This window comes from Polymorphobacter multimanifer, assembly GCF_014205635.1.
Classification (GTDB): domain Bacteria; phylum Pseudomonadota; class Alphaproteobacteria; order Sphingomonadales; family Sphingomonadaceae; genus Sandarakinorhabdus; species Sandarakinorhabdus multimanifer.
Window position 1 is genome coordinate 1 of record NZ_JACIIV010000013.1, and the last position, 56465, is coordinate 56465.

The 56465-nt window shown below is 65.1% G+C and carries 50 protein-coding genes, 1 tRNA gene and 2 pseudogenes (1 of these 53 running past the window's edge); 16 read left to right on the plus strand and 37 right to left on the minus strand.

The window, feature by feature from the left end; translation table 11 throughout:
* Window positions 1–48: 48 nt before the first annotated feature.
* Together FHS79_RS09775 and istA are read right to left on the minus strand one after the other, a co-directional pair.
* Window positions 49–744: an ATP-binding protein gene (locus FHS79_RS09775; RefSeq protein WP_184199030.1), complete on the minus strand. Its 696-nt coding sequence runs from the start codon at window positions 742–744 to the stop codon at window positions 49–51.
* A gap of 13 nt (window positions 745–757) precedes the next feature.
* Window positions 758–2310, minus strand: a pseudogene (gene istA, locus FHS79_RS09780) (IS21 family transposase).
* A 170-nt stretch (window positions 2311–2480) separates the two neighbouring features.
* Between istA and FHS79_RS09785 the strand changes: the two are divergent.
* Window positions 2481–2747, plus strand: a pseudogene (locus FHS79_RS09785) (IS66 family transposase); the annotation flags it as partial.
* A gap of 82 nt (window positions 2748–2829) precedes the next feature.
* Here FHS79_RS09785 and FHS79_RS09790 read toward each other — a convergent pair.
* From FHS79_RS09790 to FHS79_RS09840, 11 genes are all read right to left on the minus strand, one after another.
* Window positions 2830–3948 (minus strand): glycosyltransferase family 4 protein, encoded by a 1119-nt coding sequence (locus FHS79_RS09790; RefSeq protein WP_184199032.1) that lies wholly within the window; start codon window positions 3946–3948, stop codon window positions 2830–2832.
* A complete protein-coding gene (locus FHS79_RS09795) occupies window positions 3941–4837 on the minus strand; it encodes an NAD-dependent epimerase/dehydratase family protein (protein ID WP_184199034.1) in 897 nt (298 codons plus the stop codon). The genes FHS79_RS09790 and FHS79_RS09795 overlap by 8 nt, the downstream gene beginning before the upstream one ends.
* A gap of 9 nt (window positions 4838–4846) precedes the next feature.
* Window positions 4847–5881 carry a GDP-mannose 4,6-dehydratase gene (gmd, locus tag FHS79_RS09800; RefSeq protein WP_184199036.1) on the minus strand — a complete coding sequence of 345 codons (1035 nt, stop codon included), beginning with the start codon at window positions 5879–5881 and terminating at the stop codon, window positions 4847–4849.
* A gap of 37 nt (window positions 5882–5918) precedes the next feature.
* On the minus strand, window positions 5919–10052 hold the full coding sequence (locus tag FHS79_RS09805; protein WP_184199039.1) for a glycosyltransferase: 4134 nt from the start codon (window positions 10050–10052) through the stop codon (window positions 5919–5921).
* Between the two features lie 3 nt (window positions 10053–10055).
* Window positions 10056–10589, minus strand: a complete 534-nt coding sequence (locus tag FHS79_RS09810) for a DUF4214 domain-containing protein (RefSeq protein WP_184199042.1) — start codon at window positions 10587–10589, stop codon at window positions 10056–10058.
* 1 nt (window position 10590) lies between these two features.
* Complete coding sequence (locus FHS79_RS09815; protein ID WP_184199045.1) at window positions 10591–11379, minus strand: FkbM family methyltransferase; 789 nt, start codon at window positions 11377–11379, stop codon at window positions 10591–10593.
* Window positions 11376–12656 (minus strand): glycosyltransferase, encoded by a 1281-nt coding sequence (locus FHS79_RS19320; protein WP_184199048.1) that lies wholly within the window; start codon window positions 12654–12656, stop codon window positions 11376–11378. The genes FHS79_RS09815 and FHS79_RS19320 overlap by 4 nt, the downstream gene beginning before the upstream one ends.
* A complete protein-coding gene (locus FHS79_RS09825) occupies window positions 12653–13306 on the minus strand; it encodes an ABC transporter ATP-binding protein (RefSeq protein WP_184199051.1) in 654 nt (217 codons plus the stop codon). The genes FHS79_RS19320 and FHS79_RS09825 overlap by 4 nt, the downstream gene beginning before the upstream one ends.
* On the minus strand, window positions 13303–14097 hold the full coding sequence (locus FHS79_RS09830; RefSeq protein ID WP_243453422.1) for an ABC transporter permease: 795 nt from the start codon (window positions 14095–14097) through the stop codon (window positions 13303–13305). The genes FHS79_RS09825 and FHS79_RS09830 overlap by 4 nt, the downstream gene beginning before the upstream one ends.
* A complete protein-coding gene (locus tag FHS79_RS09835) occupies window positions 14094–15287 on the minus strand; it encodes a KpsE/RkpR family capsule polysaccharide export protein (RefSeq protein ID WP_243452805.1) in 1194 nt (397 codons plus the stop codon). Before FHS79_RS09835 ends, FHS79_RS09830 begins: the two co-directional genes overlap by 4 nt.
* Before the next feature lie 73 nt (window positions 15288–15360).
* Entirely contained in the window at window positions 15361–16821 is a 1461-nt protein-coding gene (locus FHS79_RS09840; RefSeq protein ID WP_184199055.1) for a mannose-1-phosphate guanylyltransferase/mannose-6-phosphate isomerase, read from the minus strand.
* Window positions 16822–17370: 549 nt separating this feature from the next.
* Here FHS79_RS09840 and FHS79_RS09845 point away from each other — a divergent pair.
* Entirely contained in the window at window positions 17371–18516 is a 1146-nt protein-coding gene (locus tag FHS79_RS09845) for a polysaccharide biosynthesis/export family protein (RefSeq protein WP_184199057.1), read from the plus strand.
* 14 nt (window positions 18517–18530) lie between these two features.
* Window positions 18531–19739 carry a glycosyltransferase family 4 protein gene (locus FHS79_RS09850; RefSeq protein ID WP_184199061.1) on the plus strand — a complete coding sequence of 403 codons (1209 nt, stop codon included), beginning with the start codon at window positions 18531–18533 and terminating at the stop codon, window positions 19737–19739.
* Between the two features lie 3 nt (window positions 19740–19742).
* On the opposite strand, the gene FHS79_RS09855 is transcribed toward FHS79_RS09850, so the two are convergent.
* The 5 genes from FHS79_RS09855 to FHS79_RS09875 form a co-directional block, all read right to left on the minus strand.
* The gene (locus FHS79_RS09855) at window positions 19743–20963 is read right to left on the minus strand and encodes a TCR/Tet family MFS transporter (RefSeq protein ID WP_184199063.1); all 1221 of its coding nucleotides are present in this window, start codon (window positions 20961–20963) and stop codon (window positions 19743–19745) included.
* 16 nt (window positions 20964–20979) lie between these two features.
* Complete coding sequence (locus tag FHS79_RS09860) at window positions 20980–22050, minus strand: 5-(carboxyamino)imidazole ribonucleotide synthase (RefSeq protein ID WP_184199066.1); 1071 nt, start codon at window positions 22048–22050, stop codon at window positions 20980–20982.
* Between the two features lie 11 nt (window positions 22051–22061).
* Entirely contained in the window at window positions 22062–22529 is a 468-nt protein-coding gene (gene purE / locus FHS79_RS09865; RefSeq protein ID WP_184199342.1) for a 5-(carboxyamino)imidazole ribonucleotide mutase, read from the minus strand.
* A 105-nt stretch (window positions 22530–22634) separates the two neighbouring features.
* On the minus strand, window positions 22635–23378 hold the full coding sequence (locus FHS79_RS09870) for a TorF family putative porin (protein ID WP_184199068.1): 744 nt from the start codon (window positions 23376–23378) through the stop codon (window positions 22635–22637).
* Between the two features lie 31 nt (window positions 23379–23409).
* Window positions 23410–24756, minus strand: a complete 1347-nt coding sequence (locus tag FHS79_RS09875; protein ID WP_184199071.1) for a spinster family MFS transporter — start codon at window positions 24754–24756, stop codon at window positions 23410–23412.
* Window positions 24757–24872: 116 nt separating this feature from the next.
* Here FHS79_RS09875 and FHS79_RS09880 point away from each other — a divergent pair, with 116 nt between their 5' ends.
* Genes FHS79_RS09880 through FHS79_RS09900 form a run of 5 tightly spaced genes read left to right on the plus strand, consistent with a single transcriptional unit; the run spans window position 24873 to window position 29486 of the window.
* A complete protein-coding gene (locus FHS79_RS09880; RefSeq protein ID WP_184199074.1) occupies window positions 24873–25616 on the plus strand; it encodes a 3'(2'),5'-bisphosphate nucleotidase CysQ in 744 nt (247 codons plus the stop codon).
* 5 nt (window positions 25617–25621) lie between these two features.
* Window positions 25622–26770, plus strand: coding sequence for a glycosyltransferase (locus FHS79_RS09885; protein ID WP_184199077.1), 1149 nt, complete (start codon window positions 25622–25624; stop codon window positions 26768–26770).
* A 45-nt stretch (window positions 26771–26815) separates the two neighbouring features.
* Window positions 26816–27757 (plus strand): hypothetical protein, encoded by a 942-nt coding sequence (locus FHS79_RS09890; protein WP_184199080.1) that lies wholly within the window; start codon window positions 26816–26818, stop codon window positions 27755–27757.
* A gap of 20 nt (window positions 27758–27777) precedes the next feature.
* Window positions 27778–28302 carry a DUF2141 domain-containing protein gene (locus FHS79_RS09895; protein ID WP_373289726.1) on the plus strand — a complete coding sequence of 175 codons (525 nt, stop codon included), beginning with the start codon at window positions 27778–27780 and terminating at the stop codon, window positions 28300–28302.
* 5 nt (window positions 28303–28307) lie between these two features.
* Complete coding sequence (locus FHS79_RS09900; RefSeq protein ID WP_184199083.1) at window positions 28308–29486, plus strand: glycosyltransferase; 1179 nt, start codon at window positions 28308–28310, stop codon at window positions 29484–29486.
* Between the two features lie 57 nt (window positions 29487–29543).
* On the opposite strand, the gene FHS79_RS09905 is transcribed toward FHS79_RS09900, so the two are convergent.
* Both FHS79_RS09905 and FHS79_RS09910 read right to left on the minus strand, forming a co-directional pair.
* Window positions 29544–30059, minus strand: coding sequence for a YciE/YciF ferroxidase family protein (locus tag FHS79_RS09905; protein ID WP_184199085.1), 516 nt, complete (start codon window positions 30057–30059; stop codon window positions 29544–29546).
* Between the two features lie 67 nt (window positions 30060–30126).
* On the minus strand, window positions 30127–31380 hold the full coding sequence (locus tag FHS79_RS09910) for an acetyl-CoA C-acetyltransferase (RefSeq protein ID WP_184199087.1): 1254 nt from the start codon (window positions 31378–31380) through the stop codon (window positions 30127–30129).
* Between the two features lie 170 nt (window positions 31381–31550).
* Here FHS79_RS09910 and FHS79_RS09915 point away from each other — a divergent pair, with 170 nt between their 5' ends.
* The gene (locus tag FHS79_RS09915) at window positions 31551–33518 is read left to right on the plus strand and encodes a TonB-dependent receptor (protein WP_184199093.1); all 1968 of its coding nucleotides are present in this window, start codon (window positions 31551–31553) and stop codon (window positions 33516–33518) included.
* A gap of 10 nt (window positions 33519–33528) precedes the next feature.
* On the opposite strand, the gene FHS79_RS09920 is transcribed toward FHS79_RS09915, so the two are convergent.
* The 11 genes from FHS79_RS09920 to FHS79_RS09970 form a co-directional block, all read right to left on the minus strand.
* Complete coding sequence (locus tag FHS79_RS09920) at window positions 33529–34500, minus strand: glutathione S-transferase family protein (RefSeq protein WP_184199095.1); 972 nt, start codon at window positions 34498–34500, stop codon at window positions 33529–33531.
* A 67-nt stretch (window positions 34501–34567) separates the two neighbouring features.
* Window positions 34568–34642: transfer RNA gene (locus tag FHS79_RS09925), tRNA-Glu, on the minus strand.
* Between the two features lie 39 nt (window positions 34643–34681).
* Window positions 34682–36055: a class II 3-deoxy-7-phosphoheptulonate synthase gene (locus FHS79_RS09930; protein ID WP_184199097.1), complete on the minus strand. Its 1374-nt coding sequence runs from the start codon at window positions 36053–36055 to the stop codon at window positions 34682–34684.
* Window positions 36056–36104: 49 nt separating this feature from the next.
* Window positions 36105–37445, minus strand: a complete 1341-nt coding sequence (gene gorA / locus FHS79_RS09935) for a glutathione-disulfide reductase (protein WP_184199099.1) — start codon at window positions 37443–37445, stop codon at window positions 36105–36107.
* 94 nt (window positions 37446–37539) lie between these two features.
* Window positions 37540–38343, minus strand: coding sequence for a thermonuclease family protein (locus FHS79_RS09940; RefSeq protein ID WP_184199101.1), 804 nt, complete (start codon window positions 38341–38343; stop codon window positions 37540–37542).
* Between the two features lie 4 nt (window positions 38344–38347).
* The gene (locus FHS79_RS09945; protein ID WP_184199103.1) at window positions 38348–39637 is read right to left on the minus strand and encodes an adenylosuccinate synthase; all 1290 of its coding nucleotides are present in this window, start codon (window positions 39635–39637) and stop codon (window positions 38348–38350) included.
* A gap of 12 nt (window positions 39638–39649) precedes the next feature.
* Entirely contained in the window at window positions 39650–40753 is a 1104-nt protein-coding gene (locus tag FHS79_RS09950; protein ID WP_184199105.1) for an ATP phosphoribosyltransferase regulatory subunit, read from the minus strand.
* A gap of 138 nt (window positions 40754–40891) precedes the next feature.
* Window positions 40892–41110 (minus strand): Tsi2 family anti-toxin, encoded by a 219-nt coding sequence (locus FHS79_RS09955; RefSeq protein WP_184199107.1) that lies wholly within the window; start codon window positions 41108–41110, stop codon window positions 40892–40894.
* A gap of 17 nt (window positions 41111–41127) precedes the next feature.
* A complete protein-coding gene (locus tag FHS79_RS09960) occupies window positions 41128–41586 on the minus strand; it encodes a Tse2 family ADP-ribosyltransferase toxin (protein ID WP_184199110.1) in 459 nt (152 codons plus the stop codon).
* Between the two features lie 196 nt (window positions 41587–41782).
* Complete coding sequence (gene serA / locus FHS79_RS09965; protein ID WP_184199113.1) at window positions 41783–43363, minus strand: phosphoglycerate dehydrogenase; 1581 nt, start codon at window positions 43361–43363, stop codon at window positions 41783–41785.
* An 88-nt stretch (window positions 43364–43451) separates the two neighbouring features.
* Window positions 43452–44573, minus strand: a complete 1122-nt coding sequence (locus FHS79_RS09970) for a phosphoserine transaminase (RefSeq protein ID WP_184199115.1) — start codon at window positions 44571–44573, stop codon at window positions 43452–43454.
* A gap of 131 nt (window positions 44574–44704) precedes the next feature.
* Here FHS79_RS09970 and FHS79_RS09975 point away from each other — a divergent pair, with 131 nt between their 5' ends.
* Window positions 44705–45220 (plus strand): phage tail protein, encoded by a 516-nt coding sequence (locus tag FHS79_RS09975; RefSeq protein ID WP_184199117.1) that lies wholly within the window; start codon window positions 44705–44707, stop codon window positions 45218–45220.
* On the opposite strand, the gene bla is transcribed toward FHS79_RS09975, so the two are convergent.
* From bla to FHS79_RS09990, 3 genes are read right to left on the minus strand one after another with little or no spacing between them, the layout of a single operon-like run.
* The gene (gene bla, locus FHS79_RS09980; RefSeq protein WP_184199119.1) at window positions 45213–46070 is read right to left on the minus strand and encodes a class A beta-lactamase; all 858 of its coding nucleotides are present in this window, start codon (window positions 46068–46070) and stop codon (window positions 45213–45215) included. The two genes, FHS79_RS09975 and bla, sit on opposite strands and share 8 nt — an antisense overlap.
* A 32-nt stretch (window positions 46071–46102) precedes the next feature.
* Complete coding sequence (locus tag FHS79_RS09985) at window positions 46103–46426, minus strand: HPF/RaiA family ribosome-associated protein (RefSeq protein ID WP_184199121.1); 324 nt, start codon at window positions 46424–46426, stop codon at window positions 46103–46105.
* 14 nt (window positions 46427–46440) lie between these two features.
* Complete coding sequence (locus tag FHS79_RS09990; protein WP_184199123.1) at window positions 46441–46653, minus strand: hypothetical protein; 213 nt, start codon at window positions 46651–46653, stop codon at window positions 46441–46443.
* A 172-nt stretch (window positions 46654–46825) separates the two neighbouring features.
* On the opposite strand from FHS79_RS09990, the gene FHS79_RS09995 reads away from it, so the two are divergent.
* Window positions 46826–47704 (plus strand): LOG family protein, encoded by an 879-nt coding sequence (locus tag FHS79_RS09995; protein WP_243452806.1) that lies wholly within the window; start codon window positions 46826–46828, stop codon window positions 47702–47704.
* Between the two features lie 19 nt (window positions 47705–47723).
* Here FHS79_RS09995 and FHS79_RS10000 read toward each other — a convergent pair whose 3' ends face one another.
* Window positions 47724–48368, minus strand: a complete 645-nt coding sequence (locus FHS79_RS10000) for a c-type cytochrome (RefSeq protein ID WP_243453404.1) — start codon at window positions 48366–48368, stop codon at window positions 47724–47726.
* A gap of 143 nt (window positions 48369–48511) precedes the next feature.
* Here FHS79_RS10000 and FHS79_RS10005 point away from each other — a divergent pair, with 143 nt between their 5' ends.
* The 4 genes from FHS79_RS10005 to FHS79_RS10020 all read left to right on the plus strand — a co-directional run bounded on the left by FHS79_RS10005 (window position 48512) and on the right by FHS79_RS10020 (window position 52839).
* Window positions 48512–49402, plus strand: a complete 891-nt coding sequence (locus FHS79_RS10005) for a prephenate dehydratase (protein WP_184199124.1) — start codon at window positions 48512–48514, stop codon at window positions 49400–49402.
* A gap of 16 nt (window positions 49403–49418) precedes the next feature.
* Window positions 49419–50033: a YceI family protein gene (locus FHS79_RS10010; RefSeq protein ID WP_184199126.1), complete on the plus strand. Its 615-nt coding sequence runs from the start codon at window positions 49419–49421 to the stop codon at window positions 50031–50033.
* Window positions 50030–50590 carry a cytochrome b gene (locus FHS79_RS10015; RefSeq protein ID WP_184199128.1) on the plus strand — a complete coding sequence of 187 codons (561 nt, stop codon included), beginning with the start codon at window positions 50030–50032 and terminating at the stop codon, window positions 50588–50590. Before FHS79_RS10010 ends, FHS79_RS10015 begins: the two co-directional genes overlap by 4 nt.
* An 83-nt stretch (window positions 50591–50673) precedes the next feature.
* Window positions 50674–52839 carry a TonB-dependent receptor gene (locus FHS79_RS10020; RefSeq protein WP_184199131.1) on the plus strand — a complete coding sequence of 722 codons (2166 nt, stop codon included), beginning with the start codon at window positions 50674–50676 and terminating at the stop codon, window positions 52837–52839.
* Window positions 52840–53021: 182 nt separating this feature from the next.
* On the opposite strand, the gene FHS79_RS10025 is transcribed toward FHS79_RS10020, so the two are convergent.
* On the minus strand, window positions 53022–53939 hold the full coding sequence (locus FHS79_RS10025) for an NAD(P)/FAD-dependent oxidoreductase (RefSeq protein ID WP_184199134.1): 918 nt from the start codon (window positions 53937–53939) through the stop codon (window positions 53022–53024).
* A gap of 62 nt (window positions 53940–54001) precedes the next feature.
* Here FHS79_RS10025 and FHS79_RS10030 point away from each other — a divergent pair, with 62 nt between their 5' ends.
* Window positions 54002–55498, plus strand: coding sequence for a serine hydrolase domain-containing protein (locus FHS79_RS10030; protein WP_184199137.1), 1497 nt, complete (start codon window positions 54002–54004; stop codon window positions 55496–55498).
* On the opposite strand, the gene FHS79_RS10035 is transcribed toward FHS79_RS10030, so the two are convergent.
* On the minus strand, window positions 55495–56465 hold the 3' portion of the coding sequence (locus FHS79_RS10035; RefSeq protein WP_243452807.1) for an acyl-CoA dehydrogenase family protein. The gene runs 238 nt beyond the window's last position; only the last 971 of its 1209 coding nucleotides appear in the window; its start codon lies beyond the right edge, outside the window; it ends in the stop codon at window positions 55495–55497. The two genes, FHS79_RS10030 and FHS79_RS10035, sit on opposite strands and share 4 nt — an antisense overlap.

Here is a 56465-nt window from a genome sequence, read left to right on the forward strand (position 1 = left end):
GTCACGCTGTCATCCATGGCAGCATGATCAACCCGGCCAAGCCGGAGATCAAAGCGGCGAGACCGCGAACCTACACCACGCTGTGGGACACGATCCGATGGTGGGCTCGCCGATCATGACATGCCAAGCTGATACAGGAAGCTGGGCGGTGATCAGCGTCGATTTGCGGCGGTATCGCTCCTCGAAGATTTCGAGCAGGTCGAGCCGCTGCTGACCGTTCAGCGTGTGTGTGCCCCAGTCGTCCAGAATGAGCAGCTGGACGCGGGCAAGCTTGTCGACAAGCCGCGGGAAGCGGCCGTCGAGGCGGGCCAGCGCGAGATCCTCGAACAGGCGCGGCATGCGAAGGTAGAGCACGGAATGGTCGTCGCGGGCGGCTTGGCGGCCGAACGCACAGCCGAGCCAGGTCTTGCCGGTGCCGGTTTGACCGGTGATGATCAGATTCTCCTGAGCCTTGAGCCAGCCACCCTGGGCGAGCGACAGGACGGCGCGGCGATCCATCCCGCGCGGTGCGGTGAAGTGGATGTTCTCGATGCAGGCGTCCGGGAAGCGCAGCTTTGCGGACGCCAGGCGGTTCGACAGGCGACGATCCGCGCGTACGGCGATTTCGCGATCGAGTATCAGGCCGAGCCACTCCTCGCGGCTCAGTTCGCCAGCACGGTCCTGCGTGACAAGATCACGCCAAGCCGCCGCCATGCCGCCAAGGCCAAGTGTTTGCATCTGCTCGAGCATTGGATGCGTCAGCATCGGTTGGGTCCTTTCATTGATAATAGCTGCTGCCGCGGATGTTGGTGTGCGCCGGTGTCGGCTTCGCCGGCGCGGCGGCCGGCGCAACCTTGTCGAGCCCGGCCTTGAGGATGGCGCTCACCGACGAATAACTCACCGCGTTGATGATCAGGGCGCGGTCGCAGGCCGCCTCGACCCGCTCGCGGTCGTACTGGCGGGCAGCGACAGGATGCCCATTGCCGAGCGGTAGCCCTGCTCGGGGTGGGGACGGTCGCGCATCAGCCGCTCGACCAGTATCGCGACATTGTCGCCAACCCGGCCCGCTTGCTCGATCAGGCTGGCCGGCGTGCGGTTGGCATAGCGCTGGTGCGCCTTGGGCATGTGCTCGTTGACTGTCGCATAGCCGCCGCGCTGCGAGCGATGGACATGGCTTGCTACCCGCACATGGTCATGGAAGATCTCGACGACGCGATGCGTCAGCCGCACCTCGACCTGGCGTCCGATCAGCCGATGCGGGACCGAGTAGAAGGTCTTGTCGGCCTCGATGTGGTAATCGGGATGGACGCGGGCGCGCTTCCACTCGGCATATTCGAACGCCGTTGCCGGCAACGGCCCCAGCGCTGCCCGCTCGATGTCCTCGAACAGCTCACGCCGTGACTGGCCGACATGGCGCATCGACCGCGCGTTGAGGTCGTCGACGAACAGCGCGATCGCCGCGTTGAGATCGGCCAGCGAGTGGAAGGTCAGGTTGCGCAGCCGCGCCAGGATCCAGCGCTCGACGATCAACACCGCCCCTTCGACCCTGCCCTTGTCGCGCGGGCGCCGGCTGCGCGTCGGCAGGATCGTGGTATCGTAATGCTCGGCCATGGCCGCAAAGGTCTGTGTCAGCGTCGGTTCGAATCATAGTGCCCTGGTCACACCGGACTTGAGGTTGTCACAGACGATGGCACGGGGAACCCCGCCAAAATAGGCCAGTGCAAGGCACTGCCCATCGATCCAGTCGGGAAGCCGCTGGCTCAGACTGGCCATCGCATACGTCAGCGAAGATGCGCCGAGTACCGCGACGAAGACCTGCGCCGACGTGATCTCGCCCGTCTCGGGATTGATCACCGGCACCGTCTGGCCGGCATATTCGGTCTGCATCACCGACCCGGCTTCATGCCGGTTGCGAAAGCTTGGCTGCCGACGCTGCTGGTACGCGGCAAAAGTCACGCAGAACCAAGTGTAACCATAACCGTCGGGATGGTCGGCACGGTACTCCTGCCACAACAGCAGCAAGGTCACCCCCTTACGCTTGAGCTCGCGCTCAACCCGCTGCCAGTCGGGTTCGTGTCGATCGCGCGGCGGGCGTCCCACGCGGTGGAACAGCAACCGCGCCAGTGCGGCATCGTCGTCGTGCCCGGGCGGCAGCGGCCAGGCGCATAGACCGGCCTCCCGAGCCCGCAGCAAATACGTCGAAACCGTCGCCTTGCTCAGCTGCAGCCGCTCCGAGATGGCGCGGACCGACAGCCCTTGCTTGTAGCTCAGCCGCAGGATGGATCTCAGGTCCTTCACGTCCGCTCGTCTCGCTTGCTTCCGTCTCGGCATCACCCGCTCCCATCACCATGATGAAAGCCGGCTTTGCCATATCGGCGCTCCCTAAAACGAACCCCTGTCCCGCCAAATCCCCTGTCCGGGATTTACCGAAATCACTGTCCCGTATTTACTGAAATCAATGTCAGGGAATTACTGAAACGCCTGTCCCGGAATTTGCGAAACACGCACTCCAGCGACAGATCAAGGCCTGGCGGCAAAAGTTCTTCCTGTTCCTGACCAACAGCGACGTGCCGGCCACCAACAACGGATCGGAGAGGGAAATCCGACCATCCGTCGTGTTCCGCAAGGTCACCAACGGGTTCCGATCAGACTGGGGCGCCGAAGTCCATGCCGGCTACCGATCCATCACCTGCACCGCGCGCCTCTACGGCAAATCCGCCATCGAGGCCATACGCGAACTCACCGAAGGCCGCTTCGCCCTCGCTTGAAAGCCAGTCCCCGTGCCAAGGACGCGAGCAATAACGTCTAAGCAAGAATGTCCGATTGAACGACCCTGATTTTTAAATTTTATCAGATCGTTGTTTCGTAAACGGAGATTGTGCGCGCAATGCACTCCGGCCACCCATAGCCCGCGGCCACCGCCCGACCCGCCGCCCCCGCCTCGGCCTGCCATGCCTCATCCTCCAGCGCCGAGGCCAAAGCCTCCGCAAACCCCGCCTCGTCGCGCGGATCGATCACCCGTGCCGCCCCGCGCGTCACTTCGGCAAGGCAGGCGGAGTTGCCCACCAGCGTCGGCACGCCATGCGCCATCGCTTCCAGCGGCGGCAGCCCGAAGCCTTCATATTGCGAGGGATAGACGAACAGCCGCGCCCCCGCATACAGCGCCTGCAACTGCCCCTCCGGCACATAATCAAGCCGCCGCACCCAGCCCTCAGCCTGCGCCACCGCGATCGCCGCGTTGAGCGCCTCGTTGCGCCATCCGCTCGCCCCCGCCAGCACCAGCGGCGTGCGCCGCCGCAGCGCCGGCTCCAGCCGCGCATAGGCCGCCAGCAGCAAGTCGATCCGCTTGCGTGGCTCGAAGGTGCTCACGCACAGCGCATAGCCCCCCTCAGTGGACCCCATCCCTGCCAGCCCCATCCCTGCCAACGAATCCGCCACCGCCTCCGGCGCGATTGTCGGCGGCGTCACCCCCAGCGGCACCGCGGTGATGCGGTCCGCCGCCACGCCGAACATCGCCACCAGCTCGTCCTTCACCGTCGCGCAATCGGTGATGATCGCGCTCGCCTGCCCGATCGACCGCAGGAAATCGCGCTCGAACGCTCGTACCCGCTCCACCGGATGCGTCTCGGGAAAGTGAAACACCGAAAGGTCGTGCACCGTCGCCACCCCGCGCTCGGCCCATTCGGGAAGGAAGAAGTTCGGCCCATGCACCACCGCCCCGGCCGCAAAGCGCCGATGCCGCCATGCCTCGATCGTGCTCCGCCAACGCCGCACCCGCGTCGGCCGCCAATGCTCCGCCAGCAGCGCCTCCGGGTCGGTCACCCAATGCTTTCCCCGGAAGAACCGCACGTCCTCCATCCCCGGCTCCAGCGGCATCCGCCGGGCCAGCTCGAGGCAATAGCGCCCGATGCCGGTCAGCCGCGGCTCCAGCGCTTCCACCGAAAGCGCCAGCCGCAGGCCGTTACTCATCCAGCATCCAGGCCAGCGTCTCCTCGATCGTCGGCGTCTCCAGCGCGCCGATCACCGCTTCCAGCCGGGCGCGGCTGCCGCACAGGCTGCGCACCTCGTCCGCCCGCACCGCCGCCGGGTTCACCCGCACCTCGAAGCGGATCCCCGCCAGCTGCTCAACCAGCCCGATGATCTCCGAAAGCGGCCGCGCTACCCCCGAGCACACGTTGAACAGCCCGCCGATCGCCGCCGGCTCCACCAGCAGCCGCGCATAGGCATCCACCACGGCACGCACATCCGAAAAATCCCGCGCCACCCCGATGTTTCCAAGCTCGATCACCGTTTGCCGCGCCCTTGCATGCGCGATGATCTTGGGCACCACGAACTGCCCCGCCTGCCCCCGCCCGGTATAGTTGAACGGCCGCACCGTGATGATCGGCAGCCGGTCGGCATACACGCCCGCCAGATGCTCGCACGCCATCTTCGTCACGCCATAATCATTGGCCGGCGCCGGCGGCAGATCCTCGGTCAGCACGCCCTCGCGGCGGTTGCCATACACATTGGCGCTACTCGCCAGCATCACCGCCGCCGGCGGCTGCGCCAGCGCGGCCAGCGCATGCAGCAGGTTGCGCGTGCCCAGCACATTCGTCTCATACAGCGCGCGCACATCGTCATGCGCCACAAAGGCAATGCCGGCCAGGTGCACCACCCGTTCCGGCCGCACGGCCGCCACCAGCGCCGTCATCGCCGCCGGATCGCGCAGGTCCGCCACATGTTGCCCGGCCAGGCCGTCGATCGGCGCCCCCTCGCGGTGCACCAGCCCGTGCAGCTCATGTCCCTCCGCCGCCAGCCGCGTGATGAGGTGGCGGCCTGTGAAGCCCTCCGCCCCGGTGATGAGAACGAACGCCATCCGATTGCGCTAGAAGGAGAAGCCGGCGGCGTTGCGCCGCAAGTCCGCCTCCACCATCATCCGGCACAGCGCTTCCAGCGTCGTCTCCGGCGCCCATCCCAGGTCCGCCTTCGCCTTGGCCGGGTCGCCGATCAGCAGCTCCACTTCCGCCGGCCGGTGGAAGGCGGGGTTGATCCGCATCACCGTCGCCCCGGTCGCGGTGTCCACCGCCGTCTCCTCGGCACCGCTGCCCTTGAACTCCAGCGCGATGTCGGCGGCAGCAAACGCCAGGCTCACGAAATCGCGCACCGTCTCGGTGCGGTTGGTGGCGAGCACATAGGTGTCCGCCACATCGGCCTGCAGCATCCGCCACATGCCTTCGACATATTCCTTGGCAAAGCCCCAGTCGCGCTTGGCATCGAGGTTGCCCAGCTCGAGGCAATCGAGCTTGCCCAGCTTAATCTTGGCCACCGAGTCGGTGATCTTGCGCGTCACGAACTCGCGGCCGCGCAGCGGGCTCTCGTGGTTGAACAGGATGCCGCTCGTTGCAAAGATGTCGTAGCTCTCGCGGTAGTTGACCGTGATCCAGTGCGCATACAGCTTGGCCACGCCATAGGGGCTGCGCGGCCAGAACATCGTCGTCTCGATCTGCGGCACCGCCTGCACCTTGCCGAACATCTCGGACGTGCTGGCCTGGTAAAAGCGGATGCCCGGATCGACGATGCGGATTGCCTCCAGCAGGTGCAGCGGCCCGATGCCGGTGATCTCGGCGGTGGTGATCGGCTGGTCGAACGACACGCCGACGAAGCTCTGCGCCGCCAGATTGTACACCTCGCTTGCCTTGCTCGTCTGCAGCAGCCGGATGGACGAGGAGAGATCGGTCAGATCATGCTCCACCAGCCGCAAATTCGGATGCGCCGCGACTCCGAGTTCCTCGAGACGCCAGAAATTGACCGAGCTGGTCCGCCGATAGGTGCCGAACACGGTATAGCCCTTGCCCAGCAGCAATTCGGCCAGATAGGCCCCGTCCTGTCCGGTGATGCCGGTGATGATGGCGGTTTTCATGAGCGCAGTTCCCTTGAAATGAGATTAATTGACAAAATCACTGATCGTCAATTCGAATTTCGTTCACACTTAAATCAGAGTTCGCGGCAATTTTAATTCTGAACTCAAGGTCAGAAATATCTTTGTCGATATCCAAAGTGTAATTTGCACTCCAATCGCCCAATTTACCACGTAGAAGCTGATGTAATACGATCTTAGTCCCAGAATCACATGTAACGTCAAACGTTTCATTTCCATTCCAGCGTGCGGTATTACCAGAAACCACGATACGATAGCTGCCTGCCTTCAGCGCCACGTAAGGTCCGTAAATTAAGAAACCTGACTGGCCGGTGCTGTGCATACCGTAGCCATGCCGCTTGCCTACCTGAGTAAACAGTCGTTGGTCATTCCCCCAATAGATCATGCTCTTACCGGGCAGCCAGCGATGATAGGGTTGAGTTTTGCCAGTCAGAATATCACGAAACATGTCGGCGCTTTGTGCCCAGGTAAGCCACTTAACCTTCTCGGCGCGAGGATGCCGCCTGCGCGCCTTGACCTTTAGCCATGACATGATGCTGCCCGCTAACTCCATTGGATTGGGATCGGACGGAAAGTATGCTGCTCCATCGCCCGCCACTTCGCGAAAAACGGGGATGTCGCGCACGAGAAGCGGAACGCGGTGCCGAGCCGCCTCGATTAGTGGAAGTCCAAAACCCTCACCCTCGCTTGCAGCGATGAGACATGTGGCTTGTAGATAGATGTCATCCAGCTGTTCATCGCTGACAGATTCAATCCAGAACAACCGCTTCCCAAATTCCTTATGGCTTTGCAACCGGTCAACCAGACTTTCTACAAGCCAACCCCGTTTGCCAACGATGATCAAGCATGCATCGCCGCCCGCCATCCAGAGCTCCTCAAATGCATCCAAGACAAGCGCATGGCCCTTGCGAGGCTCGATAGTACCGACCATCAAAAACCTTGGCTCTTGTCCAATAATATTGACACTAATCGCCGGCTTTTGTTCTGCTGCCGGTTTTATCCGCGAATACTCAATATCTGCGCCGAGATGAAAAACGTACACATCAAATGGATACTTTCGATCTTTGCTCCCGTTTGCGTGCAACCAACTTCCGAGATCGTCAGCTACTGCTCGAGAAATACAAATAGCGCCATCCAAACTTCCAATACTCCGCAGCCAATCTTGGTGCATGGAAGTGCCTAGCGCAGGAAACGCGTGAGGAAGCAAAATGGGAAGAAGGTCATATACGACACCAAAAAGTTTTACACCGCGCAACTGCATTCTGCGCAAAGTTTTATTCTGTTCTGTTAATATCGTATGATGCAAATCTAGTGCGACGTAGACGTCTCCAGGCCAACTTTCCACCAACTCGTCTTCAATCCATTCGTCCGAAAACCCAAACATCGCCGAAAGAAATTTATTCGCGCGGTAAAATCCTTCTTTTCCCTTCAACGCATAGACCGGCTCCACACGGACATCACACGCAGTTCTTAACAATATTTCAGAAACTAATGATCGTACTACCCTTTGAATACCGGACTTATCATCAACTTTCACTAATGTTGAAATATCAATTAGCCAGCGCACTTTGTGCAAAGCGGGAACAAAATTTTCGCTGATAGCCGTTGCGACAGCTTGCAAGTCAACGTCGGAAAGTTGCTCCGACAGTCTCGCTGTATCTCGGATAAAATTGAAAACATGATCAGCGTTGTTGCTGTAAAATTCTTCGATCGCGGAAGCGTAGCTTCTGGCGCAGAGTCTCGGACTGTGATACAACAGCAAGTTGGCGCGAGCTTTTTCCCCAATATCTTGACGAAGTTTATTGTTCTCATAAAGAGAATTCAACGCATATACTAGTTCAGTTTGGTGAAATGTGTCGTCGATTTTGAACACACAATCATTTGGTAGTTCCGCTAATGAGCCGTGTGAGTTAACAATCGTCGGAACCATATAATTCCAACAGTCTAGAACCGCTGCTGAGGTCTCGCCACGAGAATCTGCGCGCAACTGGACCGCCACATCCGAGGAGGCGAGCCACTGCTTATATTCTTCTGCTGACACAAACCCCGTAATGCGAATACGACTGCTCGTAGACGCAATTAACTTGGTCATCTTGGTGCCGTACTCCCCACCCTCATTTTGCCCAACAAAAACTAATTGACAGCGCTGATCTTTGGCGAGCTCTGACAAGCCCCATGCTTCAAGCACGTTTCGATTTAATTTTGTCATGCCCATATGGCCGAAACTACAAACGACAAAGTCATTAATGCCTATACCTAATTTTTTCCTAGCCTCAACGCGTCGTACTGCGAGCATTCTATCGGTATCTTGTACTGGCGCCCTCAATAAAGGAACATAAGCATACATTTCAGACGCCTTAGCTCCATACCATTTCTCGGCAAGAATATGAGCATAGTCCGAATGACCAATAATACCGAGCGCGTTACGATGTACCGATCCACTACCAGGATAGTGAAATATCACTTGTTTCTTGTCGGTCGCCTCGAACCAACGCCTCACCGCAGGCCATCCGTGATCCTCCAGAAGCGTTTTTGGCCACTCATTACTTGTTTCACCAGCCCAGTCCCTATAATCTAAAGCACTTGAAAGAAAGAAATCATGCAGAACAACGACACCTGCAATATCTTCAAGTAATTTGAACATATGTAAATGAAAGGACGAGTTACCAAAATGATAAAGAACGCGGTCAAATTTATTGTGATTTGCGCGGAACCAAGAAATATCTCTTATCACGCCGTTGCCCAACGTCCAAGGATCGGTAAACGGCTCGTCTTGTGCTGAAATAATCTCAATATCATAGTATCGCGAGAGTTCTGGCAGCAACTCGGCACTATAGTCTGCAATTCCACTCTTTGCTGATGGGAGTGGCGATACAAACGCCATTGTCGGCCGGATTGCAGATGGTAGTCTTGGTTCGCATTTCGGCCGCTGTCTTGCGGCAAGGTTCTCGATTGCGTTCCATGCATCAACCGCAGTGTTTTTCCAGGTGAAAAGCTTGGCCTGTTTAGCAGCATGCCGTACAAGCGCCTGCCTAAAAAAGCCGTCGGTCAGCGCCTTGGTCAGCAACCCGACTATCGATTCCTCGTCAAGCGGATCGAATTGCGCCTCCTCCCAGCCAATCACTTCCGGCAGGCTGGAAGTATTCGAGCCAATGGTGGGGCGTCCGCACGCCATGGCTTCCAGCGCCGGCAGACCAAACCCCTCATGCCATGATGGGAACACGAACAGGTCGCAGCCATTGTAAAGCGCCAGCAGATCATCCTCGGGCACATAGCCCGTCATCACCACGTCACCCTCTGCCATCCCGCTGTCCTGCGCGGCGGCCAGCAATCTCTGCCGCTCAGCATCCTGCACCGAGCACACGATGGCCAATTGATATTCACTGCGCAATGCCGGCGATAGCCGTGCGAACGCCCGGATCAACCCTTCGATGTTCTTTCGATGGTCTATCCCGCCCGTATACATGACGTAGGATTTCGACAGGCCATAGCGTTGCGCCAGCTTCTTGCGCCGCTCCGGCGTCAGCTTGATCGGCCGGAATTCGTCATTGCACGCAGTGCTGATATTGACGACCTGATCCACCGGAAAGGCGAGGTGCTCGACGGCTTCGCGCCCGGATGCAGCGGAAATGGAAAGCAGCAGATCTGCACGACGCAAATGATCGAGCTTGCGATGATACCAGCGCGCGACATCTGGATTGGTCAGATAGATATGGCTGTGTATCAATGGAATGAGGTCATAGAGGATCGTGGCCACCGCCATGCGTTGGCCATGACTCCCGATGCTCGTGACGACATCATCACCAAGACCTTCGAACAGCGATGAAACGAGAACAACATCGGGCTTCAGGCTGCCCAAGAAAGCCTCGTAGATCTTTTCGGCTGCGATGCGTAGCGCATCATTGGGGGCCCCGAATCCCTGACAGGGCCGTGGTGGCATCCAGACCCGGATCGCATCCGCTGGCAGCAAGTCAGCAAATTCGGCCCGCAATGAGTCGACTGTGTCCGCAAACGCGCCGTTGAGCACCAGCAGAACCTCGCGGTCACCCCGTTGCCGCACCAGTTCCTTGCTCAGTGCCAGCACATATCGGCCAATGCCGCGGTTGCGGCTGCCGCTCGATTGCGCACCCTGCATGTCGATGACGAGGCGCATTGGTCAGGTCCTTGGGAGCGTGAGACGGCGGTAGAGCTGGCGGGCATGGGGCGGCAGGTCGGGCGCATCAGGCGCTGCCGCTGTCTGCTGCGGCGACGCCAGGGCGTGAGGCGGCACGGCTTCGGCACGCGCCAGCGCCGCCGGCAGCGGCATCGGCGTCGGTGCCCCGCCGGCGCGAAGGAGGCCGATCTCGTTGGCGAGCGCTGCCAGCTGCTGTTCGATCGCGCTGTTCCCGGGCCAGCCGGTGAGCGCGCGGATGAGCGGGCCGACAAGCGGGAGGGCCGCGAGCCGGTAGCGGGATAGCGCAGCATCCAGTCCGGCTATCGATTGTGCCCGGGAACGACCCTCGGATGACCCCTTGAGGTCCCTCAACAGCCCCAATTTGCCCCTTCCCGACCGCAAAAGGGCGAGATAATGCCCCTCTCCATTCGGGTCCGGCGCCCGCCCCAGCACCGCGTGATACGCCGCGGCGATGAACGCCCGGTCGTGCAAGGCCATCAACCCGGCCAGCGTCGAAGGCCGCGCGTCATGGTCCATATCAAAGCCCCCCAGTTTGCAATTCGCGGCCAAGCCGCTCTATTTCAACACGAAACGCCTCGGCCTCCGCCGCATGCGCCGCGACCAGCCCCCCGGCCGCAAAATGGTTCGCCGTGATCTGGAACCCGTCGAAAACATTCGGCGCCAACGCTAGCGCCTCGCCCAGCGCCGCATGATCCTGATGGACAAAGAACCGGCTAAGTCCATCGAAAGCCACATCAATATAGCCCCGCTCCGTCACCATCCCGTGCCAGGCCAGATGCGACTGCTGCTGTGTATTGGGCGAAGTCGCCTCGATCACCAGCGCCTGCGGCCGCGCCGGATGCTCTCCCCAACTCGCCAGCACCTCGGCCTCCATCCCCTCCACATCGATCTTGAGCCAGTGGATGGGGGCATCCCCCATCTGCGAAAGCACCTCGGCAAGCGTGATCGTCGCCACTTCGATCACCCGGTTCTCCCACCCGGCCGCTGCATGAATCGCCGCCAATTCCGCACATCCGGTGGACAGCCCCGAGCCAGAAATCTCGAAAAACGACATGGTTTCCAACCGGTTGGATACCGCTGCTTCGATCACCACCTCGTCTGGCCGCGCCAGCCGCATGGCCGCTGCATAGGCCGGGGTCGGCTCAACATGCACCCCCCGCCAGCCCCGCCCGTAAAAGGCCAGGCTCACCGAATCCAGTGTCGGATCCTGGGTGCCGATATCGAGATACCGCCCCCCATCCACATTGCCGAACGCACGCCACAGCCGCACATCCTCGAAGTTCTGGGCATGGCTGACAAAACTCATGCGCGCACCGGGCTTGCGGAAAACCCGAGCAATTTCAAAAGTGCAGCGGCACTGTCCGACCAGCGAGGCAGCGCCGCAACCGCCACTGCAGTCGGGCGACGCGCTTCCACCAGCCACGCCATCACGCGGCCCGAAAGTGCAGCAGGTGTATCGTCCTCGAAGTAATCGAGCCAGCGCCCGCCGATTTCCCGAAACACCGGCAGATCGCGTGCCAGCACCGGCGCACCGTGCACCAGCGCCTCCACCAGCGGCAGCCCGAACCCCTCCCCCCGCGACGCGCTGACCAGGCCCGCGGTCGATCGGTAGAGCTCGGCGAGCAGCTCGTCGCTGGCCGATTCCAGCCACCGAAGCCGGTGGCCCTGCTCGCCGTGCGTGCGCAAGCGCTGCTGCAGGCTTTCGGTCTTCCACCCAGGGCGACCGACAACGAGCAGTTTGACCTTGCTATGGGGATCATTCTGCCAGTGCCAGTCGAGCGCATCGAGCAGCACATCATGGCCCTTGCGCGGCTCGACAGTGCCCACCGAGAGCAGCACCGGGCCGGCATTGAGCCATTGGCGCAGCTCGCTTATATCAGCCGGGAACCCGGTCGTGAGCTGGCTGGAGCGAAGATCGGCGCCGAGCGGGATGGTCCCGATATCGACGCTTCGACGTCGTGGCGCGAGCGACAGCCGGCGCGCCAGGTCGCCGGCCACGACATCGGATATGCAGATGCAACGGTCTGCCTGCCGCGCCAATACGCCCATCCACCGCCGGAAATTCTGGACCGTGCGCGGCGCAAACCACTGCGGATTGGTCATCGGCAGCAGATCATAGACCATGATGTTGAGGCTGACGCCGGCGCGCCGCCATTTCGCCAGTTCGAGCTCGCAGTGCGGCATGATGTTGGCAGCGAGATCGAGGCCGAGAAACACATCGCCCCGGCGCACTTCGACCCGCCGCCGCAGACCGGCCGGCTCCCCCGGAGCCGTCGGCCGCAACGTTCCGTCGGCGCCGACATGCGCATAGCAATAGCCATGATCGCGTGCGGCAAACACAGGGCGCACGGAGATGCCGTGCAAGGCCGCCGGCTGCTGCACAAGCTGACCCATCAACGCGCGCACCGATCGCTGGATGCCGGTGTGTGCATCTTCCCTGACAATCACGGACACATCCACCAGCAATTGGCGGTTGGACGGGGCCGGGGCCGCGCGAAACTGGTAGCGGCCTGCCCGCAATCGCCTGCGCAACTGCGTGGTGGCTGCAAACAATTGCGGCGGCGCCTTGCCGACAGCGATCACGACTGCTGCTCCGTGTAGAAGGCGAATGCTTCGTCCACGCTGGGAAAATGCAGCAGCTGCCCCTGATGGAGCACGGCCGCTCGCTGGCAATGGGCTCGGATATAGCCCGGATCGTGCGACACGATGATCATGGCGCGATCGGCGCGCTTGACGAAAAGCTCCTCATGGCATTTCGCCTGAAAACGGGCGTCGCCGACTGCAACGATCTCGTCGATGAGAAAGCAGTCGAAATCGACGACCATCGATCCGGCAAATGCCAGACGCGCGCGCATACCGGCGGAATAGGTCCGCACCGGCTCGCGCAGATAGATGCCGAGCTCGGCAAAATCTTCCACGAATTGCAGACGCTCCTCGAGGTCGACGCCGTAGACCCGGCAGATGAAACGGAGATTGTCGAGGCCGGTCAATGAGCCCTGGAAGGCGCCGCCAAACGCGAGCGGCCACGATACGCTCATCGTTCGCTCCACCGTGCCGGAATCGGGTTGCTCCGCGCCGCTGATGATCCGGATCATCGTGGACTTGCCAGCGCCGTTTCGGCCGAGGATGCCGATCGATTCACCACGGCCGAGCACCATGTCCACACCGTCGAGAACCACCGAAGGTCCCGACGCGGTGGCATAGGCCTTGTGCACGTTCGACAGCGCAATCATTCCGGGGTGACATCGCCCGCGATGGCTCTCACCCGCAGCAACCCCGCTATGGTGAGCGCCGCGTTCCATGCGGCCATGTAGCCGATGTCGTAGTGCGCATTGATTGCGGACCCGAAGAAACCTTCGCGAAGCCATTCGACGCCGTGGACCATGGGCAACAGCAGGATGAAATCCTGTGCCCTCGTCGGCAGGCTGTCGACGAGGAACGCTGCTCCGGAAAGCGGAAACAGCAGATATGCCATCGGATGCCAGATCTTCTCGACGATTTCGCTGGTCCAGGAGAGCGCTCCCAGCAAAAGCGCGAGGCCGAAGCCGAACCATGCAAGCATCGCCCAGGCGCCGGCAACAGCAAGAACGTTTTCGGGAGGCTCGATCCACTCGATGCCCCAGAACACCAGAATGAGGACCACGAAAGACATTGTGGTGCCGGCCGCCTCGAGCAGCAGGCGCGCCATGAAGACATCGAGCACGCGCACATTGCGGTGGTAGAGCAAGGCCAGATTGGGCTCGATTGCGGAGATGCAGCGTGCCGGCATGTTACGCCAGAGCAGGACGCTGGAATAACCCGTCATCGCAAAGGCCACGATCGGCAGGGTGGAAATCTGGTCGATCTTGGCGACCGACCAGAGCGCCGTGACACCGAGGGTGAACATCATCGGCTCGAAGAACAGCCAGAGGAAGCCGATGTTGTGACGGCCATAGCGCGTCAACACTTCGCGCATCAGCAGCGCGCCGACGACCCGCGACTGGATCACCCAGGAATTGGCCGATCCCTGGCGCACGGAGCTCAATTCCGGTGCTCGCGGACGCCTGCCAGAAGCATCGACAAGATGCCCCAGGCCACCAGGCCGACGATGAAGGTGGCGATGATGCCACGCAAGCGGCGCGGCTCCATCGCATCGTCGGGCATGCTGGGCTGGGCAATGCGCTCGACATAGGCGCGCTGGCGTCTTGCTTCATTGCGCGCATCCTGCAGAGCGGAGAGCGCACCGGCCAGCTGCCGATCTGCAAACTCCCGCTGCAGCTGCAAACGCTGATACTGGGCGGCCGTGGCTGAAAGCGAGCGACTGTTGCCTGCTACCATGCCGAGTTGCTCGTCGACGGCCTGCTGCAGGCCGGCGATACGAACTTTCAACAGCGGGATTTGCGGATTCTGCGCGGCGATCGACGACAGTTGCAGCAACTGCATCCGCGCGCCGATCAGCTCGTCCTGCAGCTTGGAGATCATCTGCAACTGCACGGTGGCCTGGCGCTCCGGATCGATCACACCGGCGCGGTTGCGATAGCTTGCCAGTTCCAGCGCGGCCTTGCGCGCCTCTTCCTTCGCCTCGTCAACTTCGCGTCCGGCGAAGCGGATCAGATCGCCCTGGCCGCGTTCATTCAACTGGTTGACCAGCGCCTCTGCCTGCTCCAGCAGTCGAAGGTTCATGGCCTGGGCATCCCTGGCCGAAAACGCCCTGACGGTCAGTGCGGTGATGCCCGTGTCGGTGTCGAACTCCGCGCCGATTTTCTTGCCATAGTATATGAACAATTCTTCGAACGAGCCGGATAGGCCGAACGGGTTGAAGCGGTTGAAGATCGATATCTGGGCATTGCCCCAAGACCGTTGTGCCAAACCGTCCGCGTTGAGCGCACGAAGGGCATCGCGCGACTGGATATAGCCTTGTGCGGCGCGGACTTCGTCACTGGCGTTGGCAAAGCCGGCCGTGTTGAGCAGCATCCCAAGTCCGCTCTTGGCCGGCTTGTCGGGACTGCGGACGACAAAGCGACTTTCCGAAATATAGACGTCGGACGCGATCATACCGAAGTAAAGTATGCTCAGCATCGTCGGAATGATCACGGTGAACAGGAACAACGGCCCCATTCGGCGCATCCGCGCGATTCCGGCCGCGGACCAATGCCCACGCCCACTGCCCACCCCGGCCTCGGGCGCGGCAGCTTTCTGCGGCGAGCGTCCCTCGAATGCAACGACATCGGCCAACGGCGGCGCCAAATCTGGTTTTGTGCTCATCGGCTCTTGCAACACTTCCTGTCACCCACGCGGTGATATGCGCTCACACGGCCTCCGTGCGCGCATAGCGGTCCGAATACCGCACAATATCGTCTTCGCCTAGATAGTCACCGATCTGCAACTCGACCATCATGATTGGCTCGTCATGGTGGTTTTCGAGGCGGTGGATCGCGCCGACCGGGATGAAGACATAGTCACCCGGAACCAGTTCACGGACCATTTCGTCAACGGTCACTCGCGCCGTGCCGGCAAGGATGATCCAGTGCTCCGCGCGCTGGTTGTGCGATTGCAGCGACAAGGCCTGGTGCGGCTCGACGACGATCTGCTTCACCTGAAAGCCATTGCGTACTGCAATGCTTTCATACCAACCCCACGGACGATGATCGCGTCGACCGCCATCGGCTTGCGGACGATCGAGCAGCCGGAGCTGGCTGACCACGCGTCCAACCTGCTGGCTGGACCCGCGCGGTGCCACCAAGACGGCATCGGCGGTTGCGATGACGATCATCTCGTCGAGATTCAGGCCAACGAGCATCTGGTCGGACACTTCACTGCGCAACAGGGTGCCAGTGCAACCAAAGGCCAGGGCATCGCCCTCGATCACATTGCCATCTTCATCCTCGTCGCTGTCACGCCATACACTTGCCCAGTCCCCGAGATCGGACCAGCGGCCGGCAAAGGGCATCACGGCCATGTTGCTGGCCTTTTCCATGATCGCATAATCGATCGAGATATTGTCGGCCTTCATCCAGCCAGGCTTGCCGAGATGCAGGAAATAATGGTCGCTGTTCGCATCGGCGACTGATTCACGCACTGCCTGGTAGATTTCGGGCGCATGGGTCTGAAACGCAGCAATGACGCTCCGGGCCGACATCAGGAAAATGCCGGCATTCCAGAGATGGACACCGCCCTGCAGCATCGCTTCCGCGCGTGCGGCATCAGGCTTTTCAACAAAGCGCAACAGGTCCTGCGGGCTTTCGGCATCGCGCGCGGCGGGCGTTGCCAGTTCGAGATAACCATAGCCGGTTTCCGGCCGCGTGGGGCGAATGCCGAACGTTACAAGGTCACCGGCGCGTGCCCGCGGCTCCGCGGCCGCCACTGCACTCCGAAAGGCCGCGATATCGGCAATACGATGATCGGACGGCAGCACGAGCATCACCGCATCAGGATTGCCGGCACCGAGCGTCAGTGCTGCTGCAAGAACCGCAGGTGCGGTATTGCGTGCATCGGGCTCGACAATGATTTCCCCTGCAGCACATTCGATCCGCGCAAGCTGCTCGAGAACGCGGAACCGCTGGCCGGTACCAACGATGGCGAGCGGGGGGGAAAAGCCCTCGCCGTCCACGAGCTTCACGGCATGCTGGAACAGGCTGTGGCCATCAACAATCAGGCTGAACTGCTTGGGCTGCGCCCGCCGTGACGTGGGCCAGAGCCGCGTTCCGGCACCGCCGCAAAGGATAACGGGGTGAATCGGACTGGCGGTGACGCTGGTCAAGCTAGACATGTTGCTTCTCCAAGTACCCAATTAGCAAGGTCATACAAAAAACCGGAGCATTAAGCTATGTACCTAAGCATCACACAAGATGCTGCAGGTGCACAAAGCTAGACTGCCAATTGAGGGGAATGCAACAAAATTTGGATGCAAGGTGCATCATGTGCGGTGAATACTCGATGGCCATTGCTCGATACCATTTTTAAAAACTCCGCAACTGATGTAACAAATCGGTAAACAACCGCCGTCGGTGGCAGTCATTCGATAACAACGACGTTGTAGCACAAATTCATGTGCGTCAACGGCCCATAGCTGCCTTGAATTTGGTTTGCACCAAGAAGGTTGCAGGCAGAAGCATTTCGACCGCGCTTTCCAAACGATCCGCCGCATCGGCCATCGAACGCGGTAACCGCCGCGTCTCCCCCCAAGCCATCGGCGACCGACGTCAGGCAAACATTCTTTGACAAGGCATGGGCCCGGTGCCAATCCGCATGTGTCTAAGGACCATTCGGGTGTTGCAGCGCGGCAAAGCGTGACCACCACTGTCGCAAGGGCACAGCCATGAGTAATTTTCGTCGCAACCTGATACGTTTTCTGGTTGCCGGTCTTTCTGGCACCGTTCTGGCGGGCTGTCAGCCCTTCGGGCCGAGCAGGGGCGATATCGATCGCGCAAGTCGGATTGCGCCGCAGCAAGGTTCGGCTGCCATCGAAGTGATTCAGGTCGGCCCGACGACCGCGCCGCTTCTGGCCGCTCCCGCCCCCTGGCCAGCCTTTGCCGATGTCCTGACCGGCGCGCAGGCTGTCGGCACCGTGGTGGGCGTGGGGGACGCGCTCGAAGTCACGATCTGGGAAGCGCCGCCGGCGACGCTGTTCGGCGCCCCGGCCAGCGACACACGGATCGGTTCACCGATCTCGACAGCACGGCCGACCAGCCTTCCGGAGCTGGTCGTCGGCCCCGACACGACGATCGGCATTCCGTTTGCCGGCGCCGTTCCGGCTGCAGGGCGCACGCTTCGCGAGATCGAGACCGAGATCGTCCGCCGGCTGCGCGGTCGCGCCAACGCGCCGCAAGCCCTGGTGCGCGTCGTCCGAAACGCCACTGCAAACGTCACCGTGGTGGGTGAAGTCAACCAGTCCACCCGACTCCCGCTCACACCGCGCGGCGAGCGACTGCTCGATGCGATCGCACAGGCTGGCGGGGTCAAGGCGCCAGTCAATCTCAGCACCATCCAGGTGACCCGCGGTGCCAACACCTATCGCATGGCCCTGAGCGACATCATCGAGCGCAATGAAAACAATATCGTTTTGGCGCGCGATGATATCGTCACCGCCTTGTTTCAGCCCTACAGCTTCACGGTGCTGGGTGCGAGCGGCCGCAATGACGAGGTTCGCTTCGAAGCGTTCGGCATCACGCTGGCCCAGGCGCTCGGGCGCATCGGCGGCCTGCAGGATGGCCGCGCCGATCCGCGCGGCGTGTTTCTTTTCCGACTGGCACCACCAGCGCAGCCCGGCGGACCGCTTCGCCCGATCATCTACAGTTTCGACCTGAAGGATCCGTCGGTCTATTTTCTTGCCCAGCAGCTTCGGGTCGAGGACCGCGATCTGATTTACATCACCAATTCACCTGTCGCCGAACTGCAGCGCTTTGTGGGCATCATTTCCTCGACCATCCTGCCGATCGCGACGGTGGGTACCGTGGTCCGTTGATCGGCTGAGCCGGCATGGCCGCCAACAATGCCCCGCTGCTGCTCGATGCCACCCGGCTTGTCTGGCGGCGCTGGGAGGGACTGCGACCGACGGGCATCGATCGGATCTGCCTGGCGTGGCTGGCGCATTATGCGCCGCACGCGCAAGCGGTCATCGTGCAGCGCCGTGCCAAGGCGATCCTGCCGGTCGCAGCGTCGCGGAAACTCTTCGCGTTGCTTGCCGAGGACGAAGGCACGGCTGCGGACAGGACGGGCTTTCGCTGGCGGATGGCCAGGCTTGCCGCGCGCCATGGCACCGACCTTGCCCGCAGCCTCCCGGGGCGTGGGCGGATATGGCTCAACCCCGGCCACACCGGGCTCAACACACCCGGTCTCGACGGCTGGTGCCGAGCAACCGACATCAAACCCGTCTATCTGGTCCATGATCTCATTCCGATCACCCATCCGCAGTTCTGCCGGGCAGGCGAAGCTGAGCGCCACCACCTTCGGATGCGCGCCATGCTTTCGACGGGCCATGGGCTGGTGGCCAACAGCGGCCACACCCTCGAGACAGTGGTCGATTTCGCGGGCAACCATGGTCTGCCAATGCCACCGGCCATTGTTGCCTGGCCCGGTACCCCTGAACTGCGCGCAGTGCGGCTGGCGGCCAGCAAGGCACCGCCGACCTTCGTTGTGCTGGGCACCATCGAGAGCCGCAAGAACCACATGCTCCTGCTCGATGTATGGGAACAGCTGTGGAAGGCGCATGGCCCGGCAGCACCGCAATTGACCATCATCGGCCGCCGCGGCTGGGCGTGCGACGATGTTCTTGCCCGGCTCGACGCCGGCGGCTTCGGCACCAGTGTCCTCGAAGCGGGCGCGGTCGAGGATGCCGATATCGCGCGCTTGCTGTCCGGGGCACGGGCATTGCTGTTTCCGAGCCACGCCGAAGGTTATGGCCTGCCGCTGGTCGAGGCGCTCGGGGCCGGGGTGCCGGTGATCGCCAGCGACCTGCCGGTGTTCCGCGAGATCGGGCAAGCTGTGCCCGACCTTCTGCCGCCCGACGATGTTGCGGGATGGACATCAGCCATTGTCGATTACGCCGCCGCAGACAGCGAGCGCCGCGCAGCGCAGATGGCGCGGATGCAGGGCTTTTCGGCGCCCGACTGGCCCAGCCATTTCGCCAGGGTCGACGCCTTCATCACGCAACTCGCCGCCGCCGGCGGCAGTCAGGTCCTTGCCTAGGTCCTAGGCCACAGCGGGGCGCCCGGCGCCGAGCGCTATGGCGCGGCTGAAGATGACCAAGGCGACGAGGCTGAAGCCGATGGCGAGCAGATAGGGCGCGCCGGGGAAGTAGATCGGTGCGGCTCTCGACGAGAAGGCGGCGAAGCTCTGGGTCATCAGCGGTGGCCCCACGATCGCAGCGAGGCTCTGCAGGCTGGCAACGGCCCCTTGCAGCTCGCCCTGTTCGGAGGGGGCGGTGCCGGCCGACATCAGCGATTGCAGCGACGGGAACACCAGCCCCTGCAGCGCCGCGACGACGATGCCGAGGTACATGATCCACGGCGCCACGGCGAAAGCATAGCAGAGATAGCCGCCGATGCCCGAAATGACCCCGGCGATGACGATGTTGCGGGCGCCATAGCGCGGGATCAGCCGCCGAGCGAGCACCCCCTGCACGAGCGCGCCGACGATGCCAACGGCCGCGAGGCTCCAGCCGACCTCGCCGGGCGTCCAGTCGAAGCGCTCGATCGTGTAGTAATTCCAGGTGGCGTAAAGCGACTGGTAGCCGATGGTCCAGACCAGCACGGTGAGGCCGAGCATCAGCACCATGGGGGCCGACGCGCGGAAGCGGATGAGCGCGCCGACCGGGTTGGCACGCCGCCAGTTGAAGGGGCGGCGGTTTTCGGCTGCCAGGCTTTCGGGGAGGACGAAATAGCCGTAGGCGACATTGGTGAACGCCAGCCCGGCCGCAAGGAAGAACGGCAGCCGCTCGCCCCAACCGGCGACGATGCCGCCGAGTGCCGGGCCGATGATGAAGCCGAAGCCGAACGCCATGCCGATGAGGCCGAAATTGGGGCCGCGTTTTTCCGGCGGCGAGATGTCGGCGATATAGGCATAGGCGGTGGAGAAGCTGGCGCCGGTGACGCCGGCGAAGAAGCGCGCCACAACGAGCCAGGTGAGCGTGGGCGCATAGGCCATCACCAGATAATCGACCCCGAAGGCAAACAGGCTGGCGAGCAGCACCGGGCGTCGGCCGAACCGGTCCGACAGGCCGCCGATGATGGGGCCGCAGATGAACTGGGTGACGGCATACAGCAGCATGATCATGCCGCTGACTTCAGCGGCCCCGGCGAAGCTCTTGCCGGTGAGGCTGACGATCAGCCCCGGCATCACCGGCACGATGATCCCGAAGCCGATGGCATCGATGAGGACGGTGACGAAGATGAAGGCGAGCGCGCGGTTCATGCGGTGTGGGCGGGCATCATGGCAGCAGCGAGAGCCAGGTCACATGCCCCATCTTGCGACCCGGCTGCACGGCGGCCTTGCCGTAGAGGTGGAGATGCGCTTCCGGATCGGCGAGCAGCCGCGCCCAGTCATGTACCTCCTCGCCGAGCAGGTTCTGCATGCGGATTTCCCGCGCGGTGAGGTCCGGCGCGCCGAGCGGCAGGCCGCAGACGGCGCGGACATGGTTTTCGAACTGCGAGGCGCGGGCACCTTCGATCGTCCAGTGGCCGCTGTTGTGGACGCGCGGCGCGATCTCGTTGAAGCGCGGGCCATCGGCGGTTGCGAAGAATTCGAGCGTCAGCACGCCGACATGGCCGAGCGCATGCGCCACCCGCTCGGCGATGGCGCGGGCCTCCGGCACCTGGCGCAGCACCGCCGGCGGGGCGGGGACATGGCTGGAGGCAAGGACGCCCTTCACATGGCGGTTCTCGGCCACCGGCCAGTGGCAGATGGCCCCATCCAGCCCACGGGCGAGGATGATGCTGAATTCATGGGAGTATTCGAGCCAGGCCTCGAGGATGGCGGGGCTGCCGCGCATCGCGGCAAAGGCCTGGTCGGCATCGGCGGGGGTGGTGATGCGCGCCTGGCCCTTGCCGTCATAGCCCATGCGGCGGGTCTTGAGGACCGAGGGACAACCGATGCCTGCAAGGGCGGCATCGAGATCGGCGCGGCTGTCCACCGCGGCATGGCCGGCGGCGCGGCCGCCGTGCGCCTCGGCGAAGCGCTTTTCCGCCAGTCGGTCCTGCGCCACTTCGAGGCTCTCGGCGCCGGGGCGAACCGGCACGAGTGTGGCGAGGTGGCGGACGGCGGCAGTGTCGACATTCTCGAACTCATAGGTCGCGACGTCGATCTCGTCGGCGAAGGCTTCGAGGGCGGCGAAATCGGTATAGTCGGCGCGGGTGACGCGCGCGGCGACGTCCCCGGCCGGCACTTCGGCTTCGGGTGCGAAGATGTGGCAGCGATAGCCCATGTTGGCGGCGGCGAGCGCGAGCATGCGGCCGAGCTGGCCGCCGCCGAGGATGCCGATGGTGGAGCCCGGGGGAATCATCGGAGACGTGCTCACGGCAGCCGATCGGTTGGGGTGTCGGCAACGCTTGCGGTCTGGGCGGCGCGCCAAGCATCTAGGCGTGACGCGAGCGCCTCGTCGGTGGTGGCGAGCATCGCGGCGGCGAGGAGCGCTGCGTTGATGGCGCCTGCCTTGCCGATGGCCAGCGTGCCGACGGGGATGCCGGCGGGCATCTGGACGATGGAATAGAGGCTGTCGACGCCGGACAGCGCCCTGGATTCGACCGGCACGCCGAGGACCGGCAGCCGGGTGAGTGCGGCCGCCATGCCGGGCAGGTGCGCTGCCCCGCCGGCCCCGGCAATGATGCAGCGCAGGCCGCGCGTCACCGCGCTGCCGGCATAGTCGTAAAGCCGCTGCGGGGTGCGGTGGGCGCTGACAACGCGGACTTCGTGGGCCACGCCGAGCTTTTCAAGGGTTTCGGCGGCATGGCACATTGTTGCCCAGTCCGACGTCGATCCCATGATGATGCCCACCAATGGCTGCGTCACCGCACCCTCCCACCTGTCCGGAAAGGCCGGACGAAAGGCGGGGACATTAGCCGGGACGGGGCGAAAGGCAATGTGCGATCAGAAGCCGGCGCCGACGCTGACGAGCACCCCTGTGCCGGCGATGCGGCTGCCGCGCGGGGTGCGGAGCAGCGCATCGGCACGCTCGGAAAGGTCGGTGCCGGTGACGGCGGCACCGATGGAGAAGGGGCCGGTGGCGTAGGTGGCACCCAGCCGCCAATCCCAGGCGCGCGCCGAGCCGAGCAAGGCCCCTGCCCCGCCGAGCCCGGGACGCCCGCGCGAATGGCCGATGCGGGCATCTAGGGCGAGCGGCGTGCCGATGATGTCGGCATGGGCAGCCCCCCAGGTGTAGAGATTGCTGCCGCGCCGTGAGGTGGCACTGGCCAATCCGCGCTGTGGCGGCGCCCAGGCGGTGCCGGCGGTCAGCCGCAGCGGGCCGATGCCACCCGAGATTTTCGCCTGTGCTTCAGCGACGCTCGCGGGCGCGTCGGCATCGATGAAGTTGTAGAGTGTCACCCCCAGATCGAGCGACGCCAGCCCGAGCGACTGGCGCACCCCGGCACTGATGTCGACCTCGGCTTCGGCGCCGCCGAAGCGGCCCCAGCCGCTGAGGGAGGCGGCAAAGGCCTCGGCATAGACGATGCCGAGATCGACACCGAGCCGGGCCGTGGCAGCCGGCTTGGCATCGGAGCGCGAAATGCCGCGGAAGCGATAGTCCGACACCACCATCGCCTCGCCGGACACGATGGGGGCCGCCTGAACGGGGGCAGCGACAAGGGCGAGAAGCAGGGCAACACGGATCATCCTGCTCGACTGCCGCAGTGGCTTCGCCGGGTCAACCGCCAGCACGGGCGGCTGCATCGGCCCTTGCGGTCACCGCAGCGCCTTCGGCGGTCAGGCGCAGGCTGGCGCGCCAGAAGAAGAAGGCGGGCAGCAGCCCCAGCCAGGCGGCCCCCCACAGCACCCAGCGCACACTCTCCGCCCCCGCCAGCGGCTGGAAGGCATCGGACATCATGCCGAAGAACAGCGGACCGAGGCCGAGACCGATGAGGTTCTGCGCGAACACCAGCGTGGCCGTGGCGACGGCGCGCGCTTCCTTGCGGACCAGCCCCTGCACTGCGGCATAGGCGGGGCCATAGTACATCGAGTTGAAGATGGTGGGCACCACCAGCAAGGCGAGCGCCATCTGCCAGCTGGTGGCGTTATAGGCGACGAAGAGGATGGGGGCGGCGATCACCATGCCGATGGCGGGCGCGGTGAGCATGTGGCGCTTGTCGGTGCGGGCGAACCTGTCCGACACCCAGCCGCCGGCCCAGGTGCCAAGCAGGCTGGAAAGACCGGCGACAATGCCGAGCGTGAGCCCGGTCTCGCCCGGCGTGAGGCCGAAGCTGCGGATGAAGAAGATGGCGGACCAGGCGGTCTTGCCATAGCCGAGGAAGGCGACAAGCCCGGAGGCGATGGCGAGCAGCACGAAGGCGCGGCTCGAGAAGACCTCGCGGAGTGCCGCACCCGCCGAAAGTGCCGGCGGGGCCTTGGTGGTCGTTATCAGCCCGGCGCGGCGCGGATCGCGGAGCGCGAACCAGACGAAGGCGGCGAGCAGCACGCCGGGAAGGCCGACGACGAGGAACGCCGAGCGCCAGCCGACAGAGTCCGCAAGCAGGCCGCCAATGACCATGCCGAGCAGCGAGCCGATCGGGATGCCCATGCCGTAGAAGGCGATGGCGCCGGCACGACGCTCGGGCGGCACGGCGTCGGCGATCAGGCTGTGGGCTGCCGGGGTGCAGCCGGCCTCGCCAACGCCGACACCGACGCGGGCGAGGAGCAGCTGGGCGAAGTTCTGCGCCAGCCCGCACACCGCGGTCATGCCCGACCAGAGCAGCAGCGACACGCTGATCAGGCCGACGCGGTTGGCCTGCGGCCGGTCGGCATAGCGGGCGATGGGGATGCCGAGTATGGCATAAAAGAGTGCGAAAGCGAGGCCGGTCATCAGGCCGAGCTGGGTGTCGGACAGCCCGAGATCGCGCTTGATCGGCTCGGCGAGGATGGTGACGATCTGCCGATCGAGGAAGTTGAGGATATAGACGGTGAGCAACGTGCCCAGCAGCAGCCGTTCGGAGGTGACGCGCGTCTGCCCCGCGGCGATGGTGCCTGCGACTGACCCGGCAACTGGTTCCGACGCCATGCGTCTTCCTTCCCCGAACATTGGCTGCACCTCTGGCGGGAGCATGCCTCCTCTCAAGACTGCCGGGCTGGCGCGCTGCTGGCAAGCGCCGTAGTGGCTTTTGGATGACCGCATCGATGACAATGTTTGCAGACGATGTCCGACTGGCGCGGAGCCTGGCCATTGCTGCGGGCAATCTGCTGCTGGCGTTGCGGCGTGACCAGCGGCTGCAGGGCGAGGCGCTCGGCAAGGCGGGCGATCGCCAGGCCAACACGCTGATCCTCGATGCCCTGCGCGCGGCGCGGCCCGATGATGCAATCCTTTCCGAAGAATCGGTCGATCATCCGGCGCGGCTGGCGGCGCGGCGGGTGTGGATCATCGATCCGGTCGATGGCACGCGCGAATTTGCCGAGCGGCGCGATGACTGGGCGGTGCATGTGGGGCTGGCGGTGGACGGCATGCCGACGGCGGGGGCCGTGGCGCTGCCGGCGTTCGGCCGCTGCCATGACAGTTTGGAGCCGCCTGCCCTTCACGACGAGGCGCGGCCGCTGCGCCTGCTCGTCAGCCGCACCCGACCACCGGTGATAGCATTGCGTGCCGCCCCGCTGCTCGGCGCCACGCTGATGCCGATGGGGAGTGCCGGGGCGAAGGTGATGGCGGTGATGAACGGCGAGGCCGAGCTGTATCTTCACGCCGGCGGCCAGTCGGAATGGGACAGTTGCGCGCCCTTTGCTGTGGCGCTGGCGGCCGGGCTGCACTGTTCGCGGCTCGATGGCAGTCCGGTCACCTACAATCACGCACAGCCGTTGGTGCCCGATCTGATCGTCTGCCACCGATCGCGCGCTGCGGGGGCACTGGCGTTGCTGGCATCGCTCGGCTGACGCCCGTGCGGGTGCTGACCTTTCTCCACGCCTTCGGTCCCGGCGGCGTGGAGCGCGATGCGCTGCGGCTGCTGCAGGCGCTGACGGCCGCCGGCCCAAGCGAGCAAGCGATGGATGTGCCGCTGGTGATGGGGCGGCTGACAGGGCCGATGGCAGACGATGCGCGGGGGCTGGAGGTGCATGCGCTCGACGGCGCCTCCGACCGCACCGCCGGTTATGAGACGCTGTGGATGATCGCGAAGCTGCCGGCGCAGATCAGGGCGCTGCGGCCCGATGTGCTGTTCTGCCCCGGAAATGCCTATGCGGTGGTGGCGGCGGCCATGCGGCTGTGGCTGGGGCGGCGCTGCCCGCCGATCGTGATCAAGATCAGCAACGATCTTGAACGCCGCGACCTGCCGGTGCCGGTGCGCTGGGGCTATCACCTTTGGGTGCGGCTGCAGATGCGGTTGTTCGATGCCGTTATCGCCATGGCGCCGGCGGCGGTGGAGGAGATAAGCCGGATCGGCCGGATCGCGCCGGACAGGATCACCATGATTCCCAACCCCTGTTTCTCGGAAGCCGAGCTTGGGCGGCTGGCGGCCACCGCTGCTGCACGCAGGCCCGCGGCGCAGGGCACGCGCTTTCTCTGCATCGGGCGGCTGGCACGGCAGAAGAACATGGCCAATTTGCTGCGCGCGTTTGCCGATGCTGCCGGGCCGGATGACCGGCTGACGATCATCGGCGAGGGCGGGGCGCGGGCGGCGCTGGAGGCGCTGGCGGAGGAGCTTGGTATCGACGCGCGCGTGTCGATGCCCGGCCATCTGTCCGATCCGGTGCCGGCGATGGCGGCGCATGATGTGTTCGTGCTGGCATCGGACTATGAAGGGCTGGGCGTGGTGGTGCTCGAAGCGCTTGCCGCCGGGCTGCCGGTGGTGGCGACCGACTGCAGCATCAACATGGCCGACCTGCTCGCCGAGGGGCGCGGGTTGCTGGTGCCGGTGCGGGACCCGGCGGCGCTTGGGGCCGCGATGCAGGTGATGGCGGCGCGGGTGCGCGCCGGAGACGGCCCTGATCCGGCGGCGATGCTGGCCATGGCGCGGGCATTCACGGTCGAGAAAGGATTGCCGGCGCATCGGGCCTTGTTTGCGGGAACGAGTCGGCATGCCGCTTCGTAGAGTCGCGAAAATGCCATATTGCGGTCCTAGGGCCGCAGGCGTGCAATGAAGGCAGACCAACGCGTGTTGACAGCCAATCCCGGCGCCGCTCCCCCAGCTGCCGCCACCATCATCGACCCCAAGCCGCTTGCTGTTCCGCAGCGCAGCTGGACCTGGTGGCTGGGGGCTGCCATTTCGCTGGCAGTGCTTGTCGTTTCGGTGCGCGAGCTGGCACGGGTCGATCTGTCGGAGGTCATGGCGATGGTGCCGGCGTCGCCGGCGTTCTGGCTGGTGTTCGCGCTTGCCTATTTCGTGCCGGCGGCGACCGATTTTGCGATCTTCCGGCGGCTGTGGCGGATCCCGGCAGACGGCTTTACCGCGCTGGTGCGCAAGATGATCGGCAACGAGTTGCTGCTGGGTTATGTCGGCGAGGTGTATTTCTACACCTGGGCGCGGCGGCGCACCGAGATGGTGAGCACGCCGTTCGGCGCCATCAAGGATGTCGCGATCCTGTCGGCGTTGATGGGCAATGCCGTCACGCTGGTCATGCTGGTGGTTGCGGCACCGCTGCTGGCGACGCTTTCGTTCGGGATCGAAGCGAAGACGCTTGCCGGTTCGATCGGCGTCGTGCTGGTCACTTCCAGCCTGCTGATATTCTTCCGCAAGGCGCTGTTCAGCCTCCCCGGTGCCGATCTGCGCTTCGCGGGGATGATGCATCTGGTGCGCATCCTGGTGAGCACGGCGCTGGTGGCGGTGTGCTGGCATCTGGTGCTGCCACAGGTGGCGCTGCAATGGTGGCTGATGCTGGCGGCGTGCCGGCTGTTGCTGTCGCGGCTGCCGCTGATGCCCAACAAGGATATCGTCTTTGCCGGGCTGGCAGTGTTCATGATCGGCCATGACGCCGAGATCGGCGCGCTGATGACGATGATGGCGAGCATCACGCTTGCGGCGCATCTGGCGCTCGGGCTCGTGCTGAGCCTTGTCGAGCCGCTGGGCATGAAGCGTTGAAGCGGCTGCTGCTGGCTCCGCTGACGCTGTTGCTGGTTGCTGCCGACCTGCCGAAGGAAGGCCAGCCGGGGTATTTGCCGAGCACCCCCGATCTGGGCAAGAGGGAGGCGCAATGCGGCACGCCCGAGAATGGCCCGGCGGTGATCATCACCGTCGACGGGCTGAAGGACCGCGCCGGCAATCTCAAGGCCGAGCTCTACCCGGCCAATGACGATGATTTTCTCGAGGATGACAACAAACTGATCATGGCGGGCAAGACGTTCAGGCGGGTCGAGGTGCCGGTGCCGAAGTCCGGCCCGGTGCAGCTGTGCGTCCGCATTCCCGGCCCCGGCGCCTATTCCTTCATCCTGCTGCATGACCGCGATGCCAACCGCAAGTTCGGGCTTTCCACCGATGGGGTGGGCTTTGCCGGCAACCCGAAGCTGGGGCTCTCCAAGCCCAGAGCCGCGAGTGCCCGCATTGAGGCCGGCAACGGCTTGACCCGAGTCAATGTGCGGATGAACTATCGGCGGGGGCTGTTCAATTTCGGCCCGATCGAACGCTGAGGCGGATGCACATCGTCGATATCTCGGCGCTCTATTCCCCCACCGGGGGGGGCATCCGCACCTATACCCGCCGCAAATTGCAGACCGCCCAGCGCTTCGGTCACAGCCTGACGGTGGTGGCCCCCGGCAATGATGCGGCCGACGACATGGTGGCGCCCGGTGGCCGACTGCTCACGATCAAATCCCCGCATTTCCCGCTCGACAAGAGTTACTGCTATTTCGAGAGCGACGCGATCATCCGCCGGCTTCTGAACGAGCTGAAGCCCGATTTCGTCGAAGCGTCGAGCCCCTGGGGGAGCAGCACTTCGGTGGCGGAATGGCCAGGACGGGCTCCGCGCGCACTCATCATGCACGCCGATCCGCTCACCGCCTGGGCGTATCGCTGGTTCGAGCGGGTGGCGAAGCGCGAGACGATCGATCGGGGGTTCGACTGGTTCTGGCGGCATTTGCGGCGGATGGACGCCAGCTATGATGCGATCATCTCGGCGAGCAACAACTTGTCGGACCGGCTGGTGGCGGGCGGGCTGCAGCGGGTGCACACCATTCCCATGGGTGTCGAGCCGGGGTTCTTCTCGCCCGCCTTGCGCGATCCTGCCTTGCGGGCACGGCTGCTGGCGCGGTGCAACCTGCCCGAGACGGCGACACTGCTGGTCGGTGTGGGGCGTTTCAGCCCCGAAAAGCGCTGGCCGATGGTGATCGAAGGGGCAACGGCGGCCGGGGTGCGGCGCCCGTTGGGGCTTGTGATCATCGGCGATGGCCATGCCCGGCGCCGCGTGGTGCGCGCCGCCGACAACAACCCGCATATCCTGCTGCTTGCACCGCTGGGCGGCCGCGAGGAGATGGCGCAGGTGCTGGCGAGTGCCGACCTGCTGCTGCACGGGTCTTCGGCGGAAACCTATGGCATGACGCCGGCGGAAGCGCGGGCTTCCGGACTGCCGATCATCGTGCCCGATGATGGGGCGGCGATCGACCAGCTGACGCCGGGTGCCGGCCTCGCCTATTCGGCAGGCGATCCGGCGCGCATGGCCGACACGATCGTTGCTGCCATCGACTCGCTGCCGGCGCTGCGGGCGGGGGCATTGGCCGATGCGGGGAATGTGCAGGAGATGGACCGGCATTTTGCCGAGCTGTTCGCGCTTTACGAAAGCCTGGTGACAGCCCCGGTGGCGGCGCGCGCGGCCTGACGACAAAAGGCCGGCGCGGTCATCAACCACGCCGGCCTTTCGGTCAGGCTTCAGCGATCAGGCGTCGTCGCTGACGTCGGCTTCGATATTGACCGTCGTCTCGGCGAGCTTGGTCATGTATTCGTCGCTGTTGTAGATTTCGTCGGTGATTTCGGCGAGCTGCTCATGCGCGTCGTCGAGGCCGAGCGTGCGGGCGTAGGAGGCGGCGGTGCCGAAACCGGCGATGCCGTAGTGGCTCATCCGCTGATACTGCGCGATGATGAGCGCATCGAGCACCGGGCCTTCTTCGGGGGCATCGCTGCCGGTGGTGTGCTTGAGCGCTTCGGCTGCGAGGCCTTCCATGCCCTTGCAATGCTCCTTCTTGACCTTTTCACCCAGGTCTTCGAGCAGCGACTGCAGCGTTTCGGTGTGCTTCTCGATGCCGGCCTGCGACTCGTCGAGCATGTCCTTCAGGTCTTCGTCACTGGCCTTGGCGGCCATCTTCTTGACCGTGCGCTGCATCTGGTCATTTGCCGACCACAGGTCGGCGAGTTCCTCGGCGAGAAGGTCGTGGAGGCTGGATGGTGCTGACATTTCGGTTCTCCGCTGCGGCCCCAATGCCGCTTCGGTCCACCAACCGCTGCGCTGCGCCGAAGTTCCCTCAAATGCGCTCGATGATCACCGCCGGGGCCATGCCGCCGGCGGCGCACATCGTCACCAGCCCCCGCTTGAGATCGCGCCGCTCGAGCTCGTCGAGAACGGTGCCGATGAGGATGGCGCCGGTGGCGCCGATGGGGTGGCCAAGCGCGATCGACCCGCCGTTGACGTTGACCTTGTCGCGGTCCAGCCGGAGATGGCGGATGAACTTTTCCGCGACCACGGCAAAGGCCTCGTTGATCTCCCACAGGTCGATGTCGTCCACGGTGAGGCCGGCCTTTTCGAGCACTTTCCGCGCTGCCGGCACCGGGGCATTGAGCATCAGCGTCGGGCAATCGCCCATGTTGGCCATGGCGACGATACGGCCGCGCGGCTTGAGGCCATGCTTTTCGGCATAGGCCTTGGAGGTGAGCAGCAGCGCCGCGGCGCCATCGACCACGCCCGAGGAATTGCCGGCGTGGTGAAAATGCTCGATCTTCAGCTCCGGATAGCGGCGGTTGATGAGCGCGCGGAACGTCGTGCCGTCAGCATCGATCGGCATGTCGGCAATCATCTGGAACGCCGGCTTGAGCCCGGCCAGGCCTTCGGCGGTGGTTTCCGGGCGGGGATATTCCTCGCGGTCGAGCGCGACCGAGCCATCCTCGTTCAGCACCGGCACCACCGAGCGTCCGAAACGCCCCTCGTCGATGGCAGCGGCAGCGCGCTTCTGGCTCTCGAGGCCAAGCGCATCGAGATCGGCACGGCTGATGCCTTCCATGGTGGCAATGGCATCGCCGCACACGCCCTGGTGCGATTGGGGGTGCAACGCCTGCAGATGCTTGTTGCCCGAGCCCATCATCATCGGCGGGCGGCCGGCGGCCATGTCCTCGGCGGCCATGGCAGATGTGAGGCTCATCATCTCGGTGCCGCCGGCGATGAGCGCGTCTTCCATGCCGCTCATCACCTGGGCCGCGGCGAGATTGACCGCGGTGATGCCACCGCCGCAGAAGCGATCGAGCGTCATGCCGCTGGCCCGGATATCAAAACCCGCATCGAGCGCTGCCATGCGCCCCAGATCGCCGGCCTGCGGGCCCCGTTGGCTGCTGGTGGACCAGATGATGTCGTCGATGGTGGCGGTGTCGATGCCGTTGCGGTCTCGCAAGGCTGCCAGCACGGTGGCGGCGAGGTGCTGCGGGTGCAGATGGCTCAATGCCCCCTTGCCCGGCTTGCCGACCCCGCGCGGGGTGCGGACGGCGTCGATGATATAGGCTTCAGGCATGGTGAGGCTCCCTCTTGGCGCCAACATCGCACCCGCCACCGCGGCGCGCACCCCCCTCATTTGAAGGGCTCGCAGCCACCATCCAATGTTTCAGTCCTGTAACCACTCTCGCATTGAAATTCCCTGGGCCGGGGTTCATCCCACGGGGAACAATGGGGGTTGGGAACATCATGATGCCGTTAGCCGGCCGCGCGCTTGCAGCAGCGCTGCTCGTTGCCAGCCCGGCGGCTGCCCAGCGTGCCGGGGAGAACATCCTGACCAGTGCCGCCGATGCCTTTGGCACATCGCTGGGGCGCGACAATTTCGGCCTCTACACCACCACCAGCGTCCGCGGTTTCTCCCCGACGCAGGCGGGCAACAACCGCATTCTGGGGCTGTATTTCGATCAGCTCGGCGGCGTGACGCGCGGCATCCGCCAGGGTGCCAGCGTGAAGGTGGGACTGAGCACGCTGGCAACCCCCTTCCCGGCGCCCACCGGCATCGTCGACACGCAGGTGCGGGTACCGGGCGAGCTGGGGCTGGGCAGCACCACCATCGGGCTGCAGGAGAACTGGAAGGCCAATTACGAGATCGAAAAGGAGCTGCGGTTCGGCGAGCGTGCCGCGATCACGTTCGGCGGGCTCGCCGAATATCGCAACATCGTCAATGGAGACCCCGGGAGGCTATGGGGCGTTGGTGCCACCGGCCGGTTTCGCCCCGTCGCTGGTGTGGAGATCATCCCGTTTCTGGGAACGTTCAGCCGCTACAAGGAATTCAGCGGAGCGCGCTGGTTCACCCGTGACCGCGAGCAGCCGCGCCAGCAGGTGGACAGAAACCGCATCATCGGACCGACATGGGCGGATGACGGCGAGACCTCCACCAACGGCGGCGTGGTGACGCGCATCCGGCCGACGTCCGACCTCGACATCGACATCGGCCTGTTCCGTGCGGTGCAGATCCGCCAATCATCCAACTCGACGCTGGTGCGCGATATCGATGCCGAGGGTTTTGGCCAGCGGATCGTCATCTCCGATCCGCGCCAGCTTCGCACCTCCTGGTCGGGCGAGCTGCGGTTGGCGCGGCGGTTCGTCACCGGCAATCTCGCGCACACCGTGCTCGCCTCGGTGCGGGGACGCGAGGTCGATGCCCGGATCGGCGGCAATGCCCGGGTCGATCTCGGTCGCTCATTCCTCAACGACCGGATCGATGTCCCGCGCCCGGCCTTCGCTTTCGGGCCCACGACGAGCGACAAGGTGAGCCAGCGCATCTACGGGGTCGGGTATCAGGGCAAATGGGGCACGATCGCCGAACTGGCAGCGGGCGTGCAGTACAACGACTATCGCAAGCGTATCGATGCGCCCGGCCAGCCGCTGGTGCTGCTCGAAGACAAGCCGGTGCAGTTCAACGGGATCGCCGCGGTCAATGTGTCTTCGAAGCTCGCGGTCTATGGCGCCTTCACCCAGGGGCTTGAAGAGACCGGCGCCGCGCCGCCCGAGGCCGTCAACCGCAACGACTTGCTGCCGGCGCAGCGCACCCAGCAGGTCGAGGCCGGGTTGCGCCTGAGATTGCCGGCCAACCTCACCCTCAACACAGCCGTGTTCAAGATCGAGAAGCCGTTGATCGCGCTCGACGACCAGCTTTTCTTCCGGCCGCGGGGCACGCTCTTCCACAAGGGATGGGAAGCTTCGCTGGCAGGCAATCCCATGCCGGGCCTGACGATTCTGGTCGGCGGGTTGCTGCTCGATGCCGGCAACACCGGCGAGGAAGTGAATGTCGGACAGTTCGCCTGCCAGGGACCGAGCGCGGGCCTTGTGCCGGGCTGCGGGCTCGGGCGGCGACCGGTCGGCCGGTCGCCGGTGTCGGGACGGCTGGCGGTCAACTGGCGGCCCGACCAGGGCAAGAGCCGCTGGTCATTCGACCTGGTTGTGGAGGGCAACAGCCCGCAGCAGGCGACCCGCGACAATCTGGTGACGAGCGTCGCCGGCGTCGATATCGACCTCGGGATGCGTTACCGCTTCAAGGTCGGGGAGAATGCCGCGGTGTTCCGGCTGGCGGTCAACGACCTGACCAACGCCTATCGCTGGACGGTTGCGGGCGACGGCGCATGGGCGCCCAACACGCCGCGCTCGGTGCTGGCATTCGTCACCGTCGACATCTGAGGCTGTGTCATCATTCGCGGCCGTGCGGGGCATCCCAGTCGAGCAAAGGCCCGGCGGGCACGATTCCGGTCGGGTTGATGGTGGGATGGCTCTCGTAATAATGCCGCTTGGCGTGCTCGAAGTTGGTGGTGCTGCCGAAGCCGGGGGTCTGGTAGAGGTCGCGGGCATAGGCCCAGAGTGCGGGATAGTCGCTGATACGCCGCAGATTGCACTTGAAGTGGCCGTGATAGACAATATCGAAACGCGCCAGCGTGGTGTAGAGGCGGATATCGGCCTCGGTCAGCCGGTCGCCAACCAGAAACCGTGACGTTGCCAGCCTGGTTTCGAGCCAGTCGAGCGTGTCGAACAGCGGGTGGACGGCTTCTTCATACGCCTCCTGCCCGGTGGCGAAGCCGGCCTTGTAGACGCCGTTGTTGAGCGTGTCGTAAACCCGGTCATTGACCTCGTCGATCTCGGTGCGGAGGTCGGCGGGGTAAAAGTCACCCGGCCTTGCACCGACGTCATCGAAGGCGGTGCCGAGCATCCGGATGATCTCCGACGACTCGTTGTTGACGATCATGGCCTGCTGCTTGTCCCACAGGATCGGCACGGTGACGCGCCCCGAATAGCCGGGGTCGACCGCCGTATAGACCTGGTGCAGATAATCGGCGTTGTTGATCGGATCGGCCACCACGCCGGGCCCGTCCTCGAAGGTCCAGCCGTGTTCGCGCATCCGCCAGTGGACGATCGACACCGGGATCGCGTCTTCAAGGCCCTTCAGCGCTCGCATGATGAGCGTGCGCTGGGCCCAGGGGCAGGCAAGACTGACATAGAGATGATAGCGTCCGGGCTCGGCCTTGAAACCGCTGTCGCCGGTCGGGCCAGCGGCACCATCGGGCGTCACCCAATTGCGGAACTGCGCGTCGGAGCGGACGAACCGCCCGTCCGATTCATCGGTATCATACCATTTGTCGTGCCACGCGCCGTCTACCAACAATCCCATGACGGGTCCCTTGCATTGTTTCTGCTTGCGGGAACCAACGGGAAAAGCTGCCACGGGTTGCAACCGATGGTGATCCCTACGGGAATCGAACCCGTGCTTTCGCCGTGAGAGGGCGACGTCCTGACCGCTAGACGAAGGGACCGCAGCGGGAAGCGGCGTTTCGCGCTTCAGGCCCCTAAAGTCAAGCGGCGCGCGCCGGCCGGGCTTCGCGCTCGGCTTTGATTGCCTCGGCGAGCAGGAAGGCGAGTTCGATCGCCTGGCTGGCGTTGAGGCGCGGATCGCACTGGGTTTCGTAGCGTGCCGAAAGCCCTTCGTCGGTGATGGCGATGGCGCCGCCGGTGCATTCGGTGACGTCGAGGCCGGTCATCTCGATATGAACGCCGCCGGCATGCGTGCCCTCGGCGCGGTGGACGGCGAAAAAGCCCTTCACTTCGGCAAGGATGCGCTCGAACGGGCGGGTCTTGAGACCGCCGGCGGCCTTCACGGTGTTGCCGTGCATCGGGTCGCACGACCAGATGACCTTGCGGCCCTCGCGCTCGACGGCGCGGATGAGGCGCGGCAGGTGCGCCTCCACCTTGTCATGGCCGAAGCGGGTGATGAGGGTGAGACGGCCGGGCACATTGCCGGGATTGAGGGTGTCGATCAGCCGGAGCAGATCGTCGGGATCGAGGCTGGGGCCACATTTGAGGCCGAGCGGATTGCCGACGCCGCGCAGGAACTCGACATGCGCCGAGCCGGGGAAGCGCGTGCGATCACCGATCCAGAGCATGTGCGCCGAGGTGTCGTACCAATCGCCGGTCAGGCTGTCTTGCCGGGTCATCGCCTGCTCATAGCCGAGCAGCAGCGCCTCGTGGCTGGTGAAGAAGCTGGTGCCCTTCAGCTGCGGCACGGTCTCGGGCGAGATTCCGCAGGCGGCCATGAAATCGAGCGATTCCCCGATCCGGTCGGCAAGTGCTCGATACTGGTCCGACCAGAGCGAGCGGCCGGTGAAATCGAGGTTCCACTTGTGGACCTGATGGAGGTTGGCATAGCCGCCGCTGGCAAACGCCCGCAGCAGGTTGAGCGTGCTCGCCGCCTGCAGATAGCCGCGCAGCATGCGCTTGGGATCGGGCGTGCGCGCTTCGGGCGTGAACGCCATGTCGTTGACATTGTCCCCGCGGTAGCTCGGCAGGCTGACGCCGTTCACTTCCTCGAAGTCGCCCGAGCGCGGCTTGGCGAACTGGCCGGCCATGCGGCCCACCTTCACCACCGGCAGCTTGGAGGCGAAGGTGAGGACGACCGCCATCTGCAGCAGCACGCGGAAGGTATCGCGGATGGTGTTGGGGTGGAAATCGGCGAAGCTCTCGGCGCAGTCCCCGCCCTGGAGCAGGAAAGCCTTGCCCGCCTCGACATCGGCAAGTGCTGTGGTCAGATCACGCGCCTCGCCGGCGAACACCAGCGGCGGATAGGATTTGATCTCGGCTTCCACCGCGGCCGCGGCAGCGGCATCGGGGTAGCTGGGAAGCTGGCGGGCTTCATGGTGGCGCCAGCTTTCGGGGGTCCAGGCGGTGTTCATGGCGCGGTCTTTGCCTTTTCGGGTGCGGTTGCGCAAGCGGGGGCCGCTTCTAGCGCATGAGGACCAGCTCTTCCGACATGGTGGGGTGGAGGGCGATGGTATCGTCGAACTGTGCCTTGGTGAGCCCGGCCTTGATGGCGATGGCGACGGCCTGCAGGATTTCGGGCGCATCCGGCCCGATCATGTGCGCACCCACCACCTTGTCGTCGCTGGGGTTGACCACGAGCTTGTAGAGGGCGCGTTCGTTGCGCCCCGCCAGCACGTTGCGCATCGGGCGGAAGTCGCTGGTGAAGACCCTGGCGCTGCCGAAGGCGTTGCGCGCCTCGGCCTCGGTCATGCCCACCGAGCCCAGCGGCGGGTTGCTGAACACGGCGCTGGGGATGCACCGATAGTCGACGCGCCACGGCTTGTTGCCGAACACGCTGTCGGCAAAGGCATGGCCCTCGCGGATGGCGATCGGGGTGAGCTGGACGCGGTTGGTGACGTCGCCGACGGCATGGATGTGCGGGACGTTGGTGCGGCTGTCCTCATCGACGACGATCGCGCCGATCGAGCCGGTCTCCACACCGGCAGCCTCGAGGCCCAGGCCTTCGGTGTTGGGCACCCGGCCGACGGCCCAGAGCAGCTGGTCCGCCTCTTCTTCACTATCGTCGTGATAATGGACGCGCACCCCGGTCTCGGTCTTATCGACGTGCTTGATGAGGGTGTTGAACTTGAAGCCAAGCCCCTTGGCAAGGGAGATGGTGAGCAGCCGGTCCCGAAGGGCGGGCTCCCATTCGCGCAGGATCGTGTCGGACCGATTAAGGAGCGTGACCTTGGTGCCGAACTCGTGGAAGACACCGGCGAATTCGTTGGCGATATAGCCGCCACCGGCGATGAGCATCGACTTGGGCAGCGTTTCCAGATGGAAGATCTCGTTGGAGGTAATGCCATGCTCGGCACCCGGCACATCGGGGACGGCGGGGCGGGCACCGGTGGCGATGAGGAAGCGGGCGGCGGTGATGCGCTTGCCATCGACCTCGACGGTGTGCGGATCGATGAAGCGGGCGTGGCCGTTGAGCACGGTGACCTTGTTGTTTTCCAGTGTGTTGCCATAGAGGCCGTTGAGGCGATCGACTTCGGCGAGCACATTGTCCCTGAGCGTCGGCCAGTCGAAGCTGCGCTCATCGACCTGCCAGCCGAAGCGCTGGGCATCGACGAGGTCCTCGGCGAAATGGGCACCATAGACGAGCAGCTTCTTGGGCACGCAGCCGCGGATGACGCAGGTGCCGCCGACGCGATACTCCTCGGCCACCGCCACCCGGGCCCCATGCCCGGCAGCGATCCGGGCTGCTCGCACGCCGCCCGAGCCGGCGCCGATGACGAACAGATCATAATCATATTCGGACATGCTGATGGTCTCTTGTTGCCTTGCCGGGAGGGATAGGGGCTGGGCGCCGGCAACGCCAATCGAAAGTCCCGATGGCAGCCATCGACCGCACCCCTCAGCCGAGCTGCAGCAGCACCGCCCCCGCCAGCACGCCGATCCACAGGCCGGTGAGCAGCAGAAGATTGCGGCTGAAGGTGGCCTCGTCGGCCTTGTGGCCGTGCATCGCCTGCACCGCCAGCATGTCGCCGCCGCCGCCGGCTGCCGCCAGCAGCGTGAAGGTGGCGTTGGACAGGCGACGGTGGCGGCGCTGCTGCTGGGGCGGGCTGCGGGCGATGCCGAGATCATGCGCCATCAGGGCGAAGCCGAGCAGATTGACGCCGGCAAACAGCAGCAGCGCCGCCGGCAGCAGCCAGGGGGGCAAAGGCGAGCCGGGGGTGGCATCGGGAGGAGCGAAGTAGCGCCTGGTGCGATCGGGCTTGCGCACGACCTCAGGGGCTTCGGCATTGGCTGCGGGTGCTGCGACGGGCGCCGGATCGACGGCGGCCACCTGGACGCCACGGTCGCAGTTCAGTCGTCCGTAGCGCTCGACCGCATGGCCGGCTTCGACCATGGCGCAGCCGAGATCGATCTCATCGGCGACGCATCGAGCCACGACGCGTCCATAGCGATCGACGTCCTTTTCTTCGCAGCGCACATCGCGGTCTTGTGTCAGGCTGCGAAGATAGTCGCGTGCGGCATATGGGTTGCCGGGCGTGCACTGGCGGCCGGGGCGGCAGGCGCCGGGCATTTCGGGGGCATCGATGCCGTGCATCCGCATGGCCCGCTCCTGGCCCATGCAGCGGATGGCATCGCCATCATGATGGGTGGGGCGCTCGCAGGCGAATACCAGAGCTGCTGCCAGGGGGATCAGCAGCGACATGCTGTCAATCGAGGAAGGGATCGCGGACCAGGATGGTGTCCTCGCGCTCGGGGCTGGTGCTGACCAGCGTCACCGGGCATTCGGTCAGCTCCTCGATGCGGCGGATGTACTTGATCGCCTGCGCCGGGAGATCGGCCCAGCGCCGGGCACCCGCTGTCGACTGGGTCCAGCCTTCGAAAATCTCGTAGATGGGCTCGACCCGGGCCTGATCATGGGCATGTGCGGGGAAATGGTCGAGCGTTGCGCCATCGAGGCGGTAGCCGGTGCAGATCTGCAGGGTTTCGAAGCCATCGAGAACATCGAGCTTGGTGAGCGCGATGCCGGTGATGCCCGAAGTGGCGATCGCCTGGCGGACGAGCACTGCATCGAACCAGCCGCAGCGGCGCTTGCGCCCGGTGACGGTGCCGAACTCATGGCCGCGTACCCCAAGCTTCTCGCCGGTCGCATTGTCCTGCTCGGTGGGGAAAGGGCCGCTGCCGACACGGGTGGTATAGGCCTTGGTGATGCCGAGCACATTGCCCATGGCGCCCGGGCCAAGCCCGGAGCCGCTTGCCGCCTGCCCTGCGACAACGTTGGACGAGGTGACGAAGGGGTAGGTGCCATGATCGACATCGAGCAGGACGCCTTGCGCGCCTTCGAACAGGATGCGCTTCCTTGTGGTGCGCGCCTCGGCCAGAACCTTCCATACCGGCTGGACATAGGGCAGCACATGCGGTGCGATTTCGGCCAGCTGGGCGAGCAGCTCGGCGCGGTCCACCGCTTCGATGCCGAAGCCGGTGCGCAGGGCATTGTGGTGCGCCAGCAGCCGATCGAGCTGGGCTTCGAGCTTGTCCAGATGCGCCAGATCGCAGACGCGCAGCGCCCGGCGGCCGACCTTGTCTTCATAGGCCGGGCCGATGCCGCGCCTGGTGGTGCCGATCTTGCCGGCGCCCATCGCATCCTCGCGCAGCGCATCGAGGTCGCGGTGGAGTGGCAGGATGAGCGGGCATTGCTCGGCAATGGCGAGGTTTTCGGGCGTGATCGTCACCCCCTGCCCACGCAGCTTCTCGACTTCGGCCTTGAAGTGCCAGGGATCGAACACCACGCCATTGCCGATGATGCTGAGCGTGCCGCGCACGATTCCGCTGGGGAGCAGGCTGAGCTTGTAGGTCTGGTTGCCGACGACGAGCGTGTGGCCGGCGTTGTGGCCGCCCTGGAAGCGCACCACGACATCGGCGCGCTCCGAGAGCCAGTCGACGATCTTGCCCTTGCCTTCATCGCCCCATTGGCTGCCGATGACGGTGACATTTGGCATGTGTGGCGGTCCTCAGGCGAGCGGCCGGGCATGGCCGGCCTCATAGATGTGGGTGCAGCCTTGCGGTGTGCAGGCTTCGCAAAGTGCTGCGACGGTGATGAAGCCCTGGGCGCGCAGTGCCTCGCCCTCGGCTTGCGGCGTGCCGAGCGCCAGGAAGACGCGAGGGCGCTCGGTGGTGCCGAGCCCGGCTTCGACGAGACTGTCGATGTAGAGCGAGAAGCCGAGCGCGGCTTCGGGCGTGCCATCGGGGTGGAGCAGGGTGTAGCTGCCGCCGCGGCCGATCTCGAACGGCAGGCCGGCGCCGAACAGCGAGAAGCCGAGCCAGCTTTGATACTCGAAGCCGTGGCGCTCGGTGGGATCGAGGGTGACGCTGATATCGAGCGGGGCAAGGGCGGCCACGACTGCCGCCACGGCATCGAGGCGCCCGGCCGGCAGTGGCAAGGCGGCGAGGCGGGCAAGGGCGGCATCGGCGGGGCCGGCGGCAGCGATGAGCGGTTCATAGGCGCTGGCACCATGGGCGCGGAGCGAGGCGGCATCCTTGCCATCGAGCAGCGCCTGCAGCGTGGGCAGGTCGGCGGTGCCGGCAGGCAGGCCGGCGGCGTGGAGATCGGCGACGAGGGTGGGCAGCGTGAGATCGATGCTGAGATCGGGGACGCCGGCGGCGAGCAGTGCTTCGACGGCGAGGGCGAGCATCGCCCGGGCGGCGGCGGGGCTGTCGAGGCCGATGAGTTCGGCGCCGATCTGCTGTGACTGGCGCTCGGGTGCCAGCTGGCTGCCGCGGACCCGGAGCACCGGGCCGGCATAGCTCAGCCGCAGCGGGCGGGGGGCTGCTGCCATCCGGGTGACGGCGATGCGGCCGACCTGGCCAGTGATGTCCGACCGCAGCGCCAGCGTGTGCTGGCTGACGGGATCGGTGAAGCGCAGCAGCTCGCGGCGCTGGGCGCTGGCCAGCCGCGAGCCGAGCGACTCCTCATATTCCACGAGTGGCGGGCTGACGCGTTCATGGCCATGGGCGGCGAACACCGCCATCATCGTTGCGGTGAGCGTGGCTTGCGCTTCGGCTGCGGGGGGCAGCCGATCGCGCAGGCCTTCGGGGAGGAGACCGGGGGGAAGCATGGCGCGGGGTTTAGCAGCAGGGGCCAGGAAAGGAAGGGGCGTGCGGATGCAGGGGCAAGACGTCCATTTGCGCCGGGCCGGCGGCGCGCGAAATTGTCGAAGTTGACACGAAACGCGGTTTTTTTGGTGGCGCGCCGCTCAGGCCATGAGCTCGTCGTAGGGCGGCAGGTTGAGAATTGCGCGTGACGCCGTGTTGTAGGCGGCCTCCAGATCGTCCGCCGCGGCTTCCCATTCCTCCACCAGCTGGTCGAGCTCGGGCGGAGCATCGTCCTCCTGCGCTTCGGCCCGGAGCCCGCGCAGCTGCTGCGAGACCGCCTGGATGGCAATGACCATGGTGTTGACGGAGATTTCGGGCATTCTGGCTCCTGCCTTGCTCAGCTTGTTGCCAGCTCGACCTGGCGGACAACGGCTGCCCGGGCCATGTTGTCGAGATACCCGCTGAAGGTCTGCCGCGTCATCCGGGTCCGTGCCGTGAGCATGTAGTGATAGCCTTGGCGGCCATCCTTGCAGGTTTTCTGGTACCTGTCCTTGACGATGAGAATTTCGTCTGAATATTCAGTGCCTTGTGGGATGTAGAATTCGGCACAGTTGAACCATTTGGAAATGTCGTGAAGCGACGTGCCCTTGCCGTTGTTGTCCACGAGCGGCAATCCCGTGGGGCCGGTGACGAAGGAGACATCGGCGTTGCTGACCTTCGTCACGCCCTGTGACTTGAAGGTCGTCGCCTCCCAGCGCGGATCGAGCATGCCCGCATCGGGGGTGCCATCGCGGACCTTGAGTTTGCTCGCAGCGCCCATGAGTGATCGGTACAAATCGACATCGGTTGTTGCCATCCGACCCTCCCCAGAGCCAATCAACCGAGGCAGAATAGCAAGACAATCGTCCGAATTCAAGATAAATTGGCAAGCTCTGGCGGCATGGAAAAACGGTCAATACTGTGCGAATGTTATTCTGTTCATAAGGATTGAGAAAGGCAGGGGCGCTGCGCCCCTGCCTTTCGATTGCCCTGCCTTTCGATTGCGCGCCGGCTCAGCCGAACTTGAGAGCCTTGGCGATCTTGACGCCGGGGAGGCGGCATATCGACCAGAGGAGCGGATCGGGGATCTCGCCATCGACCGAGAGCAGCAGCACGGCTTCCGCACCCGCATCGCGGCGGCCGAGGTGGAAGGTGCCGATGTTGACGCCCGCCTCGCCCAATGTGGTGCCCAGCCGGCCGATGAAGCCCGGCTTGTCCTCGTTGACGATGTAGAGCATCCGCCCCGCCAGATCGGCCTCGACGGTGATGCCGAACAGCTCGGTGAGGCGCGGCTTGGCGTTGCCGAACAGCGTGCCGGCCACCGAGCGGTCACCGGCGGGGGTGGTGACGGTGACGCGAAGCAGCGTGTGATAGTCGGTCTCGCGGTCGTGGCGGACTTCGGCGATGTCGATGTTGCGTTCGCGCGCCAGATAGGGTGCGTTGACCATGTTCACCGTGTCCGAATGCGGACGCATCAGGCCGGTGAGCACGGCCGCCGTGATCGGCTTGATGTTGAGGGCTGCGGCAGCGCCCTCGACCTCGACCTTGACCGCGGTGATGGTGGTGCCTTCGAGCTGGCCGATGAGCGCGCCAAGACGCTCGGCGAGCGCCATGTAGGGGCGGATGCGCGGAGCTTCCTCGGCGGACAGGCTCGGCACGTTGAGGGCGTTGGTCACACCGCCGGTGAGCAGGAAATCGCTCATCTGCTCGGCGACCTGGATCGCGACATTGACCTGGGCTTCATCGGTGCTTGCCCCCAGATGCGGCGTGCTGATGAAATTGGCCGTGCCGAACAGCGGCGACGCCTTGGCCGGCTCTTCCTTGAACACATCGAGGGCAGCACCCCCGATATGCCCCGAATCGAGCCCGGCCTTGAGCGCATCCTCGTCGATCAGCCCGCCGCGCGCACAGTTGATGATGCGAACACCCGGCTTGGTCTTCATCAGCTTGGCAGCCGACAGGATGTTGCGGGTGCTGTCGGTGAGCGGGGTGTGGAGGGTGATGAAATCGGCCTGCGCCAGCAGCTCGTCGAGCTCGACCTTCGTCACACCCATCTGCTCGGCACGCTCGGGGGTGAGGAAGGGATCGAAGGCGATGACCTTCATCTTGAGGCCGAGGGCACGGTCGGCGACGATGCTGCCGATGTTGCCTGCACCAATGAGGCCGAGCGTCTTGGCGGTGAGTTCGACCCCCATGAAGCGGTTCTTCTCCCATTTGCCGGCCTGGGTGCTGGCATCGGCTTCGGGGAGCTGGCGGGCGAGCGCGAACATCAGCGCGATGGCGTGTTCGGCAGTGGTGATCGAGTTGCCGAAGGGTGTGTTCATCACCACGATGCCCTTGGACGAGGCAGCGGGGATGTCGATGTTGTCGACGCCGATGCCCGCGCGGCCGATGACCTTGAGGTTGGTGGCGGCTTCGATGATGGCAGCGGTCGCCTTGGTAGCGGAGCGGACGGCGAGGCCGTCGTAATTGCCGATGATCTTGGCCAGCTCGTCCTTCGACAGGCCGGTGATTTCATCGACTTCGACGCCGCGGGCGCGGAAGATTTCGGCGGCCTTGGGGGACATTTCGTCGGCGATCAGGACTTTGGGCATGGGGGATTTCCTTGAATTGATGCTGTGGGGAAGGCGCGCGCAGGCGCGTTATCCTCCCCGGCCTCCCTGCGAAGGCAGGGAGGGGAGTTCAGGCGGTGACTTGGGCGTGGGCCCAATCGAGCCAATGGGTGAGCGTCTCGATGTCCGAGGTGTCGACGGTGGCGCCGCACCAGATGCGCAGGCCCGGCGGCGCATCGCGGTAGGCGCCGATGTCGTAGGCGGCCTTTTCCTTTTCGAGCAGGCTGACCATTGCCTTGACCTGATCGGCGCTGGTGCCCGGCAGGGTGAGGCAGACGCTGGTGTTGGAGCGGGTGGCGGGCTCCTTCGCCAGATGCTCGACCCAGGGGGTGCGCTCGACCCAGCGGGCAATGGCTTGCGCATTGCCATCGGCGCGCGACATCAGCTCCTGCAGGCCGCCGCTGTGCTGCGCCCAGGTGAGGGCATCGATATAGTCCTCGACGGCGAGCATCGACGGCGTGTTGATGGTTTCGCCCGAGAAGATGCCTTCGATGAGCTTGCCTTTCGACGTGAGGCGAAAGATTTTCGGCAGCGGCCAGGCGGGGGTGTAGCTTTCCAGCCGTTCGACGGCGCGGGGGCCGAGGATGAGGACGCCGTGGCCGCCCTCGCCGCCGAGCACCTTCTGCCAGCTGTAGGTGAGGACGTCGGTCTTTTCCCAGGGGATCTCCTGCGCGAAGACTGCACTTGTGGCGTCGATGAGGGTGAGGCCCTCGCGATTGTCGCGAATCCAGTTGCCACCGGGGACGCGCACCCCCGAGGTGGTACCGTTCCAGGTGAAGCAGAGATCGTGGCTCTGGTCGATGCGGGTGAGATCGGGAAGTTCGCCATAGGGAGCGGTGACGATCGTCGGATCGAGCTTCAGCTGCTTGGCGGCATCGGTGACCCAGCCCTCGCCGAAACTTTCCCACGCCATCATGGTGACGGGGCGGGCACCGAGCATCGTCCACATCGCCATTTCATAGGCGCCGGTGTCCGACGCCGGCACGATGCCGATGCGGTGGGTGCTCGGCACTTCGAGGACTTCGCGGGTGAGTTCGATGGCGTGCTGAAGGCGCGCCTTGCCGAGCTTGGAGCGGTGCGACCGGCCGAGCGATTCGATGGCGAGTTGATCGGGGGTCCAGCCAGGACGTTTTGCACATGGCCCGGACGAAAAATGCGGACGCGCCGGAAGCGCTGCTGGTTTGTCAGTCATGTTCTCTCCTCACAGAGAGCTCGCGCCGCGTTGGGGCGGCGTGGCCCGTGGCCGGTCTTAGTCGCGAATGACGCAGGGTCAAGCATTTGCTAGAATGGCGGTAGCGGTGAACATGCGTGGGGGGAGCGGCGATGGCGGAGTTTTCGGTCAATCCGGGTCGGGTCGATCCGTACAAGAACTTCAAGTTCCGGGTGAAGTGGGACGGCCGCCACGTGGCGGGCGTGTCGCGGGTGAGCGGGCTGAAGCGGACGACCGATGTGGTGGCGCACCGCGAAGGCGGCGATCCTTCGGCGCTGCATGTGTCCCCGGGGATCACGCGCTTTGCGCCGATCCGGCTGGAGCGCGGCGTGACGCACGACGGCGCCTTCGAGGACTGGGCCAACAGCGTCTGGGCGGTGGGGCGTGGCCTGGGGTCGGAAGTGTCGCTGGCGAACTTCCGCAAGGATGTGGTGCTGGAGCTGTACAACGAGGCGGGGCAGCTGGTGATCGCCTATCGGATATTCCGTTGCTGGCCATCGGAATATCATGCGTTGCCCGACCTCGACGCCGGCACCAGTGCTGTGGCGATGCAGGTGCTGGTGCTCGAGAACGAAGGCTGGGAGCGCGACACCGATGTGCAGGAGCCGGCCGAGCCGAGCTTCAAATAGCGAGCGATTCGACCAGCGCGCGGGCGATCGGCGGGTAGTGGGCGTTGCGCTCGGGCTGGGTGGTGCCGACGCCGGCCATGTAGATGCTTAGCAGCAGGGGTGGCCTTCCCGGAGGCGTGACGATGCTGACGGTGTTGCGGATGCCATGGTCCCCTGCCCCGGTCTTGTTGCCCTCGGTCCAGCCCCCGGGCAGGCCGGCGCGGAGCATGGTGTCTCCGGTTTCGCTGGCGTGCATCCAGGCGATGAGCTGCTGGCGATTCCTGGCGGCGAGCGCGTCACCGAACAGCAGGCGGTGGACGAGGCCGAGCATGGCGCTCGGGCTGGTGGTGTCGCGCGGGTCGCCGGGCGTGCCTTCGCTCATCATCGTCTCGTAGCGATCGAGGCGGGTGACACGATCCCCCTGCCCGCGAACCCAGGCGGTAAAGGCGGCGGGGCCGCCGAGGCGGCGAAGGACGAGATTGGTGGCCGGATTGTCCGACGTGATCATCATTGCCGCCGCCAGATCGAAAAGGCTGGCGCTGGTGCCGATGCGGGGCTGGGTGAAAGGCGCGTGGCTCACCATGTCTTCGGCGGTGATCGGCACAGTCGTTTGCAGATCGAACTTCGAGTCGAGAAGCTGGGCGGCGAGTGCAAGCTTGAAGGTGCTGCACATGGCGAAACGCTCGTCGCCGCGGATGGTAAAGCGCTGGCTGGTGGCGGTGTCGAGCAGGGCGAGGCCGCAGCGGCCGCCGGTGGCGCGCTCGGTGGCCGCGAGAGCTGCGGCGATCGGTGCGAAACTCGGGGGTGAAGCGGCGGCGGGGAGAAGCGCCAGCAGCGGAAGGGGCAGGACGGCGCGGCGACTGGGGAGCATGGTCTCCAGTCTAGCCGCGCCGTGATTGCCGTCTAGTGGCCCTTGCGGTTGGTGAGCTTGCCGAAGGTGCGATCGAGGGCGGTGATCATCTTGTTGGCGGCGCTGGCGACAGCCAGATCGACGGTGGCGCCATTGCCGTCCACGGTGAGCGGATCGAGGCCGTTCGGGCGCGCTTCGAGAGTGCATACCGTATCGGGGGCACCGGCGGAGGTGCCGTTGACGTCCTTGAGGTGCGCCTCAACGCGTGTGAGGCGCGTTTCGAAGCGGCCGAGGCGATCGCGCAGGATGCGGTCCATCGCCTCGATGGTGCCGGCGTCGGCCTTGATGATATTGTCGGAATTGATCTGGATCTGCATGTCTGTCTCCTGTTTCAGCGCGCCTTGCGCGAGCGTTCGAGCACCGGGCGATGGCCTTCGGCATCGAGCGCGCCCGATGGCGCCATGTCGGGGCGATCGGTGTTGATCATGCCTTTGTTGGCGGTCGGCTCGGGCTCGGGGCGGGGCGCGGGCTCGGCGGCTTGCTTCGTCGCGGCGGCCTTGGCGGCAAGGTCGGCCTGGGTGGGTTCGGAGGCATTTTTGCCCATGATCTCTCTCCTGTTTCGATTGCGCGCAGCGGCCGAGACGGTGCTGGCTGGGTCCTTGAGGAACCGGAAAGCGACGCCGGGGTTCCGATGCAGCGATCGTGCGGCCATGGGTGACATATGGGCGATAGGCGATTAACAGCGCGCAACCTGCAACGAGAATGAGTGTTTTTCGATGATGAACCCCCCGCCGCTGAAAGTGCCGGACCGGCTTTTTCCCAGTGCGGCAGAAGAAGCGCCGCGTGCCAACCAGCCTACCGCCGTGCCGCAGACCGAGCATCCGGCATATCGTCTGGCATTTCAGGACGAGGAATTTCTGCTGCGCGAGGAATTGCGGCCGGTGCGCTTCCAGCTGGAGCTGTTGAAGACCGAGCTTGCACTGACCGAAGCTGGAATCGACTCGACCTTCGTCTTTTATGGTTCGGCACGCATTCCTTCGCCCGAGCAGGCGGCCGGGGTGCTGGCGGGTGCCGTGACCGACCGCGACAAGGCGGTGGCCGAGCGGCTGGTGGCGAAGAGCCATTATTATGAAGTGGCGCGCAATCTGGCGAAGCTCGCCGCCTGTGTCGATGAGCAGGGCCATGAGCCGTGCCTGACGGTGTGTTCGGGTGGTGGCCCCTCGATGATGGAAGCTGCGAACCGTGGGGCGTGGGAGGTCGGCGCGCAGTCGCTGGGGCTGAACATCGTGCTGCCGCACGAGCAGGTGCCCAACCCCTATGTGACGCCGGGGCTGAGCTTCCAGTTCCACTATTTCGCGCTGCGCAAGATGCACTTCCTGATGCGCGCCAAGGCGGTGGCGGTGTTTCCCGGCGGCTTCGGCACGTTCGACGAATTCTTCGAGCTGCTGACGCTGGTGCAGACCGGCAAGGTGGCGCCGATGCCGATCCTGCTTTACGGGCGCGAGTTCTGGAACCGGGTCGTCGATTTCGAGGCGCTGGCCGATGAGGGCGTGATTGCGCACAGCGACCTCGACCTGTTTCGCATCGTGGAAACGGCGGAAGAGGGCTGGGCGATCGTGAAGGACTGGTATTCCGACAGCGTCCCCGCGCGCTAGCCTCGGGGGAAGATGCCGATCAGGCGGCGGTTTCGGGTGCCGCGGCCTCTTCGGCGGGTGCTGCATCGTCGGCCGGCGCTTCGCCTTCGGCGGGAGCGGCTTCTGCCGGCGCTTCCTCGGCAGGAACCGCCGGCAGCGGCAGCGGGTTGGCCGACTGGCTGTTGAGCCAGAGCATGACCGAGGCGCGTTCCTGCGGGCGGCTCAACCCGGCGAAGCTCATCTTGTTGCCTTCGGCATAGGCGCGCGGGTTCTTGAGCCAGGCCGAAAGCTCGTCCCATGTCCAGGGCTGGCCCTTCATGGCGGTGAGTGCGGCGGAATAGGAGAAGCCGGGCTTCGAGGCGTGTGGCGCGCCGACGATGCCGTGAAGATTGGGCCCGATGCCATTGGCACCGCCGGCTGCCGCGTTGTGGCAGGCTGCACACTTCTTGAAGGCGGCTTCACCCTGCTCGGGGGTTGCAGTTGCGAGGTAGAAGGCAATCGGCCGTTCGGCCTCTGCGGCGGGTCCTGCGTCGGCGACCTCTTCGGGAACACCCTCGACGGCCCAGCCCTGCTTTTCGGGCAGGTGCGGGGTAAAGGCTTCTCCGGTGACGATGGAGATGCCGAGCAGCGCGACACAGGCTGCCAGCGTGGCACCGGCAACCTTGTTGAACTCGAAACTGTCCACCTTGGGGATCTCCTGACATCGTGGCCGGGCGGACGAAAGCCGTTCACCGCGCTGCATCATTTTGTGGCGGCTCTATAGCAGTGGAGGGGTGCGGGGCAAGCATATGCGTTGCCGCAACTGCGACGGGCGGCTAGGCGAAAGGGATGACAAGCTATTCTCCCTGCGCTGCGGCCCTTGTGGCCGCAATGGAATCTGCGGCTGCTGTCGATCCGGCGGCGGCGGTGGCGTTCCAGGGGGCGCCCGGCGCCTATTCGCACCAGGCGGTGCGCGAGGCGTTTCCGGGCCGCCCTGCCCTGCCGTGCGTGGCGTTCGAGGATGCGATGGAGGCGGTGCAGACCGGGCGGGCCGGGCGCGCGGTGATCCCGATCGAGAATTCGCTGCATGGCCGGGTGGCGGATGTGCATTTCCTGCTGCCCGAAGCCGGGCTGCATATCGTGGGCGAGCATTTCGTGCGGGTGCGGCACTGCCTGCTGGGGCTGGGGACGCTGGCGGAGGTGCGCGCGGCGCAGAGCCATCCGCAGGCGCTGGGCCAGTGCCGGCAGCGGCTGCGCGGCTGGGGCATCGAGCCGATCGGCTATTTCGACACCGCGGGTGCGGCGGCGGCGGTGGCGGATGTCGGCGATCTTTCGCGCGGGGCGGTGGCCTCGAAGCTGGCGGCGGAGCTTTACGGGCTGAACGTGCTCGGCGAGGGCATCGAGGATGCCGACCACAACACCACGCGTTTCGTGATCCTGGCGCGCGAGCCCGAGCCGGTGGCCGACGGGGTGCCGGTGATGACGAGCTTCCTGTTCCAGACGCGCAACGTGCCGGCGTCGCTGTTCAAGGCATTGGGCGGGTTTGCGACCAATGGCGTGAACATGACGAAGCTGGAGAGCTATTTGCGCGATGGCAGCTTTTCGGCAGCCGAATTCTATGCCGATATCGAAGGTGCGCCTGCGGATGTGGGCGTGGCGCTGGCACTGGAGGAATTGGCGTTTCACACGAAATGGGTGAAGCTGCTGGGAACCTATCCGCGCGCCCGTGCGCGCGACTGAAACACAGGAGATGATGATGCGCGTGATGATGCTTGCGGCGGCCCTGCTGATGGCTTCGCCGGTGCTGGCACAGCCGGCGGGGTTTGCCATCCCGTCGGGCGCCTATGAGGGCGACCCGGCGCACACCAGCGTGACCTTCAAGATCGAGCATTTCGGGCTCAGCTTCTACACGGCGCGGTTTGCCAAGGTGAGCTCGAAGGTGATGCTCGATGCCGCGCGTCCCGAAGCGAGCAAGCTCGAGGTGAGCATCGATGCGCGGTCGGTGCGGACCGATTTTCCGTTTCCGGAGAAGACCGACTTCGACAAGGAGATCGGCACCGACCCAAAATTCCTTGACGGCAACACCCACCCGACCATCGGTTTCGTGTCGACGAAGGTGACGAAGACCGGCGCCAGCACCGCCGACATCACCGGCAACCTGACGCTGCGCGGCGTGACGAAGCCGGTGGTGCTGAAGGCGGTGCTCAACGGCCAGGTTGCGAATCATCCGATGATGAAGAAGCCGGTGTTCGGCATTTCTGCCACCACGGTGGTCAGGCGCGCCGACTTCGGGCTGACGGCCTTTGAGGGCGTGCTGGGCGACAATGTGACGGTGCTGATCGAAGCCGAATATGGCAAGACCGCCGGATGAGCCGTTATTCGCGGGTTGCCATCGCGCTCCACTGGCTGATCGCCTTGATGATGATCGGAAATCTGGCGGGTGGGCTGCTGCTCGACACGTTTCTGGACAGCCCGGACCCGGACATGGTTGCCATCGGCCGCACTGCGATCGGGCTGCACAAGAGCTTTGGCCTGACCGTGCTGGTGCTGACGCTGGCGCGGATCGGCTGGCGGGTGGCGAACCCGCCGCCGCCGCTGCCGGGGCATATGACGCCGGCGGAGCGCGTGCTGTCGAAGCTCAGCCACTACGGCTTTTATGCGCTGATGCTGCTGATGCCGCTCTCGGGCTGGGCGTTCGTGTCGACGGCCAAGGTGCTGCGACCGCTGCCATGGTTCGGACTGTTCGAAGTGCCGAAGCTGCCGCTGCCGACCGGCATCTATGGGCTTGCGCGCGAGGGGCATGAGGTGATGGGCTGGGTGGCGATCGGGATGATCGTGTTGCACGTGGCAGCAGCGCTCAAGCACCATGTTCTCGACCGGGACGATGTGCTGGCGCGGATGCTGCCGCTGGTGAGACGGCGGGCCTAGCGGACTTTCGCGCCAAATACGGTTGACGTGAGACACTGTCACAATTAACCCTCGGTTCCGGGTTCACCAAATAAGGTTATATCATGTCAAACAGCGTTTTTCGGATCGGGCTGCTGCTTGCCTCCGCCTCCTTGCCGCTTGCCGTGCAAGCACAGACCAGTGGTGCGCCGACGCGGTCGGGATCGGTGCTGCATGACGGTGTTTCGCCCGAAATCATCGTGACGGCGCCTTTCAACCGTGATCGCTTCAGCCTGACCACAGCCGCCAGCGTGCTGGAAGGCGAGGCGTTGATCCGCGAGACGCGGCCTTCGATCGGCGAAACCCTGCAGCGGCTGCCGGGTGTGAGCAGCAGCTTCTTCGGCCCCGGCGCATCGCGGCCGATCCTGCGCGGCCAGGATGCCGAGCGGGTGCGGGTGCTGACCGATGGCATCGGCAGCTTCGACGTGTCGAACACCTCGGCGGACCATGCGGTGGCGATCAACCCCTTCCTGATCGACCGGGTGGAAGTGGTGCGCGGGCCGGCGGCGCTGCTGTTCGGCAGCAACGCCATCGGCGGCGTGGTCAATGTGCAGGACCGGCGGATTCCGCGTGAAGTGCCCGATGAGCCGCTGCACCTCGATCTCTCGGGCTTTTATGGCTCTGCGGCCGAAGAGCGCGGCGGGGCGGGATCGGTCGATGTGCCGCTGTTCAGGAGCGCTGAAGGGTCCGCCCTCGTGCTGCATGCCGATGGCAGCTATCTGCGCACCGGCAACTACCGCGCCGGTGGCTTCATCTTCTCGCGCGATCTGCGTGACCAGGCGGCGGCGATCGGTGGCGAAGTGGCGGAGGATGCGCAGGCACGCGGCCGGGTGGACAACAGCGACATCGAGAGCTGGAACATCGGTGGCGGGCTGGCGTGGATCGGCGCGGATGGCGGCCAGCTTGGCATTGCCGTGAGCCATTTGCGCTCCAACTATGGCGTGCCGAATGGGCTGGAGCTGGGCGAGGACCATGACGACGACCATGATGACGACCATGATGACGATGACGATCATGACGGCGACCATGATCATGATGAGGGCCATGCCCATGGCCATGAGGACATCAGGCTGAACATGCGGCAGACGCGTGTCGATGCGCGGGCGCTGGTGCCGATGGACGGCGCCTTCGAGGCGTTGAAGGGACGCTTCGGCTATGCCGATTACCGGCACGACGAAATCGAGGCGAATGGCGAGATCGGCACCAGCTTCTTCAACCAGGCGCTCGAAGGCCGGTTGGAGCTGGTGCAGCGCGCGGTGGGCGGCTGGCGCGGGGCGAGCGGCGTGCAGTATCTCTCGCGTCGGTTCGAGGCGATTGGCGAAGAAGCGTATATTCCGCTCAACCAGACCAGCCAGTTCGGTGTGTTCACGTTGCAGGAATTCGACCTGGGAGCGGTGAAGATCGATGGCGGGGCGCGTTATGAGAACACGCGCGTCAACTCGCAGCCGCTCAACGTCGAGCGTACCTTCAATGCGTTTTCGGGCTCGATCGGCGCGTCGGTGGGCCTGGGCGAAAGCTGGCGGCTGGGCGTTTCGGCAACGCACAGCGAGCGCGCGGCTTCGGCCGAGGAGCTGTTTGCCAATGGCGCGCATGCCGCGACGCAAGCTTTCGAGATTGGCGACACCAGTTTCGGCAAGGAGATTTCCAACGGCATCGAGGCGGTGTTGCGCGGCCGCGGCACCGGCTGGCGGATCGAGGCGAGCGGCTTCTTCACCCGCTTCCGCGACTTCATCTATCTGAACCCGACCGGGGAGGAAGAGGATGAGCTGCCGGTGTTCGAATATACCCAGACCGGGGCGCGGTTCTGGGGTGCGGAAATCGATGCGGCGGTGACGCTGGCGCGGCTGGGGACGACGCGGATCGACGTGACCGGGCTGGTGGATTTCACTCGCGCCGATATCCTTGGCGGCGGTGGCCGGGTGCCGCGGATTCCGCCGCTGCGGATGCTGGGCGGCATCGAGGCGACCGGCGGCGTGATCGGCGGCCGCGTCGAGGTGGAGCGTGCCACGGCACAACGTCGCACCGCGGTGTTCGAAGGCGATACCGATGGCTGGACGATGGTCAATGCCAGCATCAACTGGCGGCCGCTCGGGCAGGACAGCAACACGTTGCTCCTGCTGTCTGCCAACAACATCTTCGATGTCGAGGCGCGGCGGCATTCGAGCTTCCTCAAGAATGTGGCACCGCTCGCCGGGCGCGACATCAGGGTGACGGCGCGGTTGAGCTTCTGAGTCTTGCTGAAAATCTTCGGGAGGGGGATTGAAACGTCTATTTCGGCTCTTATCTCGAAGGTGTAGCGGCGCCCTTCCCCCCCTCGGCGCCGATGCAAGGACGGTCCGGCCCCCCCGCCGGACCTGAATCCCCGAACCCTGGCCGCTCCGCGCTTCCCTGCGGAGCGGCCACTTTTTTGGGTTCAGCCATTCAGGATCATGCCCGCGACTGCGGTGCCGCTGGACCAGGCTTCGCCGACGCGCGGGCTTGCGAGCCAATCTCCGCAAAGCCCCAGCGCGCGGCTTTCATCCCAGATCGGGGCGGCGCCGGTTGCGGCCGGGAAAGCGTAGCGCCAGCGGTGTGCGGCGGTTGCGACGGGTATCGGCAGATCGGTGCCAAGGGCTTGCAGCAGGGCTGCGATGACCACGTCCGCCGGGCTTTCAAGATGGGTGTATGACCATTCGGCCGTGGCCTGCAGCACCCAGCTTTCCGGGCTCGTGCGGCCGGGCTTGGCGCTGTTCCGGGCAGCCCAGCCGAGTGCGCGCGAGACCTGCGGGACATCGGAGAGCGGCAGCGGCTCGGCAAAGGCGGCCATCACCGTCCAGCTTGGCGCGGAGGTGACCGCCGCGGCGGAGGCAGCGAGGTCGGGCGCTGCGGGGCCAAGCAGCCGCGCGGCCTGTTCGGCGGGGATGGCGATGACGAGCGTGTCGAAGCGGCCTTCGGTGCCTTCAAGATGCCAGCCGCCATGGCTGTGCGCGATGGCGGTGATCTCGGTGCTCCAGTGCACATCGAGGCCGGCGGCCATCGCGCGCAGCGGGGCGTTCATGCCGGGCGTGCCGACCCAGGCATCGGGGCCGGCGGCAGGCCAGCGCGCCGCAAGGCCCTCGCTCACCCAGCGCTCCACCTGTGCTGCAAAGGCAGGATCGCGCGCAGTGAAGAATTGCGTCCCGTGATCGAAGCTGGCCTCGCCGAGCGGGGTGGGCATCCGGCGTGTTGCCATGCGGCCGCCGGGGCCGCGGCCCTTGTCGAACAGCACTACCTGCCGGCCTGCGGCGGCGAGGACAGTCCCGGCGGCAAGGCCGGCAATGCCGGCGCCGATGATGGCGATGCTCTTGTCCAACGGGGTTTCCTCCGGCTCGCAGCTGCGCCTATTGTGCGCGGGCAAGCGGGGAGCGTTAGGCGATGCGGATCATCACGGCCATGTTGGGTTTTGTCGCGGCGTTGCTGGCGGGGCCGGCGCTTGCCCAGAAGGCCGACAAGGTGGCCGCACTCGCCCCTCAGCTCGATGCGCTGTTTGCCGAATTTACCGCGGCCCAGCATGTGCCGGGGCTGGTGTGGGGCGTGGTGGTGGATGGCCGGCTGGTGCATGTGCGCGGGCTGGGGGTGCAGGACCTTGCCTCGAAAGCGCCGGTGACGGCCGACACGCGGTTTCGCATCGCGTCGATGTCCAAGGCGTTCACCGCGCTCACGATTCTGGACCTGCGTGACCAGGGGAAGCTGCGGCTCGATGCGCCGGCCGAGGATTATGTGCCCGAACTGAAGGGCTGGCGCTATCCGACGAGCGATTCGCCGAAGATCCGGGTGCGCGACCTGCTCCACCATGTCAGCGGGCTGGTGGAGGATGACCCCTGGGGGGACCGGCAGACGCCGCTGCCCGAGGCGGATTTTACCGCGATGCTCGCCGCCGGCGTGCCGTTCAGCCGGGTGCCGGCCGAGCGCCATGAATATTCGAACTTCGGCTATGCGACGCTTGGCCGGATGATCCGCAACGTGACCGGGCGGCCGTTCGAGGCGGTGGTGGCGGACACGCTGTTCAGGCCGCTGGGCATGGCGCGCACCGGCTATGACGTGCTGGCGGTGCCGCAGGGCGAGCGGGCGCTGGGCTATCGCTATGAGAATGATGCTTTTGCGCGCGAGCCCGAGCTGGCGGCGGGGGCGTTCGGGGCGATGGGGGGCGTGGAGACGACGGCGAACGATTATGCCCGCTACGTCGGCTGGCTGCTGGGCGCCTGGCCGGCGCGCGATGGCGCGGAGACGGGGCCGATGCAGCGCGCGACGGTGCGCGAGCTGGTGCAGGGGCTCAATTTCATGCGCTTCGCCCCGCGCCGTGCCGATCTGGGGCCAGCGTGCGCGCAGGCGGTGGCCTATGGCATGGGCTTCCGCATGATCGAGGATTGCGACCTCGGCAGCTACATGACGCACACCGGCGGCTACCCCGGCTATGGATCGGTGCTGATGATGCTGCCCGAGGCCGGGGTGGCAGTGTTCGCCTTTGCCAACCGCACCTATGCAGCACCCGTGGCGCCGGCCTATGCGGCGCTGAAGCGGCTGAAGGCGGAAGGGCTGGCCGCGGTGCCGCCGCTGCCGGTCTCGCCGGCGCTTGCCCGCAGTTTCGATGCGGCGAAGGCGGTGTGGGCGGCGGGGGACATCATGGCGGCGGGGTATGCGCTGGCGATGAACATGCTGCTCGACCGGTCGGCGGCCAATTGGAAGCTGGAGCTTGCGCGGCTGCGGACGGCGCTGGGGACGTGCCGCACCGAGACGCCGATCGAGGCGACGAGTGCCATGGCGGGGCGGTTTGCATGGGCGTGTGACCGGGGGCGGCTGGCGGGGTCGCTGCTGCTGGCGCCGACCAATCCGCCGACGATCCAGGCACTGGGGCTGCGGGTGGAGCCCTAATTCCTCGAGATCGCCTGCCAGAGGATACCGCGCTGGATCTCGTTGGTGCCGGCGTAGATCGAGCCGGCACGGTCGTTCAGATATTTGGGCATCGCGTGCGCTGCCCAGCCGGGGCCGACGCCTTCGGCCTGATCGGGGGGTGAATAGCCGGGGACGGGGCCGCCAGGGGTGGTGACGTGCGGCTGGAACACGGCCGCCGCATGGCCTGCCGCCTCAAGCTCGATTTCCGAAAGGCGCTGGCTGAGCTCGGTGCCGAGCACCTTGAGCGCCGAGGCCATGGGTCCGGGAGGCTGGCCGTGCGACAGCCGCGCCATGGTGGTGAGTTCAAGCGCATCGAGCGCGTCGATTTCGGCGGCGATGGCGGCGAGGCGCGGGCTGCTGCCGGGTGGGGCGTGGCGGCGGAGGCGCTTCAATCGCGCGAGGATCGAGGGGGCGTAGAGCGCGCCGCCGCGCTCGAACTCCATCAGATATTTGGCGACCGTCCAGCCATCGTCGATACGGCCGACGACATTGGCGGCGGGGACGCGGACGGCATCGAAGATCACTTCATTCTGCACATGCTCGCCCGACAGCGAGACGATGGGGCGGACGGTGACGCCGGGGGACGCCATGTCGATGAGGATGAAGGTGATGCCTTGCTGCGGCCTGGGCAGGCTGGAGGTGCGGACGAGGGCGAAGATCCAGTCGGCGAATTGCGCGTGCGTCGTCCAGATTTTTGCGCCGGTCACGATGAAGTCGTCGCCGTCGCGCTCGGCCTTCATGCGCAGCGAGGCGAGATCGGAGCCGGAATTGGGCTCGGAATAGCCCTGGCACCAGAAATCGTCCCCGCTGAGCATGGGGGGCAGGAAGCGCGCCTGTTGTTCGGGCGTGCCATGGCCGATGAGCACGGGGCCGCACATGCCGAGGCCCATCGGCGAGAGCGGCGGCGCATCAGCCTCCGCCATCATCCGCGTGAAGATGTAGCGCT

Excerpts from the sequence above, each read along its gene's own strand:
- FHS79_RS09890 (WP_184199080.1), top strand. The coding sequence starts at position 26,816 with ATGAAGGCAGACCAACGCGTGTTGACAGCCAATCCCGGCGCCGCTCCC.
- purE (WP_184199342.1), bottom strand. The coding sequence starts at position 22,529 with ATGGGATCGACGTCGGACTGGGCAACAATGTGCCATGCCGCCGAAACC.
- FHS79_RS09845 (WP_184199057.1), top strand. The coding sequence starts at position 17,371 with ATGAGTAATTTTCGTCGCAACCTGATACGTTTTCTGGTTGCCGGTCTT.
- FHS79_RS09900 (WP_184199083.1), top strand. The coding sequence starts at position 28,308 with ATGCACATCGTCGATATCTCGGCGCTCTATTCCCCCACCGGGGGGGGC.
- FHS79_RS09990 (WP_184199123.1), bottom strand. The coding sequence starts at position 46,653 with ATGGGCAAAAATGCCTCCGAACCCACCCAGGCCGACCTTGCCGCCAAG.
- FHS79_RS09950 (WP_184199105.1), bottom strand. The coding sequence starts at position 40,753 with ATGCTTCCCCCCGGTCTCCTCCCCGAAGGCCTGCGCGATCGGCTGCCC.
- serA (WP_184199113.1), bottom strand. The coding sequence starts at position 43,363 with ATGCCCAAAGTCCTGATCGCCGACGAAATGTCCCCCAAGGCCGCCGAA.
- FHS79_RS09940 (WP_184199101.1), bottom strand. The coding sequence starts at position 38,343 with ATGTCGCTGCTGATCCCCCTGGCAGCAGCTCTGGTATTCGCCTGCGAG.
- FHS79_RS09860 (WP_184199066.1), bottom strand. The coding sequence starts at position 22,050 with ATGATTCCCCCGGGCTCCACCATCGGCATCCTCGGCGGCGGCCAGCTC.
- FHS79_RS10005 (WP_184199124.1), top strand. The coding sequence starts at position 48,512 with ATGACAAGCTATTCTCCCTGCGCTGCGGCCCTTGTGGCCGCAATGGAA.
- FHS79_RS09805 (WP_184199039.1), bottom strand. The coding sequence starts at position 10,052 with ATGCGCCTCGTCATCGACATGCAGGGTGCGCAATCGAGCGGCAGCCGC.
- FHS79_RS09795 (WP_184199034.1), bottom strand. The coding sequence starts at position 4,837 with ATGGCGTTCGTTCTCATCACCGGGGCGGAGGGCTTCACAGGCCGCCAC.
- FHS79_RS09855 (WP_184199063.1), bottom strand. The coding sequence starts at position 20,963 with ATGAACCGCGCGCTCGCCTTCATCTTCGTCACCGTCCTCATCGATGCC.
- FHS79_RS09975 (WP_184199117.1), top strand. The coding sequence starts at position 44,705 with ATGGCGGAGTTTTCGGTCAATCCGGGTCGGGTCGATCCGTACAAGAAC.
- FHS79_RS09945 (WP_184199103.1), bottom strand. The coding sequence starts at position 39,637 with ATGCCAAATGTCACCGTCATCGGCAGCCAATGGGGCGATGAAGGCAAG.
- FHS79_RS09970 (WP_184199115.1), bottom strand. The coding sequence starts at position 44,573 with ATGACTGACAAACCAGCAGCGCTTCCGGCGCGTCCGCATTTTTCGTCC.
- bla (WP_184199119.1), bottom strand. The coding sequence starts at position 46,070 with ATGCTCCCCAGTCGCCGCGCCGTCCTGCCCCTTCCGCTGCTGGCGCTT.
- FHS79_RS09910 (WP_184199087.1), bottom strand. The coding sequence starts at position 31,380 with ATGCCTGAAGCCTATATCATCGACGCCGTCCGCACCCCGCGCGGGGTC.
- gorA (WP_184199099.1), bottom strand. The coding sequence starts at position 37,445 with ATGTCCGAATATGATTATGATCTGTTCGTCATCGGCGCCGGCTCGGGC.
- FHS79_RS09985 (WP_184199121.1), bottom strand. The coding sequence starts at position 46,426 with ATGCAGATCCAGATCAATTCCGACAATATCATCAAGGCCGACGCCGGC.
- FHS79_RS09850 (WP_184199061.1), top strand. The coding sequence starts at position 18,531 with ATGGCCGCCAACAATGCCCCGCTGCTGCTCGATGCCACCCGGCTTGTC.
- gmd (WP_184199036.1), bottom strand. The coding sequence starts at position 5,881 with ATGAAAACCGCCATCATCACCGGCATCACCGGACAGGACGGGGCCTAT.
- FHS79_RS09960 (WP_184199110.1), bottom strand. The coding sequence starts at position 41,586 with ATGGCAACAACCGATGTCGATTTGTACCGATCACTCATGGGCGCTGCG.
- FHS79_RS09915 (WP_184199093.1), top strand. The coding sequence starts at position 31,551 with ATGATGCCGTTAGCCGGCCGCGCGCTTGCAGCAGCGCTGCTCGTTGCC.
- FHS79_RS09790 (WP_184199032.1), bottom strand. The coding sequence starts at position 3,948 with ATGAGTAACGGCCTGCGGCTGGCGCTTTCGGTGGAAGCGCTGGAGCCG.
- FHS79_RS09930 (WP_184199097.1), bottom strand. The coding sequence starts at position 36,055 with ATGAACACCGCCTGGACCCCCGAAAGCTGGCGCCACCATGAAGCCCGC.
- FHS79_RS09810 (WP_184199042.1), bottom strand. The coding sequence starts at position 10,589 with ATGGACCATGACGCGCGGCCTTCGACGCTGGCCGGGTTGATGGCCTTG.
- FHS79_RS09880 (WP_184199074.1), top strand. The coding sequence starts at position 24,873 with ATGACAATGTTTGCAGACGATGTCCGACTGGCGCGGAGCCTGGCCATT.
- FHS79_RS09815 (WP_184199045.1), bottom strand. The coding sequence starts at position 11,379 with ATGAGTTTTGTCAGCCATGCCCAGAACTTCGAGGATGTGCGGCTGTGG.
- FHS79_RS09995 (WP_243452806.1), top strand. The coding sequence starts at position 46,826 with ATGATGAACCCCCCGCCGCTGAAAGTGCCGGACCGGCTTTTTCCCAGT.
- FHS79_RS09825 (WP_184199051.1), bottom strand. The coding sequence starts at position 13,306 with ATGATTGCGCTGTCGAACGTGCACAAGGCCTATGCCACCGCGTCGGGA.
- FHS79_RS10020 (WP_184199131.1), top strand. The coding sequence starts at position 50,674 with ATGTCAAACAGCGTTTTTCGGATCGGGCTGCTGCTTGCCTCCGCCTCC.
- FHS79_RS10030 (WP_184199137.1), top strand. The coding sequence starts at position 54,002 with ATGCGGATCATCACGGCCATGTTGGGTTTTGTCGCGGCGTTGCTGGCG.
- FHS79_RS09870 (WP_184199068.1), bottom strand. The coding sequence starts at position 23,378 with ATGATCCGTGTTGCCCTGCTTCTCGCCCTTGTCGCTGCCCCCGTTCAG.
- FHS79_RS09875 (WP_184199071.1), bottom strand. The coding sequence starts at position 24,756 with ATGGCGTCGGAACCAGTTGCCGGGTCAGTCGCAGGCACCATCGCCGCG.
- FHS79_RS09775 (WP_184199030.1), bottom strand. The coding sequence starts at position 744 with ATGCTGACGCATCCAATGCTCGAGCAGATGCAAACACTTGGCCTTGGC.
- FHS79_RS10010 (WP_184199126.1), top strand. The coding sequence starts at position 49,419 with ATGCGCGTGATGATGCTTGCGGCGGCCCTGCTGATGGCTTCGCCGGTG.
- FHS79_RS09840 (WP_184199055.1), bottom strand. The coding sequence starts at position 16,821 with ATGTCTAGCTTGACCAGCGTCACCGCCAGTCCGATTCACCCCGTTATC.
- FHS79_RS09905 (WP_184199085.1), bottom strand. The coding sequence starts at position 30,059 with ATGTCAGCACCATCCAGCCTCCACGACCTTCTCGCCGAGGAACTCGCC.
- FHS79_RS09920 (WP_184199095.1), bottom strand. The coding sequence starts at position 34,500 with ATGGGATTGTTGGTAGACGGCGCGTGGCACGACAAATGGTATGATACC.
- FHS79_RS09955 (WP_184199107.1), bottom strand. The coding sequence starts at position 41,110 with ATGCCCGAAATCTCCGTCAACACCATGGTCATTGCCATCCAGGCGGTC.
- FHS79_RS10015 (WP_184199128.1), top strand. The coding sequence starts at position 50,030 with ATGAGCCGTTATTCGCGGGTTGCCATCGCGCTCCACTGGCTGATCGCC.